Source organism: uncultured Aliiroseovarius sp., assembly GCF_947497285.1.
Classification (GTDB): Bacteria; Pseudomonadota; Alphaproteobacteria; order Rhodobacterales; family Rhodobacteraceae; genus Aliiroseovarius.
Genome location: NZ_CANMFT010000003.1, coordinates 113648 through 171093, shown reverse-complemented (window position 1 = coordinate 171093; position 57446 = coordinate 113648). Strand labels below are relative to the sequence as shown.

The following is a 57446-nucleotide window of genomic DNA, read 5'->3' as shown; positions in this document are numbered from 1 at the left end:
GAAAACCAAAGCAAAAGCGGCTGTAGACCTGCCGCTGAATCAGATTATTGATGGTGATTGCATCGAAGTGATGAACAGTCTGCCGGAAAACTCGGTCGACCTGATTTTCGCTGATCCGCCTTATAATTTGCAGTTGAAGGGTGATCTGCACCGTCCTGACAATTCAAAGGTCGATGCCGTCGACGACCACTGGGACCAGTTTGACAGTTTCAAAGCCTATGACCAATTCACCCGCGCATGGCTGAGCGCCGCCCGTCGTATCCTGAAGCCCAACGGGGCGATCTGGGTTATCGGATCTTACCACAATGTCTTTCGCATGGGTGCCGAGCTTCAGAACCAAGGGTATTGGATTTTGAATGACGTGGTGTGGCGCAAGTCCAACCCGATGCCGAATTTCCGCGGCAAACGCTTTACCAACGCGCATGAAACAATGATCTGGGCGTCGAAAGGCGAAGGATCGAAATATACGTTCAATTACGAAGCCCTGAAGGCGCTGAATGAGGGTATTCAGATGCGCTCTGACTGGGTGCTTCCGATCTGCACGGGCCATGAGCGTTTGAAAGATGAAAATGGGGACAAGGCGCATCCGACGCAGAAACCGGAGTCGCTGTTGCACCGCGTCCTTATCGGCTCGACCAACCCCGGCGACGTGATCCTCGACCCTTTCTTCGGCACCGGCACGACGGGCGCCGTTGCCAAGATGCTGGGTCGCGATTTCATCGGCATCGAACGGGAAGAGGCGTATCGCAAGGTCGCGGAAAAACGCATCTCGAAGATCCGCAAGTTCGACAAAGAAGCGCTGACCACCACGCCGTCGAAACGCGCCGAACCGCGTGTTCCGTTTGGCCAGCTTGTCGAACGCGGCATGCTGCGCCCGGGCGAGGTTTTGACCAGCCCGCGCGGCAAAACCGCCAAAGTGCGCGCTGACGGAACGTTGATCTCGGGCGAAGCGCGCGGCTCGATCCACCAGGTGGGGGCCGCACTTGAAAGCGCGCCCAGCTGTAACGGCTGGACCTATTGGCACTTCAGGCAGGACGGAAAGAAAGTTCCGATCGACCTGCTGCGCCAACAGATCCGAGCCGAAATGAACTGATCCTGAAATCTGTGCGACGCAGATCCCTGCGCGCGCAATACGAGGTACCGCCTGTGCCTGTGGCCCGCCGCCACGGCACTTCTCAACTGACCCCGCCCTGCATTGGGTGGGGTCTTTTTTTGGTCGGTTGCAATCGCAGGTTCAGTGCGAAATCATCGTGCCAAACCGCAAAAGGTCGCCCATGATCCCGATCCTCTATTCCTTTCGCCGCTGTCCCTATGCAATCCGCGCCCGGTTGGCGATTGCCAGCAGTGGCGTTCAGGTCGATCTGCGCGAGATCCTGTTGCGCGACAAACCGCAGGCCTTTCTGGACACTTCCCCTTCAGCGACGGTGCCTTGCTTGCTGACGGATCAGGGCGTTGTGGATGAAAGCCATGACATCATGCTTTGGGCGCTGCGCCAGCATGACCCCGAAAACCTGCTGCTGATGCCAGATGCCGGTGACGCCTTGATCCAGACCTTCGACGGTCCCTTCAAGACGGCGCTGGACCTGACCAAGTATGCCGTGCGCCATCCGCAAAGCGACCCCGAGGCAACGCGGCAAGACGCGATGACATTGCTGGCGGCGTTGGAAAACCAGCTGACCAAAGGTTGGCTGTTCGGCCCGTCCCCGCGGCTTGCTGATCTGGCGATCCTGCCCTTCGTGCGCCAGTTTGCGATGATCGACAAACCGCGCTTTGACCGTGACGCGACACCACGCGTTTCCGCTTGGTTAGAGACTTTTTTGACCAGCGACCGGCTTGCTCGCGTCATGCACAAATATCAGCCATGGCAACCGGGTGATGCGGTAATGCCTTTCCCCTAGCGGATCGGCGGAGGCGGCAAACTACCCGCTTTATAGGCGCTCCAATCCTCGATCTCGGGGTAATGCAGCTTTCGCCAGGCGCGAACGCGCGGGTTCATCACGCGCCGCCACAGGGGTGGGATCAAAGCTGCAACGGTCATCACCGGATAGCCCTGCGGCAACTGCGGCGCTTCGGCATCGGGATAGGTCTGCAACAGTGGAAACCGCCGCGCCGGCTTGTAATGGTGGTCCGAGTGCCTTTGCAGGTTGATCAGCAGCCAGTTTGACGCCCGATGATCAGCATTCCAGCTGTGATGGGGCATGACGCGCTCATACTTGCCATCCCCAAGGTGCTTGCGGGTCAAGCCATAGTGCTCGATATAGTTAGTCAGCTCTAACTCCCAGATCGCGACCAAGGCCTGAAAAACGAACAGGGCAAGGCCCAGCCAGCCACCAATCAGAACCGCAAGGATCAGAGCAACCAACTGAAGCGCACCATAGCGCCAGAACGGGTTGCTGCCATCCAAGGGCGACAACTTGCGCCGCGCCAGCATTGCTTTTTCGGCCTTCCAGGCAGATATCGGCGCTTCGCGCACCACGCGCAGGAAGAACCGGTGGAACCCCTCGTTATAACGCGCGGTCACCGCATCGCGGCTGGTGCCAACGTGGGGGTGGTGCACCAGCAGATGTTCCGTGCGGAAGTGGCTGTAGAGCACAGTTGCCAGAAGCAGATCGCCCAGCCAGCGTTCGAACCTGTTGGATTGGTGCATCAGTTCATGGCTGTAGACGATGCCGACGGTGCCTGACAGGACACCTACGCCAAAGAAAACACCGAACTTCTCGGCGATGGACAGGTGGGCGGCGCCGGTGACATACCAAATCATGCCATAAATCATAACGAATTGAATGGGGAACCAGACCACGGTGATCAGCCGATACCACAATAGGTCTTTGTCCGAAATCTCTGGGTCGGCATTCTTGGTGTAGCGCCCGATCAGGGCATCCAGCGCTGCATACAGCCACCACGTGCCAAGGGGTGGCAACAACAAGAACCAGCCGCCTTTCGTCGCCGCGATATAGACCAGAACTGGCAGCAATATCGAAATACCGAATGGCGCTGCGTTACGAAATCGGGAAACCGTGGATGCCGGAACCATGGTGTTGTCCTTTTCTGCCCCTCACCGATCTATAGCGACGAAGCAAGCGGCTCTCAATCCGCGAGTGAAGCTGTCGCCACGTCAAACGCCTTGCGCATCACGGTCGGAAGGTCCGAGGGGCGGATCTTGTGAAACGAACCGACACGGGGTTCGGCGTGCGTTGGCACTTGGGCGACGCGCAGATTAAGGATCAGGTGGAAATGGGTGAAGGTGTGCCGCACCTCAACGCCGGGGTCCTGCCATACCGCAGTGATCGGAGGGGCTTCGCTGGCGACATCGCCCCATGCCGCGCCAGGCCAGCCCAACATGCCCCCCAACAGCCCTGTGTCAGGGCGGCGTTCAACCAGCCACAGACCATCTGCGCGACGCGCCAGATAGGCTATGCCATGACGAACGGGCTTTGGCGCTTTCGGTTTGCGGGCGGGAAGGGTGGCTTGCAGACCATTTTGACGCGCCAAACAGGCTCTATTCCACGGGCAAATACCACAGGCTGGGGATTTCGGGGTGCAGATCGTGGCCCCCAGATCCATCACCGCCTGCGCATAGTCGCCGGCCCGCATTGGGGGTGTCAGGGTGGTGGCAAGCTGCTTCAACTCAGGCTTGGAATCAGGCAATGGCGTTTCGACCTGAAACACCCGCGAGATCACCCGTTCAACATTCCCATCGACCACCGTTTCGGGCAAATCATAGGCGATGGCAGCAATGGCAGCCGAGGTATATGGCCCGATGCCAGGCAGCGCCTCCAGCTCGGTGCGGGTGGTCGGAAATCCACCCATTCCTGCCACAAGCCGCGCGCATTTCAGCAGATTGCGCGCCCGCGCGTAGTATCCAAGCCCCGCCCATTCCCCCATGACGCGCGCATCTTCGGCAGCGGCCAAAGCGTCGACGGTCGGCCAAAGTGTCATGAATCGGGTGAAATAGTCCCTAACGGCGGCGACAGTTGTTTGTTGCAGCATGATCTCGGACAGCCAAACCGCATAGGGATCGGGCGCCCTTCCAGCGGCCCGATCACTTGGCGCAACCCGCCACGGAAGCGTTCGGGCGTGGACGTCATACCACGCCAGCAACTCGGCAGAATTCGGCGCGTCACACAAGTGTTATCCCCTTTCCAAGCTTTGCACTGGCATAGCAACTGCAACAGCTTAAAATAGGGGCAAATCTAGGATGTGCCAGCTTGAAACAATCGACAGGATATCAGCGCCGCAAGAAGGGCTTTGAAAGGACATCGAGCCTTCTGTCGACGCGCATCCGAAAAACAAGCGAAACGCGCGGTTTCGCTGTTACGCGCGTCCTGACCCATTGGGCCGAGATTGTCGGCGCGGACACCGCAGCAATCGCAAAACCTGTTGATATCTCTTATGGACGCGGTGGCATGGGGGCCACGTTGACTGTTTTGACGACTGGCGCCCAAGCTCCCATGTTGGAAATGCAAAAGGACAAGCTGCGCGAAAAGGTGAACGCCGTCTATGGATATAACGCCATCGCCCGCGTAAGGATCACGCAGACCGCTCCGACCGGCTTTGCCGAGGGGCAAGCCCAATTTAATCCGGCACCGAAGCGCGAATCAGTAGCCGATGACGCAACCCGCGCCCGCGCAGCAGAGGCAACAGCAGACGTCGCTGATGCAGGCCTGCGCGACGCGCTTCAGACACTGGCACAAAATGTGCTGATGAAGAAAAAGACATCATAGAGGCTGAACCATATCATGACCCGAATTCTTCCTATTTTGCTTGCCGCCGCACTTCTGATCGGTGGCGGCGCGTTTTACATGAGCCAGAACAACGGGTCTGTGCCCGGCGTTAACGTAGCCGAAGCCCAAGACACCGATGCAGCGGTCGAACCCGCAAAGGATATGGTTCTTGGCGACGAAAACGCCCCGATCACAATGATCGAATACGCCTCTTTCACCTGTCCGCACTGCGCCAATTTTCACGAGGACATCTTCAAGAAGCTGAAAGAAAACTATGTGGATACAGGCAAGGTCAAGTTCATCCACCGCGAAGTGTATTTCGATCGCTTTGGTTTGTGGGCAGGCATGATTGCCCGCTGCGGCGGGGATGATCGCTATTTCGGGCTTACCAGCATGATCTATGCCGGCCAGAAGGAATGGATCGCCGATGGGGACCCCAGCCTTATTCTGGACAACCTGCGCAAACTGGGTCGCACAGCTGGCATGACAGATGACCAGATGAACGCCTGCCTTCAGGACGAAGCGATGGCGCAAAGCCTGGTGGCCGCCTACCAGACCAATGCCGCGGCCGACGAGATCAACGCCACACCGTCCTTCGTCATTGACGGGACCAAGTATTCAAACATGTCATACGAAGATTTCGCGGCCCTGATTGATGAAAAGCTGGGCAGCTAGAAGCAAGGGTTAGAGCTTGATTTCAGGCTCTAACCTATCCCAAAGCGGGCCAAGGCGCTGTCAATCTCAGCCCAGTCGTCTACGGAAAGTCGCACCGGAACTGTCAACACCCGGCGCCGGAAGCTATCCGGCAGGCGAACGGCGTCTTTTTCGGTCGTCACGAGCTGCGCGCCAAGTGACGACGCTTCGAATTCCAACCGTTTCATAAGCGGTTCGGTCAATGGCTGGTGGTCCGTCAGCGCCTCTGCACGAAGCAGATTGGCTCCAAGATCACGAATGGTGGCGAAAAATTTTTCCGGGTGGCCAATGCCGGCAAATGCCAGAACATTCAATCCCTGCCAATCCATGCCTGTTTGCAACGGTGTCAGGTGACCCGTGGCATGTGGGCAAGTGATATGCCGCTGCCATTCCGACACAAACCGCGTTTGAGCGTTTTCAGGGCCAATTGACAAAAGAATGTCCGCGCGCTTCAACCCTTCGTCAATGGGTTCGCGCAGGGGTCCGGCCGGTATGCAGCGCGCATTTCCAAAGCCCTTTACCGCATCGACCACCACGATAGAGACACTTTTGGCAACGGCTGGGTTCTGAAACCCGTCATCCATCAGGATGATGTCCGCGCCCGCTTGTTCGGCCGACTTCACGCCTTCCGCGCGATCACGGGCGATCCAGACTGTCGTGAAAGCAGCCATCAAAAGCGGTTCGTCGCCAACCTCGGCTGCGGTATGGTGCCGTTCATCAACTTGCAGCGGGCCTTCAAGAGCGCCCTTGTGACCCCGCGACACCACATGCACTTGATGACCGCGGTCTGACAACCGCTGTGCCAGTGCAATGGTCGTAGGCGTCTTGCCTGTGCCGCCTGCGTTGATGTTGCCGATACAAACAACCGGAACAGTTGCCTGATACCCCGTGCCCTTTGCCAACCGACGCGCGGTTGCGGCCCCATACACCCACCCCAAAGGCGCCAGCGCGCGTGCGCGCCAGTTCGGACGGTCAGGGGGGGTAAACCAGAAACCAGGCGCTCTCATTCGCACACCATTTAAACGCCCGCCTGGTCCAGCAGCGCGACGACGCGGTCACGAACAAGGTCGCTGACTTCGGCACCGCTGGTTGTGATGTCCCACGCCGCCATCGCCATCTTTGCCGCGCAATCAGGCGACAAAAGGCGCTCAACAGCCTGTGTTAGGGTCTTTTGATCCTTGACCATACTTGCCGCGCCAGCCGTTTCCAATCGACGAAACGCCTCGTTGTGACCGTTCTTGAGGGGCCCGAACAGAACGACGGATCCCAACGCGGCGGGTTCGAGGGGGTTCAAACAGGCCTCATCGGCCAAGCTTCCTCCAATGAACGTGATTGGTGCCAGATGCATCCACAGGCCGGTCTCTCCGGCCTGATCTGCTACGAAAACCTGCACATCCGGTGACGGGTCTTCGTCTCGCGACCGGCAGGCGACGCTCCACCCATCGGCCTCAAGGTCTTCAGCCAAGCGTGGACCATCTTCGGGCACGCCGGGTTCGATGATCAGCAATAGACGATGGGACTTTCGGATCAATTGCCGATGCGCCGCGAGGATTTGCGCCACTTCCTTTTCGTGCGTGGCAGCCGCCAACCAAACCGGTCGGGCGGCAAGCTTGGCTGCAAACCGATCCCGTTCGGCCATGTTGCACCCGGGCGGCACAACTTGCATCTGCAACGGCCCAGACATGGTGACATGCGACGAAGCGGCGCCAAGTCGTCTGATTTCCCGTTCAGCTTTGAGGTTTTCCGCCAGAATAGTGTCGAAACCGGTCAGAACCGATTTCATCAGACCGGGCAGCCAACGCCATTGCCCATGCGTTTCGCGGGGCAGGTGAGCGTTGATCCAGATTGCGGGAACTTTCCGTTTGAACAATTCGCTCAGTAACGGCACATCCAATTGACTGTCGACCCACAACGCCACATCAGGCGCCCAATGGTCCAGAAACGCATTGATCGGACCAACGCCGGAATAGGGCGAAAACTGGTGAATCGCGCCGGTGTCATCCGGGAACTCCGCGTCATAGAGCGTTGTGGTTATCAAGACATTCAGGTCCTCGCGACTTGCCTTCAGATGCTGGATCAGGGCCGAAACCTTTTCGATCTCATCCCCCCCTGTAAGGTGCAGCCATACCAAGGGTCCATCCGGCCGCTCTGCCGAAGCGATGCCAAGCCGTTCGGTCCCGCGATCAGGGTGCTCTCGACCGTCTGCGATCCTTCTCTTCAGGCGGCGTTCCAGTCCCGCTGCACCCTGCAAGGTATGCAGGCCACGGAACAGAGATATCCCGAATGGCGACATGACGAATGGCTCTTCCTCTAGGTGCGAACGGTTCAGCCGCTCATATTGTTATGGGCCAAGTCTAGGGCAACTCGTCTGCCGGGGAAAGCGTCAGTCGTGCCAGTCGCCCGCAGCCAGTTCGATTGCGGCCGCGACGATGCGGTCAAAGCTGTGCCTGGCGCGGGTGACGCTATGGCGCGCGCGCAAAAAGCCATGCACAAGACCGGGTTCATTCGTCCAGCGCGCTTTGCCTCCTGCCTGCTCGATCGCGTTGCGATAAGTTCGACCGTCATCCGCCAATGGGTCGCATTCCGCGGTGATCAAAACGGTGGGCGGTAAGTCAGAAAAGTCTTTATCTGCCAAGGGTGTAGCAGTCGGATCATGCGCGGGCGAAGCTCCACCATGGCGCAGCAAAGTGTAATGCTTCAGATCTTCCAACGTCAGCATCGGCGCGTCTTTGTGTGCCAGATACGACCCTTTGGTCATGTCGCCCCCCAAGCCTGGATAAATCAGGATCTGACCCGAAAAATCATGCAGGCCTCGCGTCGCATGCGCAACCGCTGCGGCAAGGTTTCCGCCTGCGCTATCCCCTGCCAGAATATGCATTCCAGGCCATGTTAGGGTCACATATTCAGCGGCTTCCAGCGAATCTTCAAACGCTACAGGGTGGCTGTGCTCAGGGCTCAAGCGATAGTCGACGCTTACGACACGTATGTCAGCGCGGTCACATATTTCGGCGCAAACATCGTCGTGGCTATCCAAACCACCGACGACAAATCCACCGCCATGAAAATAGATCAGGGTGGCGTTGTGCGCGCCGCGCTCGTAGATGCGGATGGGAACTTCACCTGCCAGATCGTCGCGCGCTGTGACGCCTTCGGGGTATCCGGTGAAGAATTCGCGGCACATCCGGTCATAAATCGCGCGCTGCTGATCGATGCCCAAGGCGGCAGCCCCGGGAGGGTAGAAGGCCTCGGTCCGGCGAATGAAGTCCCATGTCTCTGCGTCGATCATCGTCTCGTAGTTCATGGTGGAAAAGCTAGGCCTTTGCGGTTGTTTTGACAATGCAAGGGACGCTTGTGATGGCGACGACCAAACAAGCCGCCTCACTGGCATTAGATCACTCCGCAACTGGACCTACCGAGAGGGCGTAGTGGCTGTTTGGCTCGGCAGACGGACAAAGGAGTTTCAAACCAGCGCTTCATCATGCAGATTTGTCCTCACCGAACCGACCTTGCCACAGGGCCGAAACAGATGAGCAACCCCGAGACCATTCAAATCGACACCTCGCCCAGCGTGTCAGACGAGGTGCGCAAGACGACCTGCTATATGTGTGCGTGCCGGTGCGGGATCAACGTGCATATGAAGGACGGGCAGGTGGCCTATATCGAAGGCAACCGCGATCATCCTGTGAACAAAGGGGTGTTGTGTGGCAAGGGATCCGCCGGGATTATGCAGCACTATGCCCCGTCGCGGCTACGCGCGCCTTTGAAGCGGGTCGGCCCGCGCGGGTCGGGAGAGTTTGAAGAGATCAGTTGGGACGAGGCCTTGGACATGGCCGCAGGATGGCTGGCCCCATTGCGGGAAAACGACCCCAAACGGATGGCGTTTTTCACTGGACGCGATCAAAGCCAAAGCTTCACATCATGGTTCGCGCAAGCCTACGGAACGCCAAACTATGCAGCGCACGGGGGCTTTTGCTCGGTCAATATGGCAGCGGCGGGTATCTATACGATGGGCGGCGCATTTTGGGAGTTTGGACAGCCCGACTGGGATCGCACCAAACTGTTCATGCTTTTTGGCGTGGCCGAGGATCACGACAGCAACCCCATCAAGATCGGTCTTGGCAAGCTGAAAGAACGTGGCGCACGTATCATCGGCGTGAACCCGATCCGGTCGGGATATAACGCGATTGCGGATGACTGGGTGGGCATCACGCCGGGGACAGACGGGCTGTTTATCCTTGCGCTGGTCCACGAATTGCTGCGGGCGGGCAAGGTCGATCTGGCCTATCTGTCGCGCTACACCAACGCGGGTTTTATCGTGAATGAAGAGCCTAACTCGCCTGAAAATGGTCTTTTCTTGCGTGGTCAGACTGGTAAGCCGCAAGTGCTGTGCCGCGACACTGGAAAGCTTGCCGATTTCGACACGCCCGGCGTTATGCCTGATCTGGCAGGAAGCTATCGCCACGCTGGAACCTCGCATCGCCCGGTGTTCCAGCTGCTCGCCGAACGCTATCTGTCGGGCGATTACGCCCCCGAGGCCGTCGCCGAGCAGACGGGCATCACGGCCGACCGTATCCGTTCGATCGCTGCGGAACTGGCGCGAGTCGCGTTCGAGGAAGAAATTGTGCTCGACCAGCCGTGGACAGACTGGAAAGGGCAAAAGCACGACAAGATGATCGGACGGCCGGTCAGCTTCCACGCTATGCGCGGCATCTCGGCGCATTCAAACGGGTTCCAGACCTGCCGCGCGCTGCATATGTTGCAGATCCTTCTCGGCTCTGTCGAAGTTCCGGGGGGATTCCGGTTCAAACCGCCCTATCCGAAACCACCCGAGGCGCACCCAAGGCCGCATGCTGGCGTCACGCCCGGCCAACCACTGGATGGCCCGCATCTGGGATATCCGATGGGGCCGGAGCATCTGCTTTTGGACGACAACGGCAACGCCAAGCGGATCGACAAAGCGTTCACTTGGGAAAACCCGATGTCGGCGCATGGCTTGATGCATATGGTGATCTCGAACGCCCATGCGGGCGACCCCTACAAGATCGACACGCTGTTCATGTATATGGCCAATATGGCGTGGAACTCGTCGATGAACTCGTCTGAAGTCATGGGGATGCTGACCGACACGGATGAGAACGGCGATTATGCCATCCCACACATCATTTATTCCGACGCCTACAGCTCCGAAATGGTGGCCTATGCCGACCTGATCTTGCCCGACACGACCTATCTGGAGCGTCACGATTGCATCAGCCTGCTGGACCGCCCGATTTGCGAGGCGGACGGGGCCGCCGATGCGATCCGCTGGCCGGTGGTTGAACCCGACCGCGATGTGCGTGGGTTCCAGACCGTGTTGATCCAGCTTGGGGCGAAGCTTGGCCTGCCGGGATTCGTGACCGAAGACGGATCGGCAAAATTTGAAGATTATGCCGACTATCTGGTCAACCACGAACGCAGACCCGGTGTAGGACCGCTGGCTGGGTGGCGCGGAAAGGACGGGCAGGGAATGGGCAGGGGAGAGCCTAATCCGGCCCAAATCGACCGATACATCGAAAATGGTGGTTTCTGGGTCGATCACATTTCCGACGAGGCGCGGTTTTATAAACCGTGGAACAAGGCCTATCAGGAATGGGCAGTGGACCGTGGCATCTTCGACGCTGAAGCGCCCTATGTGTTCAACCTTTATGTCGAGCCGATGCGTAAATTCCAACTGGCCGCTGAAGGCCACGGCGACATCCAGCCGCCCGAACATCTGCGTGCGCGTATTCAAAAGACGATGGACCCGCTGCCGATCTGGTATCCGCCATTTGAGGATACGAATGTCGACCCCGATGAATATCCGATCCACGCCCTAACCCAACGACCGATGCATATGTATCATTCCTGGGGCTCGCAGAACGCGTGGCTTCGGCAGATCACGGGCAAGAATTTCCTCTATCTACCGACCGATCTTTGGCAGCAGCACGGGTTCAAAGATGGCGACTATGCGCACGTCACCTCAGCCCATGGATCAATCACAGTGCCCGTCGCCCATCACGCGGCGCTGAACCCAATGACGGTCTGGACATGGAATGCCATCGGCAAGCGTAAAGGCACTTGGGCGTTGGATAACGACGCGCCGGAAGCGACGGAAGGGTTTCTTCTGAACCACCTGATTCATGAGCTTCAGCCACCGAAAGGCGACGGGCTAAGATGGGCGAATTCGGACCCCGTAACCGGACAGGCCGCGTGGTTCGATTTGCGCGTAAAGATTGTCAAAGCAGACCCTAAACCGGCCGAAAGTCAGCCTTCACACCCACCGATCAAGTCACCAGTCGACAAAGCCCCGCACGTCGTGAAAAGGAAGATCTGATGACCTCACTTCCTGAAAAGACCGACAAAAAGCTAGGGCTGGTCATTGATCTGGATACCTGCGTGGGGTGCCAAGGTTGCGTGACTGCGTGCAAGGGTTGGAACACGCAGAACTATGGCGCGCCGCTGTCCGACACCGACCCATACGGCGCGGACCCGGGCGGCACTTTTTTGAACCGGGTGTTTTCCTATGAAGCACAGACCGAGGGCCGCCCCGCGCAGACCGTCCACATGCCGCGGTCCTGCCTGCATTGTGACGACGCGCCCTGCGTAACCGTTTGCCCGACTGGCGCCAGTTATAAACGTTCCGAAGACGGAATCGTTTTGGTCAACGAAGATCGCTGCATCGGTTGCGGACTATGCGCCTGGGCCTGCCCCTTTGGCGCGCGCGAGATGGATCGCGATGCCGGTATCATGAAGAAATGCACGCTGTGCGTCGATCGCATCTACAACGAGAACCTGCCGGAAGAGGATCGCGTGCCCGCCTGCGTGCGCACCTGTCCCTCTGGCGCGCGGCATTTCGGGGATCTTGGCGACCCGGACAGCGATGTTTCAAAACTGGTGGCGGATCGTGGTGGATACGACCTGATGCCAGACCTTGGCACCAAGCCCGTGAACAAATACTTGCCACCGCGCGCCAAGGATACGCTGAACACCCAACCGCTTGAGGTAGTCGCGGACGAGCCGCAGGGGTTCCTTGGCTGGCTTGATAAAGCGCTCGAAAAGCTCTGACGGAGGAAACGGATGCATCCCGCACCCAGTGTTATCATTTTCACCACGCTGTCAGGGCTTGGGTTTGGCCTGTTCTTTTGGCTGGGGCTGGGCGTGCCGGATGTCAGCGGTGGGACCGCGTTCGCGTTTTTCACGATTGCCTATGCGCTGTCTTGTGCCGGGCTGCTGGCCTCGACCTTTCATCTGGGCAATAAGAAGAACGCGATCTATGCGCTCAGCCAATGGCGCACAAGCTGGCTGAGCCGTGAAGGGATTGCGGCGATCCTGACCTTGTTCCTATTCGCGCTGGTTGCTGTGCCGCGCATCTTTCTTGGGGCAGAAATGGCGATTTCCGGTGTATTAGGATCTATTTTTGCGCTTCTGACCGTTTTCACAACCTCGATGATATACGCGCAACTGAAAACCATTCGGCGCTGGCACCAGCCGCTTACGCCCGTCATGTTTCTGCTGCACGCCTTAGGCGGCGGTGCGCTATTGGCGGGTGAGGCGAAGATCGCCGGTTGGTTACTGCTGGCGCTGACCCTTGTCCTGCTCGCCATGTGGCGGATCGGCGACCAACGCGCCGCCGCGCGGGGAACAACAGGGGACGCCACCGGGCTTGCCCATCTGGGTGAGGTGCGGATGCTGGAGAGCGGCCACACCGCGCGCAACTACGTGGTGGACGAGATGGTCTATCGCGTTGGCCGCAAACACGCCGCGAAACTGCGTATGATTGCGCTGGGTCTGGCGGGCGCATTGCCCGCAGCCATATTGCTTCTAACGCCGCCCGGTCACATCACCGCCTTTCTGGCGCTTGCCCTGCATCTGACAGGCGTCGTCACTGGCCGCTGGCTGTTTTTCGCCGAAGCCGAACATGTCGTGGGCCTGTATCACGGCAAATGATCCCTTCTTATTGAACCCGGCCCCCTCTGCGCCTATCAGGGGGGAAACGGATTATGAGGGCACACATGGCCAACCATCTTTACAAGCGCGACCTTCCCGATGGGCTGAACCTTGGTCCGGTCGTCGCCATTGACTGCGAAACGATGGGCCTGAACCCGCATCGCGACAGGCTGTGTGTGGTGCAAATGTCGTCGGGCGATGGGGATGCGCATCTGGTGCAGGTCGAAAAAGGCCAGACCAGCGCGCCAAACCTTGAACGGATGCTGGCGGACCCGGATGTGCTGAAGCTGTTCCACTTTGGTCGGTTCGATATCGCGGCGCTTCTGAACGCGTTTGGCGTGGTCACGGCCCCTGTCTATTGCACCAAGATCGCGTCGAAACTGATCCGCACCTATACCGACCGGCACGGGCTGAAAAACCTGCTTGAACAACTGCTGAAGATCGACATTTCAAAGCAACAACAGATGAGCGATTGGGGCGCGGAAGAGCTGACCGCCGCCCAGTTGGACTATGCCGCGTCGGATGTCCTCTATCTGCACCGGTTGCGCGACGAACTGAACCAGCGGCTCGACCGCGAAGGCCGCACCGAGATGGCGCAAGCCTGTTTCGATTTCCTGCCGATGCGCGCGCAATTGGATTTGGCGGGCTGGCCTGAGATCGACATCTTCTCTCACTAGCTTACGCGACGCATCGCGCAAGGCGCGGACCTGTCCTTGGATTGTTCTGACGGGTGCCTAGATATGTAAGCAGAACGACACACAAACCGAGGACACATGGCCAGACCCAACAATCGCTATTCCCGCTTGGTTTCCTGGCTGAAAGTTCTTCTGCCGGTGACCGCGCTTGCGTTGTTGTCCACGATGTTTCTGATCTCAAAATCCATCGACCCAACCAGGTCTTTGACCTATGCACGCATCAACCTTGAAGAACTGACTGGCGAACAGCGCATTTCCGGGCCCCGCTTTTCCAGCGTCACCGAAGACGGGGCAGCCATCACTTTCTCCGCGGAAAGTGCCGTGCCCGAAATGGGAACCAACAACCGGTTCACGGCCAAGACCTTGGCGGCGCGGATCGAAACGCCAGACGGCGCGGCAGTGGATATCGACGCGGCGCTGGCGGTGATTGATGGCGGCACCAAAACGGTCGATCTGTCCGGAGGTGTGACATTGGTCACCTCGACCGACTACCGCATCCAGTCGGACGGGTTAACAACGGCGCTGGATGCCACCCATGTCGAAACCACAGGCTCTGTCACAGCTGATGGCCCAATGGGGCACTTGACGGCTGGACATGCCGAAATCACACGAAGTGACGCCGAAGAAGGTGCCTATCTTCTTGTTTTCAAAGGTGGGGTAAAACTGATATACCAACCCAAGACAGAGGGGGAAGAAAAGTGATCAAGCGCGCACATCTGGCTGCCCTTTTGTTGGTGTTGAGCTTTCCGATTATGGCACACGCCCAAGCGCAAATCGCGTTCGGCGGGCTGAAGCATGACAGCTCCCTTCCGGTTGAGATTGCGGCCGACCAACTGAATGTCGATCAGGCAGACGGATCGGCCACGTTTGTTGGCAACGTTCAGATCAGCCAAGGCAGCATGCGCTTGTCTGCGGGCAAGGTTCGTGTCGAATACGAAACCGGCAGCGACACCACGGGAGAGATCTCGCGCCTGCTGGCGACAGAGGGCGTAACGCTCGTGAACGGTGCCGAAGCGGCGCAGTCTAGCGAAGCGATCTATACCATTTCCACCGGAACGATCGTGATGACCGGCGATGTGATCCTAACGCAGGGCCAAAACGCCCTGTCGTCCGACAAGCTAAGCGTGGACCTGCGGGCCGGCACGGGGACGATGGATGGCCGCGTAAAGTCGATCATTCAAACAGGTGGGAACTGATGAGCGACGCGCCAGAGCTGACAGTCGAAGATGGTGAGGCCGGGCTACGCATCATTGGGCTGCGGAAAAGCTATCGCAAGAAGCCCGTTATTCAGGACGTCACACTTGACTTGCATCGCGGCGAGGTCGTGGCGTTGCTGGGCCCCAACGGTTGCGGCAAGACGACAACCTTTTATGCCATCGCTGGCCTGATCACGCCTGAAGCTGGGCAGGTGTTGATTGACGGGCGTGATGTGACGCTGTTGCCCATGTATCGTCGCGCGAGGTTTGGCATCGGGTATCTTCCGCAAGAAATGTCCATTTTTCGTGGCCTGTCCGTCGAAGACAACATCCTTGCGATCCTCGAAATCTCGACCCCTGACCGCCACAAGCGACGCGAGCGGCTGGAAGAGTTGCTGAGCGAGTTTTCGATCAGCCACCTGCGCCGCGCACCCGCCCTTGCCCTGTCCGGCGGCGAACGCAGGCGCGTGGAAATTGCGCGGCTGCTGGCCTCGGACCCGAAATACCTTTTGCTCGATGAGCCTTTCGCGGGCGTCGACCCGATCGCCGTCGGAGAGATTCGCACTCTGGTTCACGAGTTGAAAGACAGGGGCATCGGCGTGCTGATTACCGACCACAATGTGCGCGAAACGCTTGAGATTGTGGACCGCGCCTATATCCTTCACGATGGCCATGTTTTGATGAGCGGGACGACCGACGAAGTCATCCGCGACGAGAATGTCCGACGCGTCTATCTTGGGCAGAATTTCTCGATCAAATGATGGAATTGCACGCGCTTGTGGTTGACAACCCCCCTCGACTCGTCGCCAAATGAAGGTGATGCATGAACACTTTAACCTTCGTTTGTGTCGTCCCGAACATGGGGCATACACCAAGGAACACCCAGAAGGATTTGGGCGGACAGGGTTCTGCAACTCTCTATCAACGTCATGTAATAAAATAGTTTTTTCATCATTCCCTTAGGGGAATGATGTATTGAGGCCTGCAAATACCATAGGAGTTAGCATGCAATATCAAATCACTGGCAAGCAGATCGACATTGGTGAAGCCCTTCAGATTCACGTGAAGGAGGAGCTTGGAGGCGTGGTTCAAAAATACGCCGAACGCCCGACCGACGCTCAGGTGGTTTTCTCCAAGAGCGCCCATGAATTTGTCTGCGAAGCGATTGTGCATCTGTCCACCGGTCTGACCGCTCAGGCCAAGGCAAGTGCGACTGAAATCTATGCAGCTTTTGACCAGTGCGCCGAGAAAATGGAGAAGCAGTTGCGCCGCTACAAGCGCCGCTTGAAAGACCATCACAAGGATCGCGTAGACCCGGTTGAAGTTTTCGGTGGAGCCTCGTATATCCTCGCCTCAGAGGAAGGTCAGGACGAAGCGGATGACGCGACACTCCAGCCCATGATCATCGCCGAAATGGAGACACGGATTCCGTCACTCTCGGTTGGCGAAGCGGTCATGCAGATGGAGCTTGCACACGCACCGGTTCTGGTTTTCCGCAATGAAAAAACCGAGGGCATGAATGTGGTCTATCGCCGTGATGACGGCAATGTAGGCTGGATTGACCCCAAAAACGAAGCGTAAACCTCCCGCCCATGGCGGGCGGGGAAAGTTGTTGATGATGGACCTTTCGAGCATCCTCAATCCTGCGGCCGTAAAAGTCGTCGCCACAGTATCTTCCAAAAAGCGCCTGTTTCAGGACCTTGGGGATATGGCGATGGAATGTTACGGCATTGACGGGAGCGCAGCGTTCAGCGCTTTGCAGCAACGCGAATCCCTGGGGCCTACGGGTGTAGGTCGCGGGGTGGCGTTGCCGCACGCGCGTCTGGCTGGTCTTGACAGAGTCGTGGGCTGTTTTCTGCGGGTCGAAAAACCCTTCGACTTTGACGCCGTCGACAAGCAGGCGGTCGATCTTGTCTTTGCCCTGTTCGCGCCGGAAGGTTCTGGCGTCGATCACCTTAAGGCGCTTGCGTTGGTGTCGCGCACGTTGCGTGATTCGTCGATCTGCGCAAAACTGCGCGCCAATGGCGACGCCGCGACCTTGCACGCCCTTCTGACCGACAGCCTGTCCAACAAAGCAGCCTGAGCCAGGCTTAGGTCTGCGAATCCCACGGGCGGAATCCGAACATCATGTAGTCCCGCTGATAGAGCTTGCGCACTGCGGCCTCTATCTCGGCATCATAGATGTCGGCCAATGCAAACGGGGCGTCCGGGGCCGCCTCGGGCAATTGCACCGGGATGTCGATATCAAGCTCAGCCAGAATCGCCGCCAATCCTTCGGAAAGCCGATCTTCGCGCAGAACGTGATCGGGCAGGGCAAATCCCGCGAACCCCTGAACAAGAGCGGTCTGCGACGCCCATGCAGCATCTACGCGGATGCCGGTTTGCCCCTTAAGGTTCTTACCGACAAAGCCGATGAACTGCATGAAGGCGTCACGGTGGGCCTGTCGGTCCCAACCATCGTCCGGTTCCGCAACAGGCAATGAAACATCATAGCTTTCACGCAGCGCGTGCTTGATGTCCCAATAGGTATCGGGTCCGTGGGCGACCAGATACCTGCAAAAGGCCGCATGCAGGCGTGCGACAGGGTGGCGAAGGACGGTAAAGGTCCGGTGCGCTTTGTGCTGCCGCTTCCACTGGCGTAGGGCTTTCTGCGTGAAATCGTCCTTGATCGGTCCCAGCGCTTTCATCCAGTTGACGATACGATCATCTGGCCCGCCCTTGATCGGCATAAACACCATCTCAAGCGCCTCGGACGCCAGATAGGTAGTGATGGCTGGCGGGCGCCCCGGCTCAAAGTTTGGCAGTTTGTGAAGGTCGAATGGGTCAATCCGATCAATGGTCTGTTGCAGAGCCTCAAAATTCTGCACCTTGTCCGATGCGGGTTCGGGGTTTTGTTTCTTGAACGTGCCCGCAAACTCCGAAATCTCGGTGGTCTCGCCCAAATATCGCGCCAACCCGTTGATGACCTCGATCCGCTGGGCGTCCTCATAGTCAAGATAGAAGGCCGTCTGGCCTGATTGCTGAAGCCTGGCTTTGATCTTCAGCTGAAAATCCTTCATCCGATAAAAGAGTTTCTCGAACTCTTCCGGGACGAATCTGGCCTTCTTCTTGATGGCATGCTTCACATCATTCAGCTGCCATTGATCCGTTTCCCACGCGATTTTGCGCGAGATATAGGCATCCACAAGGTTGCGGGTCAAAACCACTTTCGCACAGCGCGGATCATCCATCAGCGCATCGAAGACCCTTGGGTCATGATCGTGAAAGAACCGAAAGCCGGGCAGGCCGGGGGCGTGTTCCTTCATCCGCGCAATCAGGGTCATGGGGTCAGCGTCCCGCATCGCAACGGTGACGCCGAACAGTTCCTTCATTTTCGGCGTGACCATGAAATAGGGATTGAACGCCTCTCCATAGCATTTCAGGCCGGGAAACTGATCGAGGTTGCTTTCTAAGAAGTTCGATCCGGTTCGCATTTCGGCAAAGATAATGAAGCAATCAAATTTACGCGCCATGAGTTACTTCACCAGATACGGTTTGGAATGGGGATGCGGGGCGGCCACCGGGTCATGTCCGGCGGGAAAGTCGCCCATAAGATAAGGGTGCATGCCTTGGTTCTTCAGGTTTTGCAGGAACTGACCGAAACCGCCCAGCGCAACCATTTTCGGCGCTTCTGTCAGGCGCGTTGAATGCCTTGGCGCAATTTCGTCGATGACCTCCTGCAGCGGCTCCATTGGGTTCAGGACAAATTCAGCCAAGGTCCAAATGCGGACGCGTGCACGGGCGAAATCTGACCGCAAGGCGCCAATATGCTCGTTCTCGATCCTTTGCAGCCGTGCTGCTTTGCGCCGGATATCCAAGAAGTTCTGATTGGAGTGAAACAGTGGCACCGCCCAAGCACCAGAGATCACATTGATCTGCGCCTTAGGATCCTTGGCAACCGTCCAAGAAATCGCCTGATTGTCACGCGGCCCAAACTGAAAGCATTGGTGTTCCCCTTTGGTGTTCCAAATGAGGTTGGTCAAAAAGGCTTGGGGGTTATAGTCCCGAAGCTTGGCTGCGTTGCTAAGCGCACCAAAACACACCGGTTCATTGCCTGCGAAATGGGCTTGGTCCTTGGCATAAAGGTGGCCGTGAACGCGCCCACCAACGGTGCGTTGCAACCATGCCTCGAAATCCTCGAACAGGTCCGCGAATCCCTCAAAAATCGTATAGGGCGACGTTGTTGTTCCGTTCTCCCAGCCTTCGTTCGGAAATCGGCTTTGCATGACCAACCCGGGGCGGCCTTTGGTGCGCTGCTCGACCGCCTTCGCGAAGATGCGGTCGATCTTTCCGGGGTTGGGTTCTGCCTCGGTCGCGACGTTCAACTCGTCCGACAGGAAGCTGGCGTAAAGCTTGCTGGCATGGGTCCAGACCTTACGCGCCACGAAGCAATCAGATCGCCGTAACAGCTGTAGGTGGTCGTCATAAAAGATGTGTGGCTTGCCCTGAAAATCGAACTTCGACAGGGTCAGCGAACGGCTTTCGATATTCGTTGAGTATCGCCGCACAAGGGTCTGATAATAGCTTTCGTCTGGAATCCAGACACGCCGGAAATAGCGATCATAGACCGCGCGATCCGGGTCTTGCAGAATGGCGGACAGCGTTTGCCGGGTCAGGCACCACCACTGACTGCCCAGATGTGGCACGATCCCCGAAGGGATTTTTCGCTTGAAGCCAAGGCGTCGTTGCAAGCGCACATACCGGTCGAACAACCGTCGATGACGGCGCCATGAGAAAGGAAAGCGCAGGGTGAAGCGTTCCTTGTCCAACCCACCAACGGTCCATGGCACATCCTCGGTCGCGGCGCTTTCGATAAAGTTCGTCTGCGGGCGCGCATCCAGATAAGACACCATTTCGGCAACCGGGCGCAGCGGCAGGCAGCTTCCCGATACCAGCATGACATGGCGCACATCGGGGAAAGATTCCAGCATCAGTTCCGACGCGGATTGACTGGCCGCGACAAGCGACCAGGTGCCCCATTCACACCGGTGACGTTTGCAAAAACGAACATTTTCCAGATCACTCAGCGACTGTTCAAACTGATCATAGTCTGACTGCGCCACCCGCGTATCGACATGCAGCACGACCGGGCAGCCGTTTATCGACCAGTGCCGGGCCAGCTGTTCAGCGCGGTGCAGCGCGTCGTGCACCAACATGACGACACCCAAGCTCATGCCCAGTTCCCCTTGGACATGAGGCCAAGCATTTCGAGCTGGCGCCAGTTGATGTATTTCTCGCTCCACTTGCACCAAAGGTCGGCGTCGTCTTTCAGTTTCGTGTGATAGGCACGATATTCGTGGCTATTGGCATAGTGCTGCCGACGCTCAAGCTCCTCAGCCGATTTCGTGCTGAACGTGTCCAGAAACTTTGCATGTAACAGGCAGCCAGACGCTTTTTCACCGCCCCATTCATCATAGACCAGGTTCAAACCGCGCGGCAGCAGCATATGGGTCGAGCTGACATAGGTGTAGCCGCGATCCCATTTGACCAGCGGTATCTTGTTCAACGCGGGTGCGCGTTCGGGGTTTTCGGAAAAGAAGGTGCGCGCACGTGGGCCACCTTGGATCCACAGGTTCCCAAACTCCTTGTTCTTCTGGATCATGTAGTTCCCACTGTCGAACCAATGGGTAATCTCGATCGGATCTTGGCCGGCTTTGTAAGGTTGGGCATCCAGCGAGCCCTTTGGATACATGTCCAACAGCATCGCGCCGAAGCTTTTGATTGAGCTGGCATCCAGCCAGTCGGTCAACGCCCTAAGGGGGCGTGAATCGCAAAAAGGATAGACCAGAAATTCGTCGGGGTCGACGACTAGGCACCAATGCCCATGACCGTATTTCCGCTGTAGCCAGTTCAGCCAGTCAACGCCAAATCGCGCGCGCTTATAGCTGCTTTCCGTTCGCCAAACCGAGACATCTTCCTGCTTTTGAAGGTATTCCAGCGACCCATCATCAGAGCCGTTGTCAACAATGAGAAAGTGATTCACTCCCAATTCACGATAGTAGTCCAGAAAATAGGGCAGGCGGATGCATTCGTTGCGCAAAGTCGAAAAAAGCAGGATGTCTGAGGACCCGATATGCTTGGTTCGGTTGCGAATGGGTGTCAGTTCGCGCCTTTTGCGAAAAGCACGAATGCGCCAGCGCTTGCGCTGAAGCCTCAACCGATATGATCCAATTGCACTCAAGCGTGCCCCTTTTTGCCTAGACCGAATGCGCGTCGTATCCGGGTATCACGTCATCTTTAAGACCAAGTTGAAATGTGCGTCCCAGCTTGGCAAAATCAGATCACATCCGCGCACGGGTGTCGCGGGTCGGGCAGCCAGTTCGGTTACGATTTGTTCCCAAAGATATATATCGGCAACATTTGCGTAAATGGGATATTTGCCAAGAATTTCCCTGTAAACGGGCAGGTCATGGACCACAACCGGCGTGCCCAGCGCGGCGGCTTCGCACGGCGGCAGGCCAAACCCTTCGGCAAAACTTGGAAACAAAAGCCCGTGCGCACCTGCGACAAGAGCCGCCATTTCGGCGTCTGACAGATCAGGCAACTCCCTGACATGTGCGGGCTGGGCGTCAAGCCGGGCAAACAGCTTTTCGTTCTTCCAGCCCCGCTTGCCGATGATCAGCAATGTGGGCATTTCGGACGCGGCGCGGGTTTTGGCCATCTGCGCCCACACATCCAACAGCAAGGCGTGGTTCTTGCGCGGCTCAATGGTGCCAACTGTCACGAAATAGGGTCTGTTTTGCGCCAAATGAGACGGCACGGCCCCCGCTACTGTCGGGACATCAAGGCCCAGATGTGCCACCACGCTGTCTGGCACGCGTCCCATACGGCCAAAATGCGCAGCGCCAGAAATCTGACTTTGGCGCGAGTTATAAATCACCAGATCGGCATGGCGCGACACAGCACGCATTTTCGCGGCGAACGAGGTGACCGTCCCATCCCGCTGAAAATCAGGGAAGTCGAGTGGAATCATATCGTGGACCAGCACGCTAAGATGCATGTCCCTGACCTGACGCAGGGCAAGAAACACATGGTCGCTTAGGTTAGAGTGGCCAACGTTCAGATAGGCGCAACCGTCCGGCAGATGGCGGGTCAGCAGGCTGGCCAAGCTGCGACGGCCCGTATGGTCAAGTCCAAGCCGCCTCAGGTCGCTTTCCGCTGCCATCCGGGTCTTGGTCGCCCTGAGCCTGGACCGCGCGCGCCAATCCGGCGATCCCCAAGGGCGGCACCCATGCAGCCGCTCAGCAAGCTGCTTGGTGCCACTGTGGTCGAGCAGCGTAAAGTTTCGCCGCGTTCGAACCAGCGCGAACAAGGGCGTTTCAAGCGACAGGAGGTGATTAAGGTAAGCGGCCTCGACCCGGTCGACACCTGTCCATGCGCCGCGCCCGACACGCGACACCAGACGTGTCAGATCAAGGCATCGTGCGGTCGGTTCTTTGCTGTCTGCCAAGGTGGTCATCCCGCGCCCAGGGTCAGTATGGGCAAACGACGCATGCGGCTTTTATTCCGCAGCCTTCTGCTGTGCGACAAGATCGTGCAGATAGGCGCCAAGCTCTTCACGAAGCTCTTCACGTGCCATGCCGAAGGCGACCGTGGCCTGAAGGAACCCCGCTTTCGAGCCGCAATCGAACCGCTGCCCGCGGAACCGATAGCCAAATACATCACGGTCCTGGGCGATTTCATCGGCAATGGCATCGGTCAGCTGAATTTCTCCGCCAGCCCCGCTTTTCATGCGGTTCAGGCTGCGCAGCACATCCGGCGTCAGGATATATCGCCCGATAACGGCCAAATTCGACGGCGCATCTTCGATGGATGGCTTTTCGACCATCCCCTTGACCGACACCATCGAGCCCATGTCTTTCTTCACGTCCAACACCCCGTAGGCGCTGGCTTTTTCGGCTGGAACTTCCATCGCGGCCACCATGCAGCCGCCAGTTTCCTCATAGGCTTCGACCATCTGCTGAAGGCAGGGCTTTTCGGCCGCGATAACGTCATCGGGCAGGATCACAGCGAAGGGTTCGTTCGCAATCAGGCGGCGCGCGCACCAGACCGCATGGCCCAAACCAAGCGCCTTGTGCTGGCGCATATAGGCGATCGCGCCCGATTCCATATTGGTGTCTTTGAGCACTTCCAATAGGTCTGTTTTACCCTTCTTGCGAAGCTCTTGCTCAAGCACGGGGGCGTTGTCGAAATAATCTTCAAGTGCGCCCTTGCCGCGTGATGTCACAAAGATGAATTCCTTGATGCCGGCTGCGCGCGCCTCGTCGATCGCGTATTGGATCAAGGGGCGGTCAACCAAAGTCATGATCTCTTTGGGAATGGACTTTGTCGCAGGCAGGAAGCGCGTTCCCAGTCCCGCAACCGGGAAAATGGCTTTCGTGACTTTACGCTTCATCTGTTCCACCTCTGTTTAACTTTGTCGGCGACAATAACCTGACACACCCTAACAATATCACGGGTCGGTATAAATTAAATTCCCTGAACGTCTATTGTTAAACTTTGGCCATATCATGGCGTTTGGTTGCTGGTTTTGAGCATAGCAAGTGATGTCCATTCCTTTTTCACACGCGCCCGAAAGCTTGTTCTTTGAAGAAGCGGGTCGGATCGCTTGGTTCGCCCAAGCAGGCCGCCCGAAACCTCCCACCAGCCGCCATCTGTGAACATCACGCGCAACGGGCGCGCGCTGGGCGACAGCAAGATCAGAGTCACCACGGACCCCTCCTTCACCATTTTGCGGGCTTGTCGTCGCAACCGAAACGCCTGCCAGCTTCGCCCGGCCAACTTCACAGATTGTGCGGTCGGTGGCGCGGAATGGAACGGCGCGAAAGCAGCGCCCGAGCAGGCGCGCGCGGGCAGGGGCACCAGATCGCGCGCAAGACCCTCGGACCAGCCGGTGCGGAAGGTCGCCAAAAGCGGTGCAATCTGGCCCGGCTCCAACCGCCCTTCAACCATATGGGTCAGCAGCCTTTGTCGCTGGGTGCGTTCATGGCGCGTGTAATCATTGTCCAGCCCCTTGGCGCCGGGGTATTTGCGTGAAAAGACCGCGCAACTGGCACCGATTTGCGTCAGGTCACGCGGGGTGCGGGCCTGCGTCCTGCCTGAGTTGGCTGCAAACCCATGATGCACCTGCGCCAACGGCACAACTGCAACGGTAGCCTTGATCTGCGCCAGCCGCATGTTCAGATCAGTTTCATCCAGAAAATATCGAAAGGCAGGGTCAAAACCGCCCAGCGCGTTCAGCGCATCACGCCGAATGGCAAGGTTTGTGCCTTCGGTCTTGATGGCAAAGCCGTGGTGGGTCTTGAACAGCTGCGGGGTGTCGCCGTCGATTGGCACCTCCCCCTCGGTTCCGATGTCATCAAGGCGGCGGCCCTGCCACTGGAACGAGACACCGTTGCGCGCCCGCACATAGCCACCCGCCGCCGTGACATCGGGATCGCTGAAGGGCGCGCAGAGGTGGGTCAGCCAAGTCGGCTCTGGCACCGCATCATCGTCAATGAAGGCCACAATATCGCCCGCAGCTTGCGAAAGCCCCAGATTGCGCGCGACCGAGATATTTTGCTGATCGCAGTCTACAACCTTGACCGGCCAGTCACCTGCACGCACCAGTTCGGCGCTGGCCGGGTCGGCGACAACAATGACTTCGTAGGCCGGGTGAAAAAGTTGACCAATGCCCGCAAGGCAGCGCATCAGGTCGCGCGGACGATGCCGACTGACCACGATGACACTGACCGATGGCGTTGTCATTCCATGCCCAGCTCGGTCAAGATCGCTTCGATCCGCGGCACGTCTTCGGGGTTGTTCAGCTCCCAGAACTGGCGACCCCGCGACTTGACCTCGACACACTGGACGGGGTGTTCGCGTTCTAGAAACCTGAGCTGCTCCAGCCCTTCCAGCTGCTCCAGCGGGCCGGGTGCCCAGCGCGGATACGCCGCCAGCGCAGAGGGGCGATAGGCATAGACACCAACGTGGTGAAAGACCGGGGTGGGCTGCGTATCGGTCCAGCCGTTACCCTCGGTATGCGGAATGACCTCTTTCGAGAAGTAGAGCGCCTTGCCTTCCGCACCGAAGACCGCCGTTGTGCCACCAACCCGCCCGGCCCGGCGATCCTCAAGGAAGCCCGTCAGAGCGCGACCATCACAGCGCAGGACCGGTGTGGCGACTTCTGCAGTGGGATGGGCGTCCAGCCCGGCGACCAGATCTTCGACGAACCAGTGCGGTGTCAGGGGCGCATCCCCCTGAAGGTTTACCACGGTATCGAACCCACCACCCAGCGCGTCCAAAGCCTCGGCGCATCGCTCGGTGCCGTTTGCACAGTGTGGCGAGGTCATGACGACCTCGGCGCCAAAGCCATTGGCCTCGTCTTTGATGCGATCGTCATCTGTAGCCACGACGATACGGTCAACACCCTGCACCGCTTGCGCTGCGTCCCAACTGCGGCGCACCAGCGACTTGGCCACGCCCGTCGCCCCGCGCAGCGGCACAAGCGCCTTTCCCGGATACCGGACCGACGCGAAGCGTGCAGGAATAACGATCAGCGTGGCCATTGCGTCACGCCTTCTTCAACTCGACGCCGCGCGCATGGGCGATGAAAAAGGGGTTCTCATAAATCGGCTTGCCGTAGGTCAGGGGGCTGTGATCATCAAACCGGACCACCTCTCCGCCTGCGCCTTTCAAGACAGCATGACCCGCGGCCGTATCCCATTCCATCGTGCGCCCGACGCGGGGATAGATGTCCGCCTCGCCGGTGGCGACAAGGCAAAATTTTAGCGAACTTCCGGCCGAGGTCATGTCCTTGACCGCATATTTGTTGATGTAGTCATCCGTGGCCTGATCGCGGTGCGATTTAGACGCGACAACAACAAGGTTCGCGTTGTCCGGGGTCGAAACGGCAATCGGAGACACGGTGCCAATCGCGGTTTTGTCGAATGGCCCTTGTTCTTCAACGCTGGTCCCATCGGCACGGGTGAAAAACATTCGTCCTTTGGCAGGGGCATAGACGACCCCGCGAATGGGCATCCCGTCCCGAACATAGGCAATGTTGACGGTGAAATCGCCACGACGGTGAATAAACTCTTTCGTGCCATCCAATGGATCAACGATCAAAAACGCGCTGGCCTGTTCGCTGTGGCTGTCGGCTTGTTCTTCGGTCACCAGCAACACGTCGGGAAAGGCCGCGCGCAAACCTGCCGAAATCAGCGCATCTGCCGCTTCGTCAGCGGCGGTCACCGGGCTGTCATCGGATTTGGCGCGCACATCGAAATCTTCCGAGTTGTAGATCTCCATGATCACATCCCCAGCTTCCAATGCCAGCTTGCGCATCTCGGTTTCCAATAGGTCGAAATTCAAAGGTAAGCTCCTTGATAAAGTGGTGCGCACGGTAGAGTTGCTAACAAATGTCTGCTCTCTTATGATCTTTGGGTAAAGGAACGGCAAGAATTCCCTGCTAAAAAAGAGCGTGTCCTAGGCACAAGGCAGCAAGATGTTTGAAACACAGACCAACCGGTCACGCTTCACGGTCTTTTTTTCCGTGCTGGAAGTGATCTATCATGCCACGGTATTCAGCCTGCGCCGGACGCATACCAATGCGGTTATCGGACTGCTTCTGAATATCGTTCAAACCATGATGCTTGTCGCTGTTTTCTATTTGATGTTTGTCGTCCTTGGTCTGCGAAGCAGCGCGATCCGGGGTGATTTTCTGCTCTATATCCTGTCCGGCATCTTCATGTTCATGGCAAACACGAAGACGCTTCAGGCCGTATACAAGACGGATGGCCCGACAGCTGCGATGATGCAGCACGGTCCGATGAACACGTTGGTTTCCATCGTTTCGGCTGCGCTTGGCGCGCTGTACACACAGATCTTGTCGGTGACGGTAGTTCTGACGGTCTACTCGTTGGCTTTCAAACCCGTCGAGATCTACGATATGAGCGGCACGTTTCTGATGTTGCTGCTGGCTTGGTTCAACGGTGCCGCGATCGGTGTTGTCTTTCTGGCGCTGAAACCTTGGTTCCCAAAGTTCTCGTCGATTGCAACACGGCTGTATACACGGGCCAACATGTTTGCCTCGGGCAAGATGTTCGTTGCGAATGCGATGCCCGGCTATGTGCTGGTGATGTTCACGTGGAACCCGCTGTTCCACATCATCGACCAAGCGCGTGGATTTGCGTTCATCAACTACAATCCGCACTATTCCAACTGGCTCTATCCGCTTGTCTTGTCATTCGTATTGCTGTTTTTGGGGTTGATGGGGGAAAGCCACGGCCGCAGACATGCCTCGATCAGTTGGAACGCGCGCGGATAATCATTGCCTGCGCCACCGCTTATTGGTCCACTACCCTAAGCGTCAGGTTGAGCCGACCATGGCCCTTCAGGAGGTCCGACGATCCAAACCGTAGCCTGTCGATCCCGTGATAGGCCAAGCGCGCATCGCCCCCGATGACCAAAACATCACCCGAACCAAGCCACGCGGACTTGGTCGGCCCGCCACGTTGGGTGCCGCCGATGCGAAACAGGGCGTCGTCGCCCAGGCTGATCGAAACGACCGGGTGTGAAAAGTCGCCTTCGTCGCGATCTTGATGCATCCCCATCCGCGCGCCTTCGCTGTAGAAGTTTATCAAACAGCAATCGGGCATCCGCGTTTGCCCGCTGACCGCGCTCCAAACCGCAAGCACGCCTGCAGGAATGTCAGGCCAGGCCGCCCCCGTTGGATGCGTCGGCTCATAGCGATACCCCTTGCGGTCGGACACCCACCCCAAGCGACCCGCCGAGGTCATGCGCACTGACATTTCCTTGCCTGATGCGGTCACCGGATGGAAAAGCGGCGCTTTTTTAACGATGCCGCGGATATCTGACACCAGCGCTTCTTGTTCGTCGCGATCAAGCATTTCCTTGAAAATCTTCGCGCCTCCCAGATCAAGCGCGGGCTGTTCATGCGCAAACATGGTCAAAACTCCGAAAATGACTCACTTTTTTAGACTTATATCCTCCTCGGAAAGCTTGCAGGCCCGTTTCCCCCTACTTATATACCCCGAGACGCCGGATCAGGACACGCCTGATCGGTCAGAAATCTGGGATCAAGGGGCCGGTGCTTTTCAAGGTCGGCTCCCACAACATCGCCTAAGAGAGGATTTTGAGCATGGCCAAAGTCATTGGTATCGACCTCGGCACCACGAACTCCTGTGTTGCCATCATGGACGGCTCGCAACCGCGAGTCATTGAAAACTCGGAAGGGACGCGCACAACCCCTTCGATCGTCGCGTTCAAAAACGACGAACGCCTTGTGGGCCAGCCGGCAAAACGCCAGGCGGTCACCAACCCCGACAACACCGTCTTCGCCGTGAAGCGCCTGATTGGCCGCAACATGCAAGACCCGGCTGTCGAGAAAGATAAGAAGCTTGTCCCCTACGCCATCGTCGATGGCGGCAATGGTGACGCGTGGGTCGAAGCGGCTGGGCAGAAATATTCGCCCTCGCAGATCTCGGCGTTCATTCTGGGCAAGATGAAAGAAACGGCGGAAAGCTATCTTGGTGAAGAAGTGACGCAAGCCGTCATCACCGTTCCTGCCTATTTCAACGACGCCCAACGTCAGGCCACCAAAGACGCCGGCAAAATCGCTGGCCTTGAAGTGCTGCGGATCATCAACGAGCCGACTGCCGCTGCGCTGGCTTACGGTCTGGACAAGAAAGAAACGCAAACCATTGCGGTCTATGACCTTGGTGGCGGTACGTTCGACGTGACCATTCTGGAAATCGACGACGGCCTGTTCGAAGTGAAATCGACCAACGGCGACACGTTCCTTGGTGGTGAAGACTTCGACATGCGCATCGTTCAGTATCTGGTCGATGAGTTCAAAAAGGAAAACCAGGTTGATCTGTCGAAAGACAAGATGGCTCTGCAGCGCCTGAAAGAAGCCGCTGAGAAAGCCAAGATCGAACTGTCCAGCTCGTCGCAGACCGAAATCAACCAGCCCTTCATCTCGATGGGCTCGGATGGCTCGCCCTTGCACATGGTCATGAAGCTGACCCGCGCCAAGCTGGAAAGCCTTGTGTCAGACCTGATCAAACGCTCGATGAAGCCCTGCCAAGCCGCGTTGAAAGACGCTGGCCTGTCCAAGGATGACATCGACGAAGTGGTTCTGGTCGGCGGGATGACCCGTATGCCGAAAGTGATTGAAGAGGTCACCAAATTCTTCGGCAAGGAACCCCACAAGGGTGTGAACCCGGACGAAGTGGTTGCCATGGGCGCTGCCATTCAGGCTGGCGTTCTGCAAGGCGACGTCAAAGACGTTGTTCTGCTGGACGTGACCCCGTTGTCGCTGGGTATCGAAACTCTGGGTGGTGTGTTCACACGCCTGATCGACCGCAACACGACGATCCCGACCAAGAAGTCGCAGATCTTCTCGACCGCGGAAGACAACCAGAACGCCGTGACCCTGCGGGTGTTCCAAGGTGAACGTGAAATGGCTGCGGACAACAAGATCCTTGGTCAGTTCAACCTTGAAGACATCCCGCCCGCCCCGCGCGGCCTGCCTCAGATCGAGGTGACCTTCGACATCGACGCCAACGGCATCGTAGAAGTGGGCGCCAAGGACAAAGGCACCGGCAAAGAGCACAAAATCACCATCCAAGCGTCCGGTGGTCTGTCGGATGACGACATCGAAGCCATGGTGAAAGACGCCGAAGCCAACGCCGACGCCGACAAAGAGCGCAAAGAGCTTGTCGAAGCCAAGAACCAGGCTGAGAGCCTCATCCATTCGACCGAGAAGTCGATGGAAGAGCATAACGACAAGGTCGACCCGACCACGATCGAAGCGATCGAGCTGGCAATTGCCGCGCTGAAGGATGTGATGGAAGAAGACAATGCCGACAAGATCAAGTCCGGCATCCAGAACGTCACCGAAGCCGCCATGAAGTTGGGCGAGGCGATCTATAAGTCGCAGCAGGAAGAAGCGGCTGGCGAAGAACCCGAAGACGCCGGTGGCCCTTCGGCGGTGGATGACGACATTGTCGACGCCGACTTCGAAGACCTCGACGACGACAAAAAACGCTAAGTCGGTTCAGGTAACGGGTGGGGCTGCATGGCGGCCCTACCCCCTCCTTATTGGAGACTTCCCTAATGTCAAAACGTGACTATTACGAGGTTCTGGGTGCGTCCAAGGGCGCATCTGCGGACGAGCTGAAGAAAGCTTATCGCAAGAAGGCGAAAGAGCTTCACCCGGACCGCAATTCGGACAATCCAGATGCCGAAGCACAGTTCAAAGAGGTAAACGAAGCCTACGAAGTCCTGAAAGACGCCGACAAGAAAGCGGCCTATGACCGGTTTGGCCACGCTGCCTTCGATGGTGGTATGGGCGGTCGGCCCGGTGGCGGACACCCCGGTGGCAATGGCGATTTCGCCAGCGCCTTCTCGGACGTGTTCGACGATCTGTTTGGCGATTTCATGGGCGGCCGTGGTGGCGGACGCGCGCGCGCGCAACGTGGGTCGGATCTTAGATACAACCTGCGCGTCTCGCTTGAAGACGCCTTTGCGGGGCTGCAAAAAACGATCGTCGTTCCTACGTCGGTTGCCTGCGAGGAATGCGAAGGAACCGGGGCCGAAGCTGGCGCCGAACCGACCATGTGTCCGACCTGTTCAGGTATGGGCAAAGTCCGCGCACAACAGGGCTTTTTCACCGTCGAACGCACATGCCCCACCTGTCAGGGCACCGGTCAGATGATCCAGAACCCCTGCAAAAGTTGTGGTGGTGCAGGTCGGAAAGAAAAGGAACGGTCGCTGTCCGTCAACATCCCGGCTGGTGTTGAAACCGGCACACGCATTCGTCTGGCGGGCGAAGGCGAAGCTGGAATGCGGGGCGGTCCGACGGGTGATCTTTACATCTTCATCGATGTCGCCGAGCACCCGATTTTCGATCGCGAAGGCACGCATCTCCATTGCCGGGTTCCAGTTTCGATGAGCGCCGCAGCACTTGGCGGTGATATCGAAGTGCCGACCATTGATGGCGGACGGTCGCGGGTGAAAATCCCGGCGGGCAGCCAATCGGGTCGCCAGATGCGCCTGCGGTCAAAGGGGATGCCCGGGCTGCGCGGCGGGGCACGCGGCGACATGTATATCGAGCTTGCGGTAGAAACCCCGGTCAACCTGACCGCTCGCCAAAAAGAGCTACTGCGCGAGTTTGAAAAACTGTCGGAAGAGAATAACCCCGAAAGCACAAACTTTTTTTCGAAGGTTAAAAGCTTCTGGGATGGAATGAAGGGTTAACACCCTAGGGTTGTTAACTTTTCATTCACCATTTCTGGTGCAGTCTGCTCTCATGACAGAGAGCAGACAATTCCAGTTCCAAGAGATGCCACAAGCGCTGTTCGACACGGACGAAGCACCCGCCCTTCCGGTGCAAAACGTGGGCGGCAAATTGCCCTCGTATATCAAGGACCATCGCAAACGGTTGCGTGAACGGTTCATGGAAGGTGGCGCGCAAGCGATGCCGGATTATGAGTTGCTGGAGCTTGTGCTGTTCCGCGCCATTCCCCGTCGCGATGTGAAGCCGCTGGCGCGTGTATTGCTGGACACGTTCGGCGACTTCAACCGGGTGATAACGGCCCCTCTGCAGCGCCTGCGTGCCATTCCTGGCATTGGCGATGCTGTCATCACCGAACTGAAAGTCGTCGAAGCTGCAGCCCACCGCATGGCGCGTAGCCGGGTGATCCAGCGACACGTCATTTCATCATGGGATGCGGTGCTGGACTATTGTCACACCACGATGGCGCACCGGGATACCGAACAATTTCGCGTGCTATTTCTGGATCGCAAGAACGTCCTGATCGCAGACGAAGAACAGGGGCAGGGCACCATAGACCACGTGCCGGTTTACCCGCGCGAAGTGGTGAAACGGGCGCTGGAGCTGAATGCCTCGGCAATCATTCTGGTGCACAACCACCCCTCTGGTGACCCGACCCCGTCAGACAGTGACATTCAGATGACCACGCAGGTCAATGATGCGGCAACGGCGCTGGGCATAACGCTGCATGATCACCTGATCATCGGAAAATCAACAGAGCTGAGCTTTCGCGGGTCAGGATATCTGTAGCGGTCAATTGACCCAGATTTCGACCCTACGGTTGACACCCCTACCCCAAGCGCTGTCATCACAGGCCATGGGCATTGCCTCGCCGAAAGCTTCGGCTTTCAGGGTGACGCGCGACAAGTCAAAGGCCTCTAGCTGCTCCAGCACAAGCGCTTTGACCGCCACGGCCCGCTTTCGCGCCAGGGATAGGTTTTGTTCGGCCGTCCCCTGACCGTCCGAGAACCCGACAAACACCAGTTCGCCTCCATCAAACCGCCCACTTTCAAGCGCTTTGGCCAACAAGGCGACGTTCGACCGGGATGGGGCGTTCAACAGCGTGGACCCGCCCTCGAACCGGAACGTGATCGACAAACGGTCTTTCCCGTCAAAACTGTCGACCATGCGCTTAAGTTCGGTCAAAGAGACCTCGGTCCCAGCCGCTGTAATCGCGTTTGCCATCCGATCGCCTTGGTCGCGGATCGGAATGCGCATCAGCGCCTGGTCAACAAATCCGGCGCGTCGGGTCACGAATTGCGCACTGTCGGTGCGCAGATAGGACAGAAGCTCGCGCGCCAAAAGCGGCATCCGGCGTTCGGGCAGGTAAAGATACATCGGCATGGTCAGGGGGTAGTCCTCTGCCTTGATCGTTTGCGATGATGCTTCGACCTCGAAGCCGCATGCGCCGGTCAGTTGCACCACCTCGCCGTTGCCCGGCTGCATGAACGAGGTGATTGCAATACCGAAAGGATCACGAGCAACCGCATCCGCCAGCGCCTTGTTCGACGGATGAAACCGCACGCGGTCGGACAGGCTGACCCCATTCGCCGAAATTACATCTTTCATGAACACCGGGCCGAAACCTTCTTCGATATCCATGAGATAGGGCGTGATCGGCGCGTCTTCGCCTCCAAGTTCCTTCCAGTTTCGGATCTTGCCGGCATATATCGCCGCCAGTTGATTGATGGACAGTTTCGTCACCGGATTGCCGGGCGAAACGATCGGCACCAGGGCATCCAGCGCAATCACGCGGCTTTGGCGTGCAATGCGCAGATCACCCAAACCGGCCTCGCGCGCCATGCTGCGTTCACGGGTCGAGGCCTGTCGCATGGACAGCACCATATCCGCCTGTTGCCCAAGAAGATCGGCGAAGCCTTCAGCGCTGGTGGTCAGCTTGATGGTGATCCGCGCCGCTTCTTGACCAGAATTGCCTTCGTAGAGGGTATAGAGCGTGCCAATGCCGATCAGCTCTTCTCGTTTGAGGGCGTATCCCTGCCGAAGCGCGAACCCCTCGACAAGTGCTGGAAACAGGACCGCCCCCATGCTGTGCGCGCCGGAAATGGTCAGATCAGCCACGTAAGGGCCCAGGCTGGGACACCCCGGCCCTTCGCAGGTTACACCGGAGCCATCGACCGTAAGGATGCCGAACTCGGTATCAATGCGGTAAAACTCGCCGTCGAAAGTCAACAAAGTGCCGGTGAGCTCAATTGAACCGTCACGCGCGGTCAGTGTCACATCTTCAGCGCGGGCGGGAAACCCCGCCAGCAACGTCACACATGCAACCGCGAATATCGCGCGTAATGCGTTCATGATGCGCCCCGCCCCGGAAACTGGTTGGCACGATCATCCAAACCCATGCGCCAAATTTCAACCGAAGATATTCGCGACGTCACAGGATCAGGCCAGTCGCCCGTGACAATGCTTGAACTTCTTACCTGACCCACAGGGGCATTCTTCGTTGCGCGACGGGTTGCCCCATGTCGAAGGGTCATTTTCATTGAAGCCCTCCGCAGCATCCTGAGCATCATCAGCCGCTTTCGCCAAAGCTTGCTGCTGCTGGACCATTTGCTGCATCATTGCTTGCTGTTCTTCTTCGGACATCGGGCGAATTTGCGCCAACTTCTGCGTCACGTCTGCGCGCAACCCGTCCAAAAGGCCTTCGAACAGCTGGAAGGCCTCGGTCTTGTATTCATTCAACGGATCACGTTGGGCATAGCCACGGAACCCGACAACCGAACGAAGATGGTCAAGCGTCAAGAGATGTTCGCGCCACTTCCCGTCGATGGTTTGCAGCAAAAGCTGCTTTTCGATCGAGCGCATCGTTTCGGGGCCGAACTCTGCGGCTTTGCGCGCCATGAAGTCGTCGGACGCATCGTAGAGGCGTTCACGAATGGTATCGTCATCGACGCCTTCTTCTGCGGCCCAGTCGATAACCGGGGCTTCAAATCCAATGCTTTCAATCAGAGCGGCTTGCAGACCCTGCGTATCCCATTGATCTGCATAAGATTTTGGCGGCATGTAAGTGTCAACAAGGTCGTCGATAACCTGATGGCGCATATCTCCGATAATCTCGGACAGGTCTTCGGCTTGCATGATTTCCAGCCGCTGGCCAAAGATCGCCTTACGCTGGTCGTTCATAACGTCGTCAAACTTCAAAAGCTGCTTACGAATATCGAAGTTGCGGCCTTCGACTTTTGCCTGCGCGCGCTCCAGCGACTTGTTCACCCACGGGTGAATGATCGCCTCGCCCTCTTTCATGCCCAAGGTCGCCAGAACTTTTTCAAGCCGCTCGGATCCGAAAATCCGCATCAGGTCATCTTCGAGCGACAGGAAGAACGACGACCGGCCCGGGTCACCCTGACGGCCTGACCGGCCGCGAAGCTGGTTGTCGATACGACGGCTTTCGTGGCGTTCGGTGGCCAGAACAAACAGACCGCCGGCGTCTTTCACCGCTTGTTCATCCGCAGCGTGCGCCTCTTCAATGCGCGAGCGGATCTCGTCGGGGTTGCCGTCCGGATCTGCGGCGATGGCTTCCATCACTTTGAACTCGACGTTGCCGCCCAGTTTGATGTCGGTCCCGCGGCCCGCCATGTTGGTGGCGATGGTCACGGCACCCAGCTTGCCTGCGTCGGCCACGATCTGGGCTTCGCGTTCGTGCTGGCGGGCGTTCAAAACGTCATGTTTGATGCCCGCTTCGGTCAGCATTTTGGACAACTCCTCGGATTTCTCGATCGAAGTGGTCCCGACCAGCATAGGCTGACCTTTCTCATTTGACTTACGGATTTCTTCAACAACCGCGGCGTATTTTTCGCGCGTGGTGCGATAGACCGCGTCATGGTCGTCAATCCGGGCAATCGGGCGGTTGGTTGGCACTTCGACAACACCCAGTCCGTATATTTCGTCAAACTCGTCCGCTTCGGTCAACGCGGTGCCGGTCATGCCTGACAAGGTGCTGTAAAGACGGAAGTAGTTCTGAAATGTGACTGAGGCCAATGTCACATTCTCGGGCTGAGTCTTGCAGCCCTCCTTGGCCTCGATCGCTTGGTGAAGACCTTCGGCCAGACGCCGACCCGCCATCATGCGGCCGGTGAATTCGTCGATCAGAACGACCTCGCCATCGCGCACGATATAATCCTTGTCGCGCTGAAACAGCTTGTGGGCGCGCAGACCTTGGTTGACGTGGTGGACGATAGTGGTGCTTTCCGGGTCATACAGGGACTGTTCCGCGGGCAGCAGGCCACGCGCGTGCAGGATCTCTTCGAGAAACTCGTTGCCTTCCTCGGTGAAGGTCGCGCCGCGGTTCTTTTCGTCGATCGTATAGTGTTCGTCCGTCAGTTCGGGGATCAGCGCGTCGATGGTGACGTAAAGATCTGACCGATCCTCGGACGGGCCGGAAATGATCAGCGGCGTCCGCGCTTCGTCGATCAGGATCGAGTCGACCTCGTCCACGACGGCGAAATTATGCCCACGCTGATACATGTCCTTCAGGTCGGATTTCATATTGTCGCGCAGATAGTCGAAGCCAAGTTCGTTGTTGGTGGCATAGGTGATGTCGGACGCATAGGCCGCACGCTTTTCGTCATCGGCCTGATGGGGGTAAACGACACCGGTGGTCAGACCCAGCGCGCCATAGACCTTGCCCATCCATTCGGCATCACGTTTGGCCAGATAGTCGTTCACGGTCACGATATGAACGCCTTTGCCCGACAGCGCGTTCAGATAGGCCGGGAATGTGGCGACAAGGGTCTTACCTTCACCGGTCTTCATCTCGGCGATGTTGCCTCGGTGCAGGAATATGCCCCCCATCAACTGGGTGTCAAAAGCCCGCAGGCCCAGCGCGCGCTTGGCCCCTTCGCGGCAGTTGGCAAATGCTTCAGGCAGGATCGCGTCCAGTTTTTCGCCGTCGCTGACGCGTTTCTTGAACTCTTCGGTCTTGGCGATGATCGCGTCATCGGTCAGTGCGGCGAATTCTTCTTCCAGCGCATTGATCTTTTCAATGATTGGCCGTGTCGATTTGATCAATCGGTCGTTCTGGGTCCCGAAGACCTTGCGCGCGATTTTTCCAAGCATGTTTTTTGTGCCTCAATGCGGTTCTGACGCTGGTGTGACCAGAGGGAACTTGCCCGTCCCTGTCCAGCCGCCTATCTAGTTGCTCAAGAACCTACGCTCTCAAGCCTTCCAGCGATGTAAGCGTCGGGTGGAAAACTGTCAATGTTGCCGGGGTCTCTGGCGTCTTTCGAGGATACTATTCATGTTGAAACGCAACGCATTTTTTGTCGGCGCCGCCATATCGGCCGCCATCGCCCTTCCCTTGGCTGCACAGGAAAACAGCACGCAAACCGAAACCGCCGTCGAAAAGATCGAAGTTCAGGGCGATACGGTGGTTGCCACGGTCAATGGCGACAAGATCACCATGGCGCATGTCGTCGCTGCACGCCTGACGTTGCCCGAGCAGTTTCAATCGCTGCCGGACGACGTTCTATTGCCCGGCATCGTCGAACAGCTGATCCAGCAGACCGTTCTGAGCCAAGCCCTGGGCGAGCTAAGCCGGCGCGCAGAGATTCAGCTTGAAAACCAACGCCGCGAAATCGTCGCCGCCGAAGTGATTGATGATGTCATGGCCGACGCCGTGTCCGACGAGGCGCTGCAAGCCGCCTATGACGCTGAATATGCGGGTGCCGAACCCAGCAAGGAATTCAACGCCTCGCACATCCTTGTCGAAGAAGAAGACAAGGCCAAGGAGTTGATCGCCGAGATCGAAGGTGGTGCTGATTTCGCTGAACTTGCCAAAGAGCATTCGACCGGTCCGTCGGGCCCAAATGGCGGTGAATTGGGGTGGTTCGGTCCGGGCATGATGGTCAAGCCGTTCGAAGACGCGGTGATGGAGCTTGAGGACGGTCAGATTGCGCCCCCGGTGCAGACCCAGTTTGGCTGGCACGTGGTCAAGTTGAACGAAACCCGGATGAAGGGTGCCCCCGAGCTGGACGAGGTGCGTGAGGAGCTCGCTTCGAAAATTCAAAGTGACGCTGTCGATATTGCCCTGCAAAAGCTGCTGGATGCGGCGACAATTGATCGGATCGAGCTTGAAGGGATCGACGCGGCCGCGTTGCGTGATATGACGCTTCTGGACAACTAAGTCGCGAAGGAACCGGAAATGGGTAAGTCGGCGAAGATCAAGAAGCTCAAGAAAAAGCTGCGAAAGCTTAAGGCGCGCCTTGTTGCCGCTCAAACCCACACTGCAGCGGTGTCGCCTTTGGCGCCGCCGCGCTTTCCAGACCTGCCGGTCATTGCCGGTGCGCGGTTTTCAGCCGCCAAGGCTGGCGTGAAATACGCCGATCGGCTGGATGTCATGTTGGCCGAACTGCAACCCGGCACCACGATTGCGGGGGCCTTCACCACCTCGGCAACCCGGTCTGCCCCGGTTCGCGATTGTCAGGCCAAACTTGGCAGCGATCCCGCGTCGGGCGCGGCGATCTTGGTCAATGCAGGGAATTCGAACGCCTTTACAGGTGCGGCTGGTGATGAGTCTGTCGAAGCGCTGACCCAAAGCGTGGCCAGCGCCTTGTCAGTGCCCGAAAACAGGGTCTATTCTGCCTCAACTGGCGTGATAGGAGAGCCCCTGCCGCATGACCGGATCGTGGCTTGCATCGACGAACTTGCCGGCACGCTCGTGCCCGATGGGCTTTCCCAAGCAGCGCAAGCGATCCGAACCACGGACACGTTCGCGAAAGGTGCCAAAGCCGAGGTGAAGATCGGTGACCGCATCGTTCACATTGCAGGCATCGCAAAAGGCTCGGGCATGATCGCGCCTGATATGGCAACGATGTTGGTGTTCATCTTTACGGATGCGAAGATTGGCCAGAATGACCTGCAAGCCATGCTGTCTGATTTAAACGAAACCAGCTTCAACAGCATTACCGTCGATAGCGACACCTCGACCTCGGACACGCTTCTTCTTGCGGCCACCGGCGCTTCGGACGTCCAGGTCACACAGGACAACCAGCCGTTCCGCGCGGCCCTTCACAGCGTCATGCTGGATCTTGCCCATCAAGTCGTGCGCGACGGCGAAGGGGCGACGAAATTCGTCGAGATTCGCGTGGCTGGGGCCAGATCCTACACCGATGCACGCACGCATGCGCTGGCAATTGCAAACTCGCCACTGGTGAAAACCGCGATTGCGGGCGAAGACCCCAACTGGGGCCGTGTTGTGATGGCCATCGGGAAGTCAGGAGCTTATGCAGATCGTGACAAGCTATCGATCCGTTTTGGCGATATTCTGGTTGCCGAAAACGGCTGGGTTTCTCCGACCTATCGCGAAGAGGCTGGGGCGTCTTATATGCTGCAAGACGATCTTGTGATCGCTGTCGATCTGGGCGTTGGCGACGCCAATGCCACGGTTTGGACCTGCGACCTGACCCACGGATACATTCAGATCAACGCCGACTATCGGTCCTGATCGGCACGGAAAGGGGCTGCCATGAAAGTCGTTCTAGTCTCGGCCGTGGCGTTGATTGACCGCGATGGACGCGTGCTTCTGGCGCAGCGCCCAGAAGGGAAATCCATGGCTGGCCTGTGGGAGTTTCCGGGCGGCAAGGTCGAAGCCGGTGAAACACCCGAACACGCGCTGATCCGCGAACTGAAAGAGGAGCTTGGCATCGACACCTGGGCGTCGTGCCTTGCACCGCTGACCTTTGCCAGCCACAGCTATGATGATTTCCACTTGCTGATGCCGGTTTTTGCCTGTCGAAAATGGGACGGCCAACCGCAGCCGCAAGAAGGCCAAAAGCTTAGCTGGGCGCGCGTCAACCAGCTGCGTGACTATCCAATGCCTCCCGCGGATCTTCCCTTGATCCCCATTTTGCGCGATTGGCTGTAATCCGCTCAACACGGTCGGGTGTTAGGACTTGTTAACCGTTTCGTGCTAAGGTTGTTTTGCTATTACACCTGATAGGGGGAGATATCAGATGCTACGTACAATTTTGCTTGGAAGCTGCGTCATGGTTCAGGGTCAGTATCTGCGAAGCCTGCCGGACGGAAAAATCGTCGTCTTGGTCGAAGGGCACCAGTTTACCGGGCACCCGGTCGCGCAACGCAAAGCCGCCTGACGCAAGGTCGCAGAACCTGCGCACCACTCATAAAAAAGGGGACGGTATTCCGTCCCCTTTTGCGTTCTTTGATGCTGACCATTGGGTCGATCTAGCGTGATCACTCAAGCGAGCGTTCGACCTCTTCGCGTTCGAAGATCTCGATCACATCATCCGGGCGAATGTCATCATAGTTCTCAAATGCCATACCGCATTCCTGACCAGACTGAACTTCCTTCACCTCGTCCTTGAAGCGCTTGAGCGTCTTCAGCGTGCCTTCGTGGATCACCACGTTGTCGCGCAGAAGGCGAACACCGGCCGATCGGCGGGCAACCCCTTCGGTGACAAGACAACCGGCGACCTTGCCGACGCCCGACACCTTGAAGACCTCTTTGATCGCTGCGTAGCCAATGAAGTTCTCGCGCACCTCTGCGGACAGAAGGCCCGACGCTGCAGCTTTCACATCGTCAACAAGGTCGTAGATGATCGAGTAATAGCGGATCTCGACCCCTTTTTGGTTGGCGGAGTTGCGCGCTTGCGAATTGGCCCGAACGTTGAACCCGATCACTGGCGCACCCGAGGCTTCGGCCAAACCGATGTCGGATTCCGTGATCGCGCCGACACCATAGTGCAGAACGCGCACGCGCACTTCGTCGTTGCCGATCTTCTCCATCGCCTGAACGATGGCTTCGGCCGAACCCTGCACGTCGGCTTTGACCAGAATGGGCAGCTCGGCCACATCTTCGTCGGCCTTTGCTTTCGCCATCATCTGTTCAAGCGTGGTTGCAGCGCCCGCAGCAGCACGTTTGTCTTTCGCAGCCTGGTGGCGATATTCAGCAATCTCACGAGCCTGCGCTTCGGTTTCGACGACGTTCAGAACATCGCCGGCTTCGGGCGTGCCGTTCAGGCCAAGCACCTCGACCGGAACCGAAGGACCAGCCTCTTCGACGCGGTCCCCGTGATCGTTGACCAGTGCGCGGACTTTACCCCACTGTTCGCCAACGACGAAGATGTCGCCCAGCTTCAGCGTGCCATTCTGGACCAGCACGGTTGCCACCGGACCGCGACCCACATCAAGCTGTGCCTCGATCACGGCGCCAGCGGCAGCACGGTTCGGGTTGGCTTTCAGTTCAAGGATCTCGGCCTGAAGCGTAATCGCTTCCAGCAATTCGTCCAGACCCGCGCCCGTCACTGCGGACACTTCTACATCCTGCACGTCGCCGGACATCTTTTCGACGATCACTTCGTGTTGCAGCAACTCGGTGCGAACCTGATCCGGGTTAGCGGCAGGTTTGTCGCATTTGTTGATCGCGACGATCATCGGGACACCCGCCGCTTTCGCGTGGTTGATGGCCTCGATGGTCTGCGGCATGACCGAGTCGTCTGCCGCCACGACCAGAATGACGATATCCGTCACTTGAGCACCGCGCGCGCGCATCGACGTGAAGGCAGCGTGGCCGGGCGTGTCAAGGAAGCTCAAAAGCTTCCCGTCATCGGTTTTCACCTGATAGGCACCGATGTGCTGGGTGATGCCACCCGCTTCGCCGGCTGTCACTTTCGCGTTCCGGATCGCGTCCAGAAGCGAGGTTTTACCGTGGTCAACGTGACCCATGACGGTGATGACCGGCGGACGATCAACAAGATCTTCGCTTTTGTCTTCGACCATGTGGATGACGTCTTCAACGTCAGAATCGGACACGCGCACGACCTTGTGGCCGAACTCTTCGATGATCAGCTCGGCGGTGTCGGCATCAATGGTTTGGTTCTGCGTCACCATCATGCCCATATTCATGAGCGACTTCACAACGTCAGCGACGCGTTCGGCCATACGGTTGGCAAGCTCGGAGACCACGATGGCTTCCGGCAACTGAACGTCACGGATGACCTTTTCACGATCAACCTGTTCACCCATGGCTTTCTGCCGCGCGCGCTCCTGCTTGCGGCGCATCGAGGCGACGGAACGGTGACGATCACCACCGCCACGCAGTGCTTGATTCAGCGTCAGCTTGCCGGACCGACGGCCATCATCACGCCCAGCACCCTTGGTGTTGCGGTTTTGGCGGTCAGCCGTTGGGCCGTTGCGGTCATCTTTCTTGCGCGGGCCCGAAGGTGCCTTGCCGGGGCCGCGTTGCTCGGCGGCCTGCGCGGCTGCGGGGTCAGCGGTCGGAGTCGGCTGCTTGGCGCGGGTCTTGGCCTCTTCGGCCTCCGCTTTCTTGCGCTCTTCGTCGGCAGCTTTCGCCTTCAACGCTTCTTCGCGCTCACGCTCTTCGCGTTCTTTGGTTTCTGCTTCTTCGCGGCGGCGGTTGCGATCTTCCTCGCGCGCCTTTTCTTCGGCGACGCGGGCTTCGGCTTCCTCGGTCTCGCGGGCTTTGGCAGCCTGCAAAGCTTTCATGCGGCGTTCAAGCTCGGCATCCGAGATACCGGCGGGCCGTTTCTTGGGATCACCAGCAGAGGGCGACGCGGCGCCAGCGCCTGAAGCCGCACCCGGCTTGGGCACGACAACGCGTTTGCGTTTCGTTTCGACCACGACATTCTTCGTCCGCCCATGGCTGAAGCTCTGCTTCACCTGACCGGGGCGAGCTCCGCCGCGCAGTCCCAGGGTCTTTTTACCGTCATTATCGCTCATCTGGTCTTCGTACCTTTCCGGTGACCGTTGCCACCGTCGTTGTCTTGCTCGCGCAGCGCCTGTAGTTTCTTGGCTTCCTCTACAACACGGGATGCCAAACCACCAGACGCAAGCGCGCCATGTATCACATTTTCACGGCCAAAGGCCATACCCAGCTCATTCGCCGTCAGGCAGGTAAAGAACCGGTCCTGACCCTGCGGCGGGCGCAGTTTTGACTTGCCCCGTTCGGACCCGTCAGACGCCTGGATCAAGACGGCAGCCTGTTCTTTAACAAGCCAGTCTTTCACCTTTTCGAACCCAGCGACCGCGCGCCCTGCTTTGCGGGCAAGGCTGATCAGGTGGACCACCCGTGCCGCCAACGCTTTTTCCAGCATGGGCAGCAAATCTTCAGGCACGATCACCTGCTGTTTCGCCGCGCGGGAAAAAAGCCCCTTTTTGGTGGCCTTCTCCAGCGCTGCGCGGTCGGCTGACACCCAGATCCCGCGCCCGGGCAGTTTTCCCAACAGGTCGGGAACCACACTTCCATCCGGCCCTACGACAAAACGGATCATCCCGGCCTTTGGCTGGGTTTCTCCGGTCGCTATACAGCGCCGTTCCGGCTCTTCCGGCCGATTTTTGTGGCCACCGCGCGTCATGCGCCGATCTCCGAGGCCTGCGATCAGGCCTCGGCCTCCACAGCTGCTTCTTCGGCGTCAGCGTCAGCTTCATCTGCCTCAAGCTCGGTTGGGTCAACCCAGCCCAGCATAATACGTGCGGTCATGACCATGTCCTGCGCCTGTTCCAGCGTTATGCCGAACTTCTCAAGCGAGCCATCATCTTTCGAGCGTTCGCCGTCCATGGTCGTCCAGCCGCCGGCCAGCTCCCAGTCCGCGCAGGTGGCGAAATCTTCCAGCGACTTCACGCCATCTTCGGCCAGCGCCTCGACCATCTGAGGGGTCAGACCCTCGAAGGCGATCAGGCTGTCTTCGACACCAAGCGCGCGGGCGTTTTCCAGCGCTTTCTTGTTCTGCGCTTCGATATAGTCGCGCGCACGGGCCTGAAGCTCTTCGGCCGTGGCATCATCAACACCGTCGATCACCAACAGCTCGTCTAGTTCCACATAGGCAACCTCTTCGAGGTTTGCAAAGCCTTCGGACACCAGAAGCTGGGCAAAGAACTCGTCCAGATCCAGCGTTTCCATGAACAGTTTGGTGCGTTCGGTAAACTCTGCCTGACGACGTTCGCTTTCTTCGGCTTCCGTCATGATGTCGATATCAAGATGCGTCAGCTGCGAGGCAAGACGCACGTTTTGACCGCGACGACCAATGGCCAGAGACAGCTGCTCATCAGGCACCACGACTTCGATCTTGCCGGCTTCTTCGTCCAGGACCACCTTCGACACCTCAGCAGGCTGAAGCGCGTTCACAAGGAAGGTCGGCTGGTCTTCGTTCCACGGGATGATGTCGATCTTTTCGCCCTGAAGCTCGTTCACCACGGCTTGCACACGCGAACCACGCATACCGACACAGGCACCGACGGGGTCGATCGAGTTGTCATACGAGATCACGGCAATCTTTGCGCGCGAACCGGGATCACGGGCGACGGCCTTGATTTCGATAATGCCGTCATAGATTTCCGGCACTTCCATCTTGAACAGCTCGGCCATGAACTCGGGTGCGGTGCGCGACAGGAAAATCTGCGGGCCGCGTGCTTCACGGCGCACATCCTTGATGTAGCAACGGATGCGGTCGTTCGGGCGATAGCTTTCGCGGCCGATCTTTTCGTTGCGGCGCAGGATCGCTTCGCCCGAGCCAACATCGACGATGACGTTGCCGTATTCTTCGCGCTTGACCTGACCGTTGATGATCGTGCCCACGCGGTCTTTGAATTCTTCGAACTGGCGGTCACGCTCGGCTTCGCGAACTTTCTGCAAGATCACCTGTTTGGCGGATTGGGCGGCGATCCGACCCATTTCAACCGGCGGCACTTCTTCGACCAGCTGGTCACCCACTTTGGGGTCATCCATATATTGTTTGGCCTGTTCGACTGTGAACTCGGCCTGATAGTTTTCCAGCTCCTCATCTTCGACCACGGTGCGCACACGGGTGAAGGTCGCGCGGCCCGTCTTGCGATCAATCGAGACACGAATGTCCATTTCCGCGCCGTAACGCGATTTGGCGGCCCGGGCGAGGCTTTCTTCCATGGCTTCGATGACCAAAACCGGGTCGATCATTTTTTCGCGGGCGACAGCTTCCGCGGTCTGGAGCAGCTCCAACTGGTTTGCAGACGTAATTGCCATGGTCTCAGTCCTCCTCAGAACCGGTGATTTCTTGAATTTCATCAAACTGGGCTTCGTCGATTTGCCCAGCATCCTTGCGTTGGCGCAGGGCCTCGCGAATAAGGTCATCCGTCAGAACCAGCTTGGCTTCTGACAGCCAATCGAAGTCCAGACCGATCGTAACGGGTTCGCCGTGGTTTTCGATTTCGATCAGCACTTCGTTGCCTTCGACACCGGCGAGCGTTCCCTTGAACCGCTTGCGTCCGTCGATCAGCTCTGATGTTTCGATCTTGGCGACATTGCCGCTCCAGGCTTCGAAATCTTTCAGGCGCGTCAGGGGACGATCAACGCCGGGCGACCCAACTTCGAGCGTATAGTTGTCTTCGATCGGGTCTTCGACATCCATGATCGCGCTGACCGCGGTCGAAATCTCGGCGCATTCATCGACTTCGATACCGCCTTCGGGGCGTTCGGCCATGATCTGCAATGTGGGCGTGTTGCCACCCATCAGGCGCAGGCGCACAAGCTCGAACCCCATCCCTTCGATCACGGGTTGGACGATATCGGCCAGACGTCGGTCGATCGCTGCTTTGGCAACAAGGTTGCTCACACATCTCTCCAAAACAAAAAAACGGGCCAGCGGGCCCGTCGGAATTTCCGGTGGAGCTTCGGGGGTGGAGGCCGAAGCACCGCTGTTGAAAAGGGATATAGGTCAGAAGGCATCCGGATGCAAGCTGAGTCTCTAAACCCCCAAAGTGTCGCGCTGTCGGGCCAGCTTCTCCATCGTGCGCACCAGTTCGTCAGCGATACCGCGTTCTGACAAGGCATGACCAGCCATGTGGATCATGCGCAGTTCGGACGACGGCCAGCGTTGGTGCAGCGTCCACGCTGTTGTGGGCGGACAGATCATGTCATGACGCCCCTGCACGATCGTGCCCGGAATATGGGCGATACGCGGCATTCCGCGCAGGATGTGGCCATCTTCGTTCAAAAAGGCACCGTTGGTGAAATAGTGGTTTTCCAGCCGGGCAAAAGCACGGGCATAGTCGGCAGGGCTTTCGATCATCGCACCCGTATTGTGGATCGACGCCAGCGCATTTTCCCACCCCGTCCACGCCTTGGCAAAGCGAGCCTCCTCCCGGTAGTCGCCTGAAAACAGGCGGCGATTATATGCCGCAATCATGTTGTAGCGCTCAGCTTCGGGAATCATCTCTTCAAAGCGGCTCCAAAGTTCGGGCCAGAAGCGCCCGGCACCGCCGCCATAGAACCAGTCAAGTTCAGCTTTCGTGGCCAGAAACACACCACGCAGGACAAGCCATGCCACTTGGGCGGGGTGTTCCTGAGCATAAATCAGAGCAAGCGTCGCACCCCAGCTGCCACCAAACACGATCCAGCGGTCAATGCCCAATGTCAGGCGAATATGCTCGATATCTCGGATCAGATGCCATGTGGTGTTGGCTTCGATACTGGCATGCGGACGCGACCGGCCGCAGCCACGCTGGTCAAACAGGATGATGCGATACTGCTCTGGGTCAAAGAACCGCCGCATCGCGGGTGACGACCCACCCCCCGGTCCACCATGCAGAACAACAACCGGTATTCCGTGCGGATTGCCGCTTTGCTCGACATACAGCCTATGCCCATCGCCCACATCCAACATCCGCCGATCAAAGGGGTCGATCGAGCGAAAGAGCCTTTGCGTGGCGTTGTTTTTTCCAGCGGCCTTGTCCATATGTCCTCTATATAATGGTGCGAACGTGCCTGCCATCAGAAAGAAAGCCCCGTCATGAGCGCAGAAGCCAAAACAACTGTCGATCCCGCCGAAGTCGCCAAGTTCGAAGCCATGGCCGCCGAATGGTGGGACCCGACCGGCAAGTTCAAACCGCTGCACATGATGAACCCGGTGCGTCTGGATTATATCACAAACCAGATCGCTGCTGAATTCGGTCGTGATCTGAATGATATCATGCCGTTCAAGGGGTTGCGCCTTCTGGATATCGGGTGTGGCGGCGGGCTTTTGTCAGAGCCCATGGCGCGCCTTGGCGCCACGGTGATTGGCGCGGATGCCGCACCGCGCAATATTCCGGTGGCGCAGCTACATGCCGAACAAATGGGGCTCAAGATCGACTATCGCCACACCACAGCCGAAGCGATGGCCGATGCGGGCGAGCAGTTTGATGTCGTTCTGAACATGGAAGTGGTCGAACATGTCGCCGATCCCCTGGCCTATCTGACGGCGTGCCAGCAACTGCTGAAACCCGGCGGGCTGATGGTGGCGTCGACAATCAATCGCAATCCGAAGAGCTTCATGGTCGCGATCGTCGGGGCCGAGCATGTAATGCGCTGGCTGCCCAAGGGAACGCATGAATGGTCCAAATTCATCACCCCGGACGAACTGGTTGCGCTGATCGATAGCGCGGGTCTGCGCGTCGTTGACCGCAAAGGCATGGTGTTCAGCCCGCTTGGTTGGAGCTGGTCAATCTCGGACACGGATCTGTCAGTGAACTATGCCGTCGCCTGTGTGAAACCCAAAGGCTAAAGCCGCACAGCGCGCCTAGCCGTCATCAGGTGGGCGAAACGCGCTGATCGTGGTTTCCAAGGCTGCAAAACCCGCCCGACGGTATAGTCGCCCGGCGTCGCTTTCTGCGTTTGCCACAATCACAGCCAATGCATCAGGCGCCCGCGCTCGCGCCCAATCAAGGCTCGCACAAAGAAGGGCCGAACAGATTCCTTGGCGCCGATGGTCGAAATGCGTCTGCACTGACTGATAGCGGATCAGCCGATCGTTATGAAAGATGCCCATATCACCGACCAGATCGGCCCCACGAAAAGCCCCGAACCACTGGCCCATCCGCTTTTCGATCTGGGCCCACCGCCCTTTCGAGCGTTTGGACAGGAAGCTGTCCATGCCGCGAACCGGCATCTTGTCGGCCAGCAGATCACGCTTAGAGATCGCCTCGCTCTGCGCCCAGTCCGCAGCGCTCACAAGCGGTCGAATGGTGAGGCCCTTTGGGGCGCTGGCACGGTTTAGCTGTCCGCGCAGGGCCAGCGTTTCGGATTGCTCGACGACCAGATCGGTTTGAGCAAAAACCGTCCTGACATGGTCAAGCGGCAAATTTGGAATATCCCAGCCAAGGCAGATGTGCCGGGCATGCGGAAGATCCCCGTGGAAGCCGTCGATCACTTGCGCTGCGTCGCGTGGCGGATCACGAAACAGCACCCGGTTCCCGAACCAGAAATTCGGCTCGGCCGGCGTGGTCTGTATGATGCGGTCTGGCAGGTCCACAACGTCGCATTGGCCCGCCTGAACCATCAAGTCGGTGTCAAATTCAAGCGCCCTCATTCCAAATCGCTGAACAGCTGGCGCATTTCGCGCAGCACGGGAAGCACGTTTCGCACCTTCTCGGGTCCGATTTTGGTGACCATGTTGGCGATAATCGGTGTGATGGCCAGAAGGGCGACATCACGCGCTGACCGACCCGACGGCGAGATCGACACAAATTTACGGCGCGCGTCGTCCCAGTCGGGGCGGATATGAACGTGTCCGGCCCATTCCAGCTTGCTCAAGGTATTGGTCATGGCGCCACGCGTGACATGAAACGCCTTCGCCAATTGGGCAGGGCTTTTTTCCTCGTTCACCCGGGCCAGATGGTTGAGCACTGAAAAATGGCTCAGCTCCATCCCTTTTGGCAAGGCTTTCGAAAGGCGGTTGCGCGCCAGCTGGTCTGCCATGAACATTTCGCTGAATAGGGCGACCGAAAGGGTTTCAACCGAACTTTCTGACATCAGGGGCCCTCTATTTCGCGATCATGGTTCAATGACGGCACGCGTCGGCGCGACTGTTCCACGTCCGCTAGATCAAGATCAACCATTGTGATGCCCGGCACCTCGCCACCATCCGCCAAAACCTCTCCCCATGGGGAAACCACAAGCGAATGCCCATGCGTCGCGCGGGCTGGCCCGTTCTGTCCGCATTGCGCCGGGGCAAGAATGAACACACCGTTTTCGATCGCGCGCGCGCGCAGCAGGCTTTCCCAGTGCGCTTTGCCGGTGACGGGAGAGAATGCGGCTGGCACAGTAATGATTGTCGCGCCCGCCTTCGCAAGGCGGCGATACAAATGTGGAAACCGCATATCGTAACAGATCGTCATGCCGATTTTCGCAAACTCCGTGTCGGCGACAACCGCCTTGGTGCCCGGACGATAGGCTGCGCTTTCGCGGTAGGTCTCTGTTTCGTCGATCTGCACGTCGAACATGTGGATCTTGTCATAGCGCGCAACCACCGACCCATCAGGCGAAATCAGAAAAGAGCGGTTGGCAAAGCGCCCATCTTCATCGCCTGCCTTGATCGCAAGCGAGCCGATCAGAAGCCAGACGCCCAGCGCGCGGGCCTCTTCGCGCAGGCGAGCCAGAAAGGGATCGTCCTGCTCCGCATGAAGCACCTTGTTTTGATGGCGGCGACTGGTCGAAATGATGTTCGAGACTTCGGGCGTCAGGATAAAACGCGCACCTGCCTGCGCTGCGTCACGGATCATGGTGCGAACAACGGCCAGATTGGTTTGGGGATCGTCGCCTGCCGTGAACTGGATCAGCGCAACCTTCATGCCCTACGCAGCCAAAAGTGGGTCAAGTTTGCCTTCGCGCTCTAGCGCATACAGCTCGTCGCAGCCCCCGACATGGGTGTCACCGATAAAGATCTGCGGCACGGTGTGGCGCCCATGCGCGCGCGACATCATTTCCTGTCGCTTGTCGGGGTTCATCGCCACGTCGATTTCGTCGAACGCGATGTCTTTGCTGGTCAAAAGCCGCTTTGCCGCATGGCAAAAGCCGCATAATTGCGTCGTGTAGATCGTAACTGGCTTCATCTGCCGCTCCGCTTACTGCCCAATCGGTGGTGTCTGAACTATAAGGATCTAGGCATCACGCGCAACGCGGGCAAGGGCAAGCACCTGAACCGATTTCGCGCCCGCGTCCAGACACGCGTGGGTTGCCGCGTCGAAGGTGGCGCCCGAGGTCATGACATCGTCAAGGACAAGAACGTTCCGCCCGGCCAGAACCTTGCCATGCTTTGGGTGCGCAAGAACAGCGTTTTGCATATTTGCGAACCGGGTTTCGGCGTCCATGCCTTCGTGCGGGCGGGTGCGCTTGTGCCTGCATAAGGCGTCCGGCTGGTGGTCAAGGCACAGGGTGCGCGCCAAGGCCCGTCCAAGCTCTGCAGATTGGTTATAGCGACGCTTCAGCCGCCTTGACCAATGGATCGGAACCGGCACGATCAACGTGTCGGCAAGAAGCAATGGTGTAGCAGCACGCGCCAGCCAAGGCGCAGACGCGCGCGCCAGCTCTGGTCGATCTCCGTGCTTGAGCGCCAAGACCAAACGCCGTGCGTTCCCCTTGTATAGCAACGCCGCCCGACCCCGCGACCAGGGTCGCTGGGTCGCAAGGCAGGCGTCGCAATAATCTTCGTGCCCATCCGCTTCGCCGGGCAAAGGATCACCGCACAGATCGCAGACATGTCCTTCGATGAACGGAGTTTCCCGCCAACAAGCCCCGCAAAGGGCAAAATCCGTTTCCGTTGGTGCATCGCAGCTAATACATTTCGGCGGGTAAAGGACGCTCAGCACCGATTGCATTTTTTATCCTTCCATCTATGGTCCGCGCCCATGACACGGCCAGATCCGGATACACCGCCAAACCTTACCGACCTTGGCCAGCTTGCGCAGAACCGCAAACGCGCCCGCACAAGCGGGATGTTCCTGCACGAACTTGCCGCGGATGAAGTCAAGGATCGCCTAACAGAGGTTAACAGAACGTTTACCAAGCCGGCGATTGTGACAGGTTTTCCAGAAATCTGGTCCAACGCCTTCCCCGATGCCAAGATTGTAGCTGATCAGGATGTGCTCGATCTGGATCAAGGCGCTCATGATCTGGTCGTTCACGGCTTATCGCTGCACTGGTCCAACGACCCGGTCGGGCAGCTGATACAAGCCAAACGCGCGCTGAAACCCGACGGACTTTTCATGGCCGTCCTGTTTGGCGGACAAACCTTGGCTGAACTGCGCGCCATTTTGTCCGAAGTCGAAATCGCCCAGACTGGCGGCCTGTCGCCCCGCGTGCTCCCGATGGGAGAGATCCGCGACCTTGGCGCGCTGCTACAACGGGCAGGCTTTGCGCTTCCGGTAGCGGACAGCGATTTGAGAGAGGTCACCTATGGTTCTGCCACTGCCCTTTTTCGCGATCTGAGACTGATGGGAGAGCGAAATGCGCTGGAACAGAGACTGAAGTCGCCACTCACGCGCGCTTTCTTACAAGAGATAGAGTCGCGCTATGCAGCGCATTTTCCAGCCGACCAGAACCGCATTTCAGCAAGCTTCGATTTGGTGTTTCTGACCGGCTGGGTCCCGGATGGCAGTCAGCCAAAGCCACTTCGGCCCGGATCAGCCGCCGCACGGCTTGCCGACGCGCTTGGCACCGACGAAAGCAAATTGCCCGATTGACACCAGACCCGTGTCCCGCGATTGATCCAAGGTGCGAAACGGAGCGTAACCATGATTATGAAAAGACCTGCTGATCACCCCACAATGCCCGCCCGCAAGGTCGGCGTTCTGTTCGCCAATCTGGGCACGCCCGACGGCTATGATTATTGGTCCATGCGCCGCTATCTGAACGAGTTTCTGTCGGACAAGCGGGTGATCGACTACCCCGCGTGGAAATGGCAGCCGATCCTGCAGGGCATCATCCTGACCAAACGCCCCTTTTCGTCAGGCGAGGCATACAAGTCGATCTGGAACGAAGATCTGGACGAAAGCCCGCTGATGACCATCACAAAGCAACAGGCCGACAAGCTGCGCGCCGGGTTGGAAAAGCGGTTTGGGGCAGAAGTCGTGACTGATTATTGCATGCGCTATGGCAACCCTTCTACCAAATCGAAGGTGCAGGAAATGGTGGCCGCAGGCTGCGACCGCATTCTGTTTTTTCCGCTGTATCCACAATACGCGGGCGCGACGATGGGCACAGCAAACGACCAGTTCTTCCGCGCCCTGATGGAGGAAGCCTGGCAACCGGCGAGCCGGACCATCACGCCCTATTTCGACGACCCCGCCTATATCGACGCGCTGGCGCAGTCGGTCGAACGCGGCTATGCCGCAATGCCCAAGCGACCTGATCTATTGGTTGTGTCCTATCACGGCATGCCCGAACGCTATTTGAAGCAAGGTGATCCCTATCACTGCCAGTGCCAGAAAAGCACCCGCTTGCTGCAAGAGCGCTTGGGCTGGGACGAGGCAGACATCACAACCACCTTCCAATCCGTTTTCGGACCCGAAGAATGGCTCAAGCCCTACACCGTGAAAGAGGTCGCGCGGCTTGCTGAAACCGGCAAGAAGAACATCGCTGTAATCGCGCCTGCCTTCTCGGCGGATTGCATCGAAACGCTTGAGGAAATTCAGGAAGAAATTCAGGAGGCTTTCGTCGAGGCGGGCGGTGAAAGTTTCACCTATATTCCCTGTCTGAATGACGACGACGCCCATATCGAGGCCCTGATTGGTGTCGCCGCTCGCAATCTGTCAGGTTGGCTGGAATAGGCTCTAATCCACCTGCCAACCGCGACGGGCAAGGGTTTTCAGGATCTGGTCTTCACAATCTTCGGCATCCGCGCGAATGGCATTCATCATGGTGAACCAGTAGAGATACCGATCAAATTCGGGCTGCGACCCCAACGCCGCGGTAAAGGCATCGTCGATGCCCAAGTCGTGCGTGTTCGATGCAATATGGTGAAAATCTATCTTGCCAAACAACACTGCGGGCTTGTGGAAAAAATAGCCGAAGAACGCGGCGGATGAGTTTTGCGTGACCACAAGCCGACAGGTTTTCAGCGCCTGCGTCATGTCGCCTGTCGTGATCGTCAAATTCGGGTGTTTCTGGCGCAGGCCATCCAGGGCAAGACGTTCCTTTTCGGAATACACCTCGCCGGGGTGAAGCCCTGCCAGAATGACATGCGCCGGGAACCGGGTCGCGGTTAGGTCCAACATCTCGACCGGACTTGTGGATTGAAAGCTTCGTTGACGCAGCAGCTTTCCCTGAAGCGGCACATAAATCGGGCCGTCGCGAGACACCGCTTTCGCCTCCCCTTTGAACAACCACTTCCGCCACTTGTCTGCCCAATCGGTTGCAGCCGCGCCATCAATGGTTGCCGCATCAAATGGCGTCTGGGCAACTTCGAACTCCCAACGCTTTGCCGACGCCTCGATCCGCCAGAAGGGGTAGAAGTAACTGCGCCTCATGGTCAGCGCCTTGGCGTGAATCGGATCGTCCATCAAGAACAGAGAGTAGCCCTTACGACCGGCCGATTTCAGCCGCTCTACGTCACTATTCTTGCGAAACTCGATGCGAAACCCGCGTGGCTCCAACGCATTTGCGATCCGGTTAACGAAGTTGAATCCTCCATTCCGCGCATGATCCAACATGTCGGGATTAAGATAAACGCGAAGGATTTTCTTTTCGGCCATGGCTGCACGCTAGCCCTGAGCAGCAACAAGAACAAGCCGAGGTGCTTGTCTGACCCGGCACCCACGTCCATATAGGATGAAATCGAACGGAGGCGACATGGCAGAGACAGATTTCCCCGGCTGGCACGGCACGACAATTATCGGCGTGCGCAAGGGCGACAAAGTGGTAATTGCGGGCGACGGGCAGGTCAGCCTTGGTCAAACCGTAATCAAAGGCACCGCGCGCAAGGTGCGCAGGCTTTCACCCGGCGGGTTTGATGTTGTGGCGGGGTTTGCGGGATCCACCGCGGATGCGTTCACCCTGCTTGAGCGTCTGGAAAAGAAGCTGGAGGCGACACCAGGGCAGTTGGCGCGCGCTTCGGTCGAGCTGGCCAAGGACTGGCGGACAGACAAATACCTGCAAAAGCTCGAAGCCATGCTGATCGTCACCGACGGGAAGGAGCTTCTGGTCATCACCGGCGCGGGCGATGTGCTGGAACCGGAACATGACGTGGCCGCCATTGGATCGGGCGGCAATTTTGCGCTGGCCGCCGCGCGCGGGTTGATGGAAAGCGATCTGGACGCCGAAGGCGTGGCGCGCAAAGCCATGGCGATTGCCGCTGACATCTGCGTTTACACAAACGGCAACCTGACTGTTGAGGAGATCAGCAAATGACCGACCTGACCCCCCGCGAAATCGTCAGCGAGCTGGACCGCTATATCATCGGGCAAAAAGACGCCAAACGCGCCGTGGCCGTGGCGCTGCGCAACCGCTGGCGGCGCAAGCAATTGGCCGATGATCTGCGCGACGAGGTGTACCCCAAGAACATCCTGATGATCGGCCCCACTGGCGTTGGTAAGACCGAGATCAGCCGCCGGCTGGCCAAACTGGCGCGCGCGCCATTCATTAAAGTTGAGGCGACAAAGTTCACTGAGGTTGGCTATGTCGGTCGCGACGTCGAACAGATCGTGCGCGATCTGGTGGATGCGGCGATCATGCAAACCCGTGAGCAAATGCGCGAAGACGTGAAAGCCCGCGCCGAAGCCGCCGCCGAAGATCGTGTGATCGAAGCGATTGCCGGCACCGATGCGCGCGACGCCACGCGCGAAATGTTTCGAAAGAAGTTGCGGTCTGGCGAGCTGGACGATCACGAGGTCGAAATAGATATCGCTGACAGCTCGAACCCGATGCAGATGTTCGACGTGCCGGGTCAGCCGGGGCAGGGCATGGGCATGATGAACCTTGGCGATATGTTCGGCAAAGCGTTTGGGCAACGCACCGTGAAACGCAAGATCACCGTGCGCGATAGCTATGACCTGCTGATCTCGGACGAAGCCGACAAGCTTTTGGATGACGAAACCGTCAACCGTGCGGCGTTGGAAGCGGTTGAGCAGAACGGCATCGTGTTCCTAGACGAAATTGACAAGGTCTGCGCCCGCGCCGATGCGCGCGGGGCCGATGTCAGCCGTGAAGGTGTGCAGCGCGATCTGCTGCCGCTGATTGAAGGCACGACCGTGTCGACCAAGCATGGGCCGGTCAAGACCGACCACATCTTGTTCATCGCATCAGGTGCATTCCATGTCGCCAAGCCGTCTGACCTTCTGCCCGAGCTGCAAGGCCGCCTTCCCATTCGGGTCGAGCTTCGCGCCCTGACGGAAGAAGATTTCGTGCGCATCCTGACCGAAACCGACAACGCGCTGACCCGCCAATACACAGCCTTGATGGACACCGAGCAGGTAACCGTCGACTTTACCGAAGACGGAATTGCGGCCTTGGCCAGCATCGCGGCTGAGGTGAACCAGAGCGTTGAAAACATCGGCGCACGACGTCTTTACACCGTGCTGGAACGCGTGTTCGAAGAGCTTAGCTTCACCGCGCCTGACAAACCGGGCGAAACAGTGACCGTTGATAAAGGGTTCGTTCAGAAAAACCTTGGGGCGCTGATGACCTCGACCGATGTGAGCCGCTACATGCTTTGATGGCTATGCAGGCGGGGAAAGCTCGGTTATCCAATGGATGACCCGAGGAGACCCCGTTTGCGCCTATTCCATCACCTGACTTTGTTCCTGCTGCTCGTTTCCTGCGCTCCGCGTGGGGAGCTTACCCTGTTTGCCGGCGCCGGTCAGACGGGCGACCTGCAACGCATTTATGTCGGCACCACGCGTGAGATCGACGAGATGGGGTTTCCCAGCGGAAACCGCAGTCGTAACCTGATTTTCGGTCGCTTCGATGTCTCTGTGCCGCCAGAGCGGGAGCCGGGAAGCATCAATTGGCCATATTCAGCCAAACCGGATCCTGCCCAGCACTTCCTGCTCGACAACTTCTCGCCCATCGCAACATCCGAGGCCTTCAACAGCGCCTTGCGTCAAGAGCTTCGCTCGCGCCGGTCGGAATCCCGCACGGCGATTGTGTTTGTCCACGGTTTCAACAACAACTTTTCAGAAGGCCTTTATCGGTTTGCGCAGCTGACCGAGGATCTGGGCCTGCCCTTCTTGCCGGTCCATTATTCATGGCCCAGCGCGGGGCACCCGCTGGGATATGGTTATGACCGGGATTCGATGTTGATTGCACGTGACGGGTTGGAAACGACGCTAAGGTCCGTGTCCGAGGCCGGGGTGGACGAAATCCTTCTGGTTGGTCACTCGATGGGTGCCTTGTTGGCGATGGAGACGATGCGCCAGATGGCGATCGCCGATGGTCAGAAGGGGCTGCGCAAGATCGGTGGCGTCGTGCTGATTTCACCCGACATCGACATCGACGTGTTTCGCCAACAGGCAAACCGGATCGGCAAGCTACCCGAGCCGTTCTATATCTTCTCGTCCACGCGCGACATCGCATTACGGCTGTCAGCTGGGCTAACTGGTCAAACTGCACGGTTGGGCAACACAACGGATGTCGAACAGCTTGCCGAGCTTAACGTGACGATGGTTGATATCTCTGCCTTCAGCGATGGCAAGATTGATCACGCAACGGCGCTTGCCTCACCGTCCTTTTTGCGCCTGCTGCGGAAAGTGCCTGACCTAGGGGCGGCTTATGGCGCCGACCCTTCGGCACGGATCGGCCTGATACCGGGCACGGTGCTTGTTGTGCAGAACGCTACACGCCTGATCGTTCCGAACCTTGCTCAATAGGCGCTAGCGTCGCCGCCGCAGGTAGACGTAATAGGCGCCCTGACCACCATGTTTCAAATGGGCCTCGGTGATCTGAAGCACGTGCTGGCGCAGCGGCATCGTATGCAACCAATGGGGCACCTGGTGGCGCAGAACGCCATGGCGCACCGGGATCGGGCCGCCGTCGTCGCGGTGCTTGCCCTTACCGGTGATGATCAGCACCAACCGCCGGTCGGATGCAGCAGCCTCGAGTATAAAGCGGGTCAGCACTGGGTGAGCTTGGGCGATCGTCATACCGTGCAGATCAAGTCGGGCTTCAGGGGAAAGCCGCCCCTTTTTCATCTTGCCAAAGGTCTTGCGATCCATCGCGACGGGCTTTTGGGCGATAGCATCAGCCAGAACCGGCGCCAGTTCATGCGGTCGGGTGCTTGAGGATGTTCTTTCGCCCACCCGAAACCGGGATAGGTCGGTCTGCACAGGTGGCACCGGTTTTCGCGGGCGGTCAGGCAAAGGTTGGTCTGGCTTGCGCTGAAGCGGGTGCAGCCGGTCCGTGCTGTCTGTCACCTTCTTCCAAAGCGCCTTTTCTTCAGCGCTTAGATGTCTGGGGCGTCGCACGGGCCTATTCCTCTGGCAGGATGGCGAAGGCGCGCTGGATCGGCAGCAACACGATCATCCGGCCGGTGTCGCGAATCCTGCCTGCCAGAAGCCCCGCCTTATCCCCGGTTCCCCAGAAAATATCGGCACGCTGCGCACCCTTCACCCGCGACCCGGTATCTTGCGCGACCATGAGTCTGCGAAAGGGTTCTTCGCCGTCTTTTTCAAGCCAAACCGGCGCGCCAAGCGGCGTGTATTTCGGGTCCACCGCCAGCGATCTGTGCGCCGTAATGGATCGGTTCATCGCCCCAAGTGGTCCCTTTTCAGCCGCCACTTTGCCGATTTTGCGAAAGAAGACATAGGACGGGTTGGACATCAAAAGCTCATGCCCTGCTTCGGGGTTTCGCTTCACCCAATTCTGGATAACGCGCTGCGAGACCTGATGCCGGTTATAGACACCCTGGCGAACCAGCTCTTTCCCAAGAGATTTGAAGCTGTGGCCGTTTGATCCGCCATACCCCAGCCTGATGGTGCTTCCGTCAGGCAGCCGGATGCGACCCGACCCCTGAATTTGCAGAAACTGAAGTTCGACCGGGTCTTCGACCCACGCGATTTCAAGACCACGTTCGCGCAGCACACC

Annotated in this window: 56 protein-coding genes (2 of these 56 running past the window's edge); 27 read left to right on the top strand and 29 right to left on the bottom strand. The window is 58.2% G+C overall.

Annotation, left to right across the window (positions count from 1 at the left end; translation table 11 throughout):
* Positions 1–1093: the 3' portion of a site-specific DNA-methyltransferase gene (locus Q0864_RS06400; RefSeq protein ID WP_298566968.1), read on the top strand. It extends 8 nt beyond the left edge of the window; the window shows 1093 of its 1101 coding nt (coding positions 9–1101); its start codon lies beyond the left edge, outside the window; its stop codon occupies positions 1091–1093.
* 181 nt (positions 1094–1274) lie between these two features.
* On the top strand, positions 1275–1898 hold the full coding sequence (locus Q0864_RS06395; RefSeq protein ID WP_298566967.1) for a glutathione S-transferase: 624 nt from the start codon (positions 1275–1277) through the stop codon (positions 1896–1898).
* On the opposite strand, the gene Q0864_RS06390 is transcribed toward Q0864_RS06395, so the two are convergent.
* Positions 1895–3034, bottom strand: a complete 1140-nt coding sequence (locus Q0864_RS06390; RefSeq protein ID WP_298566966.1) for an alkane 1-monooxygenase — start codon at positions 3032–3034, stop codon at positions 1895–1897. The genes Q0864_RS06395 and Q0864_RS06390 overlap by 4 nt on opposite strands.
* A gap of 53 nt (positions 3035–3087) precedes the next feature.
* Entirely contained in the window at positions 3088–4128 is a 1041-nt protein-coding gene (locus Q0864_RS06385; protein WP_298566964.1) for an A/G-specific adenine glycosylase, read from the bottom strand.
* An 80-nt stretch (positions 4129–4208) separates the two neighbouring features.
* On the opposite strand from Q0864_RS06385, the gene Q0864_RS06380 reads away from it, so the two are divergent.
* Positions 4209–4724 carry a DUF721 domain-containing protein gene (locus Q0864_RS06380; RefSeq protein ID WP_298566963.1) on the top strand — a complete coding sequence of 172 codons (516 nt, stop codon included), beginning with the start codon at positions 4209–4211 and terminating at the stop codon, positions 4722–4724.
* A 15-nt stretch (positions 4725–4739) separates the two neighbouring features.
* On the top strand, positions 4740–5399 hold the full coding sequence (locus Q0864_RS06375; RefSeq protein WP_298566962.1) for a DsbA family protein: 660 nt from the start codon (positions 4740–4742) through the stop codon (positions 5397–5399).
* 29 nt (positions 5400–5428) lie between these two features.
* Here the strand turns inward: Q0864_RS06375 and lpxK are convergent, their stop codons facing one another.
* From lpxK to Q0864_RS06360, 3 genes are all read right to left on the bottom strand, one after another.
* On the bottom strand, positions 5429–6424 hold the full coding sequence (gene lpxK / locus Q0864_RS06370) for a tetraacyldisaccharide 4'-kinase (RefSeq protein WP_298566961.1): 996 nt from the start codon (positions 6422–6424) through the stop codon (positions 5429–5431).
* 11 nt (positions 6425–6435) lie between these two features.
* On the bottom strand, positions 6436–7710 hold the full coding sequence (locus Q0864_RS06365) for a glycosyltransferase N-terminal domain-containing protein (RefSeq protein ID WP_298566960.1): 1275 nt from the start codon (positions 7708–7710) through the stop codon (positions 6436–6438).
* A 90-nt stretch (positions 7711–7800) separates the two neighbouring features.
* The gene (locus Q0864_RS06360; protein ID WP_298566959.1) at positions 7801–8718 is read right to left on the bottom strand and encodes an alpha/beta hydrolase; all 918 of its coding nucleotides are present in this window, start codon (positions 8716–8718) and stop codon (positions 7801–7803) included.
* Positions 8719–8943: 225 nt separating this feature from the next.
* Between Q0864_RS06360 and Q0864_RS06355 the strand changes: the two genes are divergently transcribed.
* From Q0864_RS06355 to Q0864_RS06315, 9 genes are all read left to right on the top strand, one after another.
* Complete coding sequence (locus Q0864_RS06355) at positions 8944–11769, top strand: molybdopterin oxidoreductase family protein (RefSeq protein ID WP_298566958.1); 2826 nt, start codon at positions 8944–8946, stop codon at positions 11767–11769.
* The gene (locus Q0864_RS06350) at positions 11769–12500 is read left to right on the top strand and encodes a 4Fe-4S dicluster domain-containing protein (RefSeq protein ID WP_298566957.1); all 732 of its coding nucleotides are present in this window, start codon (positions 11769–11771) and stop codon (positions 12498–12500) included. Before Q0864_RS06355 ends, Q0864_RS06350 begins: the two co-directional genes overlap by 1 nt.
* Positions 12501–12512: 12 nt before the next feature.
* Complete coding sequence (locus tag Q0864_RS06345) at positions 12513–13382, top strand: DmsC/YnfH family molybdoenzyme membrane anchor subunit (protein WP_298566955.1); 870 nt, start codon at positions 12513–12515, stop codon at positions 13380–13382.
* A gap of 65 nt (positions 13383–13447) precedes the next feature.
* Positions 13448–14059, top strand: coding sequence for a ribonuclease D (locus Q0864_RS06340; RefSeq protein ID WP_298566954.1), 612 nt, complete (start codon positions 13448–13450; stop codon positions 14057–14059).
* A 96-nt stretch (positions 14060–14155) separates the two neighbouring features.
* Positions 14156–14779 (top strand): LPS export ABC transporter periplasmic protein LptC, encoded by a 624-nt coding sequence (lptC, locus tag Q0864_RS06335; protein ID WP_298566953.1) that lies wholly within the window; start codon positions 14156–14158, stop codon positions 14777–14779.
* Positions 14780–14829: 50 nt separating this feature from the next.
* A complete protein-coding gene (locus Q0864_RS06330; RefSeq protein WP_298567571.1) occupies positions 14830–15273 on the top strand; it encodes an LptA/OstA family protein in 444 nt (147 codons plus the stop codon).
* Complete coding sequence (gene lptB, locus Q0864_RS06325; RefSeq protein WP_298566952.1) at positions 15273–16034, top strand: LPS export ABC transporter ATP-binding protein; 762 nt, start codon at positions 15273–15275, stop codon at positions 16032–16034. Before Q0864_RS06330 ends, lptB begins: the two co-directional genes overlap by 1 nt.
* A 244-nt stretch (positions 16035–16278) precedes the next feature.
* A complete protein-coding gene (gene raiA, locus Q0864_RS06320; RefSeq protein ID WP_298566951.1) occupies positions 16279–16854 on the top strand; it encodes a ribosome-associated translation inhibitor RaiA in 576 nt (191 codons plus the stop codon).
* 37 nt (positions 16855–16891) lie between these two features.
* Entirely contained in the window at positions 16892–17356 is a 465-nt protein-coding gene (locus Q0864_RS06315) for a PTS sugar transporter subunit IIA (protein ID WP_298567568.1), read from the top strand.
* Between the two features lie 7 nt (positions 17357–17363).
* Here Q0864_RS06315 and Q0864_RS06310 read toward each other — a convergent pair whose 3' ends face one another.
* The 8 genes from Q0864_RS06310 to cysQ all read right to left on the bottom strand — a co-directional run bounded on the left by Q0864_RS06310 (position 17364) and on the right by cysQ (position 26661).
* Positions 17364–18785, bottom strand: a complete 1422-nt coding sequence (locus Q0864_RS06310; RefSeq protein WP_298566950.1) for a sulfotransferase family 2 domain-containing protein — start codon at positions 18783–18785, stop codon at positions 17364–17366.
* A gap of 3 nt (positions 18786–18788) precedes the next feature.
* Positions 18789–20486 (bottom strand): beta-1,6-N-acetylglucosaminyltransferase, encoded by a 1698-nt coding sequence (locus tag Q0864_RS06305; RefSeq protein ID WP_298566949.1) that lies wholly within the window; start codon positions 20484–20486, stop codon positions 18789–18791.
* Positions 20483–21493 carry a glycosyltransferase family 2 protein gene (locus tag Q0864_RS06300; RefSeq protein WP_298566947.1) on the bottom strand — a complete coding sequence of 337 codons (1011 nt, stop codon included), beginning with the start codon at positions 21491–21493 and terminating at the stop codon, positions 20483–20485. Before Q0864_RS06300 ends, Q0864_RS06305 begins: the two co-directional genes overlap by 4 nt.
* 45 nt (positions 21494–21538) lie before the next feature.
* Positions 21539–22762 (bottom strand): glycosyltransferase family 1 protein, encoded by a 1224-nt coding sequence (locus Q0864_RS06295; RefSeq protein WP_298566946.1) that lies wholly within the window; start codon positions 22760–22762, stop codon positions 21539–21541.
* A 51-nt stretch (positions 22763–22813) separates the two neighbouring features.
* Entirely contained in the window at positions 22814–23707 is an 894-nt protein-coding gene (gene galU, locus Q0864_RS06290) for a UTP--glucose-1-phosphate uridylyltransferase GalU (RefSeq protein ID WP_298566945.1), read from the bottom strand.
* Positions 23708–23820: 113 nt separating this feature from the next.
* On the bottom strand, positions 23821–25059 hold the full coding sequence (locus tag Q0864_RS06285; protein ID WP_298566944.1) for a glycosyltransferase family 2 protein: 1239 nt from the start codon (positions 25057–25059) through the stop codon (positions 23821–23823).
* Positions 25056–25859 (bottom strand): manno-octulosonate cytidylyltransferase, encoded by an 804-nt coding sequence (locus tag Q0864_RS06280; RefSeq protein WP_298566943.1) that lies wholly within the window; start codon positions 25857–25859, stop codon positions 25056–25058. The genes Q0864_RS06285 and Q0864_RS06280 overlap by 4 nt, the downstream gene beginning before the upstream one ends.
* 4 nt (positions 25860–25863) lie before the next feature.
* The gene (gene cysQ, locus Q0864_RS06275) at positions 25864–26661 is read right to left on the bottom strand and encodes a 3'(2'),5'-bisphosphate nucleotidase CysQ (RefSeq protein ID WP_298566942.1); all 798 of its coding nucleotides are present in this window, start codon (positions 26659–26661) and stop codon (positions 25864–25866) included.
* Positions 26662–26794: 133 nt separating this feature from the next.
* On the opposite strand from cysQ, the gene Q0864_RS06270 reads away from it, so the two are divergent.
* Positions 26795–27616: an ABC transporter permease gene (locus tag Q0864_RS06270; RefSeq protein ID WP_298566941.1), complete on the top strand. Its 822-nt coding sequence runs from the start codon at positions 26795–26797 to the stop codon at positions 27614–27616.
* A gap of 19 nt (positions 27617–27635) precedes the next feature.
* Here the strand turns inward: Q0864_RS06270 and Q0864_RS06265 are convergent, their stop codons facing one another.
* Positions 27636–28256: an alpha-ketoglutarate-dependent dioxygenase AlkB gene (locus Q0864_RS06265; protein WP_298566940.1), complete on the bottom strand. Its 621-nt coding sequence runs from the start codon at positions 28254–28256 to the stop codon at positions 27636–27638.
* A gap of 194 nt (positions 28257–28450) precedes the next feature.
* Between Q0864_RS06265 and dnaK the strand changes: the two genes are divergently transcribed.
* The 3 genes from dnaK (at position 28451) to radC (ending at position 32398) form a co-directional block, all read left to right on the top strand.
* Positions 28451–30364, top strand: a complete 1914-nt coding sequence (dnaK, locus tag Q0864_RS06260; protein WP_298566938.1) for a molecular chaperone DnaK — start codon at positions 28451–28453, stop codon at positions 30362–30364.
* 65 nt (positions 30365–30429) lie between these two features.
* A complete protein-coding gene (gene dnaJ / locus Q0864_RS06255) occupies positions 30430–31572 on the top strand; it encodes a molecular chaperone DnaJ (RefSeq protein WP_298566937.1) in 1143 nt (380 codons plus the stop codon).
* Between the two features lie 85 nt (positions 31573–31657).
* On the top strand, positions 31658–32398 hold the full coding sequence (radC, locus tag Q0864_RS06250; protein WP_298567565.1) for a DNA repair protein RadC: 741 nt from the start codon (positions 31658–31660) through the stop codon (positions 32396–32398).
* A gap of 3 nt (positions 32399–32401) precedes the next feature.
* Here radC and Q0864_RS06245 read toward each other — a convergent pair whose 3' ends face one another.
* Together Q0864_RS06245 and secA are read right to left on the bottom strand one after the other, a co-directional pair.
* Positions 32402–33961, bottom strand: coding sequence for a phosphate ABC transporter substrate-binding/OmpA family protein (locus Q0864_RS06245; RefSeq protein ID WP_298566936.1), 1560 nt, complete (start codon positions 33959–33961; stop codon positions 32402–32404).
* 87 nt (positions 33962–34048) lie between these two features.
* Positions 34049–36721, bottom strand: coding sequence for a preprotein translocase subunit SecA (secA, locus tag Q0864_RS06240; RefSeq protein ID WP_298566935.1), 2673 nt, complete (start codon positions 36719–36721; stop codon positions 34049–34051).
* 181 nt (positions 36722–36902) lie between these two features.
* Between secA and Q0864_RS06235 the strand changes: the two genes are divergently transcribed.
* The 4 genes from Q0864_RS06235 to Q0864_RS06220 all read left to right on the top strand — a co-directional run bounded on the left by Q0864_RS06235 (position 36903) and on the right by Q0864_RS06220 (position 39756).
* Positions 36903–37787 carry a peptidylprolyl isomerase gene (locus Q0864_RS06235; protein WP_298566934.1) on the top strand — a complete coding sequence of 295 codons (885 nt, stop codon included), beginning with the start codon at positions 36903–36905 and terminating at the stop codon, positions 37785–37787.
* 18 nt (positions 37788–37805) lie between these two features.
* A complete protein-coding gene (argJ, locus tag Q0864_RS06230; RefSeq protein WP_298566933.1) occupies positions 37806–39107 on the top strand; it encodes a bifunctional glutamate N-acetyltransferase/amino-acid acetyltransferase ArgJ in 1302 nt (433 codons plus the stop codon).
* Between the two features lie 21 nt (positions 39108–39128).
* Positions 39129–39527, top strand: coding sequence for an 8-oxo-dGTP diphosphatase MutT (gene mutT / locus Q0864_RS06225; protein ID WP_298566932.1), 399 nt, complete (start codon positions 39129–39131; stop codon positions 39525–39527).
* A gap of 88 nt (positions 39528–39615) precedes the next feature.
* Complete coding sequence (locus tag Q0864_RS06220) at positions 39616–39756, top strand: hypothetical protein (protein WP_298566931.1); 141 nt, start codon at positions 39616–39618, stop codon at positions 39754–39756.
* Between the two features lie 100 nt (positions 39757–39856).
* On the opposite strand, the gene infB is transcribed toward Q0864_RS06220, so the two are convergent.
* The 5 genes from infB to pip form a co-directional block, all read right to left on the bottom strand.
* A complete protein-coding gene (gene infB / locus Q0864_RS06215; protein WP_298566929.1) occupies positions 39857–42361 on the bottom strand; it encodes a translation initiation factor IF-2 in 2505 nt (834 codons plus the stop codon).
* Complete coding sequence (locus Q0864_RS06210) at positions 42358–42996, bottom strand: RNA-binding protein (protein ID WP_298566928.1); 639 nt, start codon at positions 42994–42996, stop codon at positions 42358–42360. Before Q0864_RS06210 ends, infB begins: the two co-directional genes overlap by 4 nt.
* A 23-nt stretch (positions 42997–43019) precedes the next feature.
* Positions 43020–44639, bottom strand: coding sequence for a transcription termination factor NusA (gene nusA, locus Q0864_RS06205; RefSeq protein WP_298566927.1), 1620 nt, complete (start codon positions 44637–44639; stop codon positions 43020–43022).
* A 4-nt stretch (positions 44640–44643) separates the two neighbouring features.
* The gene (rimP, locus tag Q0864_RS06200) at positions 44644–45228 is read right to left on the bottom strand and encodes a ribosome maturation factor RimP (RefSeq protein WP_298566926.1); all 585 of its coding nucleotides are present in this window, start codon (positions 45226–45228) and stop codon (positions 44644–44646) included.
* A 132-nt stretch (positions 45229–45360) separates the two neighbouring features.
* The gene (gene pip, locus Q0864_RS06195) at positions 45361–46350 is read right to left on the bottom strand and encodes a prolyl aminopeptidase (protein ID WP_298566925.1); all 990 of its coding nucleotides are present in this window, start codon (positions 46348–46350) and stop codon (positions 45361–45363) included.
* 54 nt (positions 46351–46404) lie between these two features.
* Here pip and ubiG point away from each other — a divergent pair, with 54 nt between their 5' ends.
* On the top strand, positions 46405–47157 hold the full coding sequence (gene ubiG / locus Q0864_RS06190; protein ID WP_298566924.1) for a bifunctional 2-polyprenyl-6-hydroxyphenol methylase/3-demethylubiquinol 3-O-methyltransferase UbiG: 753 nt from the start codon (positions 46405–46407) through the stop codon (positions 47155–47157).
* A 15-nt stretch (positions 47158–47172) separates the two neighbouring features.
* Here ubiG and Q0864_RS06185 read toward each other — a convergent pair whose 3' ends face one another.
* Genes Q0864_RS06185 through Q0864_RS06165 form a run of 5 tightly spaced genes read right to left on the bottom strand, consistent with a single transcriptional unit; the run spans position 47173 to position 50248 of the window.
* Positions 47173–47961, bottom strand: coding sequence for a GNAT family N-acetyltransferase (locus tag Q0864_RS06185; RefSeq protein WP_298566923.1), 789 nt, complete (start codon positions 47959–47961; stop codon positions 47173–47175).
* The gene (locus Q0864_RS06180) at positions 47958–48404 is read right to left on the bottom strand and encodes a MarR family transcriptional regulator (RefSeq protein WP_298566921.1); all 447 of its coding nucleotides are present in this window, start codon (positions 48402–48404) and stop codon (positions 47958–47960) included. Before Q0864_RS06180 ends, Q0864_RS06185 begins: the two co-directional genes overlap by 4 nt.
* The gene (locus tag Q0864_RS06175; RefSeq protein ID WP_298566920.1) at positions 48404–49222 is read right to left on the bottom strand and encodes a carbon-nitrogen hydrolase family protein; all 819 of its coding nucleotides are present in this window, start codon (positions 49220–49222) and stop codon (positions 48404–48406) included. Before Q0864_RS06175 ends, Q0864_RS06180 begins: the two co-directional genes overlap by 1 nt.
* 3 nt (positions 49223–49225) lie before the next feature.
* A complete protein-coding gene (gene grxC, locus Q0864_RS06170) occupies positions 49226–49483 on the bottom strand; it encodes a glutaredoxin 3 (RefSeq protein WP_298566919.1) in 258 nt (85 codons plus the stop codon).
* A 48-nt stretch (positions 49484–49531) separates the two neighbouring features.
* The gene (locus Q0864_RS06165; RefSeq protein ID WP_298566918.1) at positions 49532–50248 is read right to left on the bottom strand and encodes a ComF family protein; all 717 of its coding nucleotides are present in this window, start codon (positions 50246–50248) and stop codon (positions 49532–49534) included.
* Between the two features lie 30 nt (positions 50249–50278).
* Between Q0864_RS06165 and Q0864_RS06160 the strand changes: the two genes are divergently transcribed.
* A complete protein-coding gene (locus Q0864_RS06160) occupies positions 50279–51112 on the top strand; it encodes a methyltransferase domain-containing protein (protein ID WP_298566917.1) in 834 nt (277 codons plus the stop codon).
* Positions 51113–51163: 51 nt separating this feature from the next.
* Positions 51164–52198: a ferrochelatase gene (gene hemH, locus Q0864_RS06155; RefSeq protein WP_298566916.1), complete on the top strand. Its 1035-nt coding sequence runs from the start codon at positions 51164–51166 to the stop codon at positions 52196–52198.
* Between the two features lie 3 nt (positions 52199–52201).
* Here the strand turns inward: hemH and Q0864_RS06150 are convergent, their stop codons facing one another.
* A complete protein-coding gene (locus Q0864_RS06150; protein WP_298566915.1) occupies positions 52202–53122 on the bottom strand; it encodes a hypothetical protein in 921 nt (306 codons plus the stop codon).
* A 97-nt stretch (positions 53123–53219) separates the two neighbouring features.
* On the opposite strand from Q0864_RS06150, the gene hslV reads away from it, so the two are divergent.
* The 3 genes from hslV to Q0864_RS06135 are packed head-to-tail and all read left to right on the top strand — an operon-like array spanning position 53220 to position 56233.
* Positions 53220–53777, top strand: coding sequence for an ATP-dependent protease subunit HslV (gene hslV / locus Q0864_RS06145; protein ID WP_298566914.1), 558 nt, complete (start codon positions 53220–53222; stop codon positions 53775–53777).
* Complete coding sequence (gene hslU, locus Q0864_RS06140) at positions 53774–55081, top strand: ATP-dependent protease ATPase subunit HslU (protein ID WP_298566912.1); 1308 nt, start codon at positions 53774–53776, stop codon at positions 55079–55081. The genes hslV and hslU overlap by 4 nt, the downstream gene beginning before the upstream one ends.
* Positions 55082–55138: 57 nt before the next feature.
* Positions 55139–56233, top strand: a complete 1095-nt coding sequence (locus Q0864_RS06135; protein ID WP_298566911.1) for an alpha/beta fold hydrolase — start codon at positions 55139–55141, stop codon at positions 56231–56233.
* Positions 56234–56236: 3 nt separating this feature from the next.
* On the opposite strand, the gene Q0864_RS06130 is transcribed toward Q0864_RS06135, so the two are convergent.
* Positions 56237–56827 (bottom strand): Smr/MutS family protein, encoded by a 591-nt coding sequence (locus Q0864_RS06130; RefSeq protein ID WP_298566910.1) that lies wholly within the window; start codon positions 56825–56827, stop codon positions 56237–56239.
* Between the two features lie 4 nt (positions 56828–56831).
* Positions 56832–57446 carry the 3' portion of an MltA domain-containing protein gene (locus Q0864_RS06125; RefSeq protein WP_298566909.1) on the bottom strand. Its footprint extends 414 nt past the window's final position, so 615 of the gene's 1029 nt are visible here — the last part of the coding sequence; its start codon lies off the right edge, out of view; its stop codon occupies positions 56832–56834.

Coding starts and splice junctions, on each gene's coding strand:
- Q0864_RS06395 (WP_298566967.1), top strand. CDS start 1,275: ATGATCCCGATCCTCTATTCCTTTCGCCGCTGTCCCTATGCAATCCGC.
- Q0864_RS06390 (WP_298566966.1), bottom strand. CDS start 3,034: ATGGTTCCGGCATCCACGGTTTCCCGATTTCGTAACGCAGCGCCATTC.
- Q0864_RS06375 (WP_298566962.1), top strand. CDS start 4,740: ATGACCCGAATTCTTCCTATTTTGCTTGCCGCCGCACTTCTGATCGGT.
- lpxK (WP_298566961.1), bottom strand. CDS start 6,424: ATGAGAGCGCCTGGTTTCTGGTTTACCCCCCCTGACCGTCCGAACTGG.
- Q0864_RS06365 (WP_298566960.1), bottom strand. CDS start 7,710: ATGTCGCCATTCGGGATATCTCTGTTCCGTGGCCTGCATACCTTGCAG.
- Q0864_RS06360 (WP_298566959.1), bottom strand. CDS start 8,718: ATGAACTACGAGACGATGATCGACGCAGAGACATGGGACTTCATTCGC.
- Q0864_RS06355 (WP_298566958.1), top strand. CDS start 8,944: ATGAGCAACCCCGAGACCATTCAAATCGACACCTCGCCCAGCGTGTCA.
- Q0864_RS06350 (WP_298566957.1), top strand. CDS start 11,769: ATGACCTCACTTCCTGAAAAGACCGACAAAAAGCTAGGGCTGGTCATT.
- Q0864_RS06345 (WP_298566955.1), top strand. CDS start 12,513: ATGCATCCCGCACCCAGTGTTATCATTTTCACCACGCTGTCAGGGCTT.
- Q0864_RS06340 (WP_298566954.1), top strand. CDS start 13,448: ATGGCCAACCATCTTTACAAGCGCGACCTTCCCGATGGGCTGAACCTT.
- lptC (WP_298566953.1), top strand. CDS start 14,156: ATGGCCAGACCCAACAATCGCTATTCCCGCTTGGTTTCCTGGCTGAAA.
- Q0864_RS06330 (WP_298567571.1), top strand. CDS start 14,830: ATGGCACACGCCCAAGCGCAAATCGCGTTCGGCGGGCTGAAGCATGAC.
- lptB (WP_298566952.1), top strand. CDS start 15,273: ATGAGCGACGCGCCAGAGCTGACAGTCGAAGATGGTGAGGCCGGGCTA.
- raiA (WP_298566951.1), top strand. CDS start 16,279: ATGCAATATCAAATCACTGGCAAGCAGATCGACATTGGTGAAGCCCTT.
- Q0864_RS06315 (WP_298567568.1), top strand. CDS start 16,892: ATGGACCTTTCGAGCATCCTCAATCCTGCGGCCGTAAAAGTCGTCGCC.
- Q0864_RS06310 (WP_298566950.1), bottom strand. CDS start 18,785: ATGGCGCGTAAATTTGATTGCTTCATTATCTTTGCCGAAATGCGAACC.
- Q0864_RS06305 (WP_298566949.1), bottom strand. CDS start 20,486: ATGAGCTTGGGTGTCGTCATGTTGGTGCACGACGCGCTGCACCGCGCT.
- galU (WP_298566945.1), bottom strand. CDS start 23,707: ATGAAGCGTAAAGTCACGAAAGCCATTTTCCCGGTTGCGGGACTGGGA.
- Q0864_RS06285 (WP_298566944.1), bottom strand. CDS start 25,059: ATGACAACGCCATCGGTCAGTGTCATCGTGGTCAGTCGGCATCGTCCG.
- Q0864_RS06280 (WP_298566943.1), bottom strand. CDS start 25,859: ATGGCCACGCTGATCGTTATTCCTGCACGCTTCGCGTCGGTCCGGTAT.
- Q0864_RS06270 (WP_298566941.1), top strand. CDS start 26,795: ATGTTTGAAACACAGACCAACCGGTCACGCTTCACGGTCTTTTTTTCC.
- Q0864_RS06265 (WP_298566940.1), bottom strand. CDS start 28,256: ATGTTTGCGCATGAACAGCCCGCGCTTGATCTGGGAGGCGCGAAGATT.
- dnaK (WP_298566938.1), top strand. CDS start 28,451: ATGGCCAAAGTCATTGGTATCGACCTCGGCACCACGAACTCCTGTGTT.
- dnaJ (WP_298566937.1), top strand. CDS start 30,430: ATGTCAAAACGTGACTATTACGAGGTTCTGGGTGCGTCCAAGGGCGCA.
- radC (WP_298567565.1), top strand. CDS start 31,658: ATGCCACAAGCGCTGTTCGACACGGACGAAGCACCCGCCCTTCCGGTG.
- Q0864_RS06245 (WP_298566936.1), bottom strand. CDS start 33,961: ATGAACGCATTACGCGCGATATTCGCGGTTGCATGTGTGACGTTGCTG.
- secA (WP_298566935.1), bottom strand. CDS start 36,721: ATGCTTGGAAAAATCGCGCGCAAGGTCTTCGGGACCCAGAACGACCGA.
- Q0864_RS06235 (WP_298566934.1), top strand. CDS start 36,903: ATGTTGAAACGCAACGCATTTTTTGTCGGCGCCGCCATATCGGCCGCC.
- argJ (WP_298566933.1), top strand. CDS start 37,806: ATGGGTAAGTCGGCGAAGATCAAGAAGCTCAAGAAAAAGCTGCGAAAG.
- mutT (WP_298566932.1), top strand. CDS start 39,129: ATGAAAGTCGTTCTAGTCTCGGCCGTGGCGTTGATTGACCGCGATGGA.
- Q0864_RS06220 (WP_298566931.1), top strand. CDS start 39,616: ATGCTACGTACAATTTTGCTTGGAAGCTGCGTCATGGTTCAGGGTCAG.
- infB (WP_298566929.1), bottom strand. CDS start 42,361: ATGAGCGATAATGACGGTAAAAAGACCCTGGGACTGCGCGGCGGAGCT.
- Q0864_RS06210 (WP_298566928.1), bottom strand. CDS start 42,996: ATGACGCGCGGTGGCCACAAAAATCGGCCGGAAGAGCCGGAACGGCGC.
- nusA (WP_298566927.1), bottom strand. CDS start 44,639: ATGGCAATTACGTCTGCAAACCAGTTGGAGCTGCTCCAGACCGCGGAA.
- pip (WP_298566925.1), bottom strand. CDS start 46,350: ATGGACAAGGCCGCTGGAAAAAACAACGCCACGCAAAGGCTCTTTCGC.
- ubiG (WP_298566924.1), top strand. CDS start 46,405: ATGAGCGCAGAAGCCAAAACAACTGTCGATCCCGCCGAAGTCGCCAAG.
- Q0864_RS06185 (WP_298566923.1), bottom strand. CDS start 47,961: ATGAGGGCGCTTGAATTTGACACCGACTTGATGGTTCAGGCGGGCCAA.
- Q0864_RS06180 (WP_298566921.1), bottom strand. CDS start 48,404: ATGTCAGAAAGTTCGGTTGAAACCCTTTCGGTCGCCCTATTCAGCGAA.
- Q0864_RS06175 (WP_298566920.1), bottom strand. CDS start 49,222: ATGAAGGTTGCGCTGATCCAGTTCACGGCAGGCGACGATCCCCAAACC.
- grxC (WP_298566919.1), bottom strand. CDS start 49,483: ATGAAGCCAGTTACGATCTACACGACGCAATTATGCGGCTTTTGCCAT.
- Q0864_RS06165 (WP_298566918.1), bottom strand. CDS start 50,248: ATGCAATCGGTGCTGAGCGTCCTTTACCCGCCGAAATGTATTAGCTGC.
- Q0864_RS06160 (WP_298566917.1), top strand. CDS start 50,279: ATGACACGGCCAGATCCGGATACACCGCCAAACCTTACCGACCTTGGC.
- hemH (WP_298566916.1), top strand. CDS start 51,164: ATGATTATGAAAAGACCTGCTGATCACCCCACAATGCCCGCCCGCAAG.
- Q0864_RS06150 (WP_298566915.1), bottom strand. CDS start 53,122: ATGGCCGAAAAGAAAATCCTTCGCGTTTATCTTAATCCCGACATGTTG.
- hslV (WP_298566914.1), top strand. CDS start 53,220: ATGGCAGAGACAGATTTCCCCGGCTGGCACGGCACGACAATTATCGGC.
- hslU (WP_298566912.1), top strand. CDS start 53,774: ATGACCGACCTGACCCCCCGCGAAATCGTCAGCGAGCTGGACCGCTAT.